The organism is Nocardia africana NBRC 100379, from assembly GCF_001612635.1.
In the GTDB taxonomy this organism is placed as follows: domain Bacteria; phylum Actinomycetota; class Actinomycetes; order Mycobacteriales; family Mycobacteriaceae; genus Nocardia; species Nocardia africana.
In genome coordinates, this window is the sequence record NZ_BDAV01000025.1 from 1 (window position 1) to 54,684 (window position 54,684).

The 54,684-nt window shown below is 68.0% G+C and carries 62 protein-coding genes (1 of these 62 only partly in view); 23 read left to right on the forward strand and 39 right to left on the reverse strand.

Annotation, left to right across the window (positions count from 1 at the left end):
• Window positions 1–2 precede the first annotated feature (2 nt).
• Window positions 3–1,247, reverse strand: coding sequence for a KasA/KasB family beta-ketoacyl-ACP synthase (locus NA3_RS32570; protein WP_062968307.1), 1,245 nt, complete (start codon window positions 1,245–1,247; stop codon window positions 3–5).
• Between the two features lie 217 nt (window positions 1,248–1,464).
• Between NA3_RS32570 and NA3_RS32575 the strand changes: the two genes are divergently transcribed.
• On the forward strand, window positions 1,465–2,463 hold the full coding sequence (locus NA3_RS32575; protein WP_062968309.1) for an acyl-ACP desaturase: 999 nt from the start codon (window positions 1,465–1,467) through the stop codon (window positions 2,461–2,463).
• Window positions 2,464–2,581: 118 nt separating this feature from the next.
• Complete coding sequence (locus tag NA3_RS37295; RefSeq protein ID WP_156055668.1) at window positions 2,582–2,755, forward strand: hypothetical protein; 174 nt, start codon at window positions 2,582–2,584, stop codon at window positions 2,753–2,755.
• A gap of 25 nt (window positions 2,756–2,780) precedes the next feature.
• Here NA3_RS37295 and NA3_RS32580 read toward each other — a convergent pair whose 3' ends face one another.
• Complete coding sequence (locus NA3_RS32580) at window positions 2,781–3,485, reverse strand: VIT1/CCC1 transporter family protein (protein ID WP_062968311.1); 705 nt, start codon at window positions 3,483–3,485, stop codon at window positions 2,781–2,783.
• Window positions 3,486–3,857: 372 nt separating this feature from the next.
• On the opposite strand from NA3_RS32580, the gene NA3_RS32585 reads away from it, so the two are divergent.
• Complete coding sequence (locus NA3_RS32585) at window positions 3,858–4,235, forward strand: hypothetical protein (RefSeq protein WP_062968313.1); 378 nt, start codon at window positions 3,858–3,860, stop codon at window positions 4,233–4,235.
• Here NA3_RS32585 and NA3_RS36415 read toward each other — a convergent pair.
• The 3 genes from NA3_RS36415 to NA3_RS32595 are packed head-to-tail and all read right to left on the reverse strand — an operon-like array spanning window position 4,146 to window position 5,749.
• Window positions 4,146–4,529, reverse strand: coding sequence for an Ada metal-binding domain-containing protein (locus tag NA3_RS36415; RefSeq protein WP_084492064.1), 384 nt, complete (start codon window positions 4,527–4,529; stop codon window positions 4,146–4,148). The genes NA3_RS32585 and NA3_RS36415 overlap by 90 nt on opposite strands.
• Window positions 4,522–5,274 (reverse strand): 2OG-Fe(II) oxygenase, encoded by a 753-nt coding sequence (locus NA3_RS32590; RefSeq protein WP_084492065.1) that lies wholly within the window; start codon window positions 5,272–5,274, stop codon window positions 4,522–4,524. The genes NA3_RS36415 and NA3_RS32590 overlap by 8 nt, the downstream gene beginning before the upstream one ends.
• Window positions 5,264–5,749, reverse strand: coding sequence for a methylated-DNA--[protein]-cysteine S-methyltransferase (locus tag NA3_RS32595; RefSeq protein ID WP_062968315.1), 486 nt, complete (start codon window positions 5,747–5,749; stop codon window positions 5,264–5,266). Before NA3_RS32595 ends, NA3_RS32590 begins: the two co-directional genes overlap by 11 nt.
• A gap of 149 nt (window positions 5,750–5,898) precedes the next feature.
• On the opposite strand from NA3_RS32595, the gene NA3_RS32600 reads away from it, so the two are divergent.
• Entirely contained in the window at window positions 5,899–6,321 is a 423-nt protein-coding gene (locus tag NA3_RS32600; protein WP_036498760.1) for a PPOX class F420-dependent oxidoreductase, read from the forward strand.
• A 12-nt stretch (window positions 6,322–6,333) separates the two neighbouring features.
• Here the strand turns inward: NA3_RS32600 and NA3_RS32605 are convergent, their stop codons facing one another.
• Window positions 6,334–7,806, reverse strand: coding sequence for a flavin-containing monooxygenase (locus tag NA3_RS32605; RefSeq protein WP_062968317.1), 1,473 nt, complete (start codon window positions 7,804–7,806; stop codon window positions 6,334–6,336).
• 9 nt (window positions 7,807–7,815) lie between these two features.
• Here NA3_RS32605 and NA3_RS32610 point away from each other — a divergent pair, with 9 nt between their 5' ends.
• Complete coding sequence (locus tag NA3_RS32610; RefSeq protein WP_227995362.1) at window positions 7,816–8,883, forward strand: AraC family transcriptional regulator; 1,068 nt, start codon at window positions 7,816–7,818, stop codon at window positions 8,881–8,883.
• Between the two features lie 13 nt (window positions 8,884–8,896).
• Here the strand turns inward: NA3_RS32610 and NA3_RS32615 are convergent, their stop codons facing one another.
• Window positions 8,897–9,379, reverse strand: coding sequence for a nuclear transport factor 2 family protein (locus NA3_RS32615; RefSeq protein WP_062968416.1), 483 nt, complete (start codon window positions 9,377–9,379; stop codon window positions 8,897–8,899).
• A gap of 103 nt (window positions 9,380–9,482) precedes the next feature.
• Entirely contained in the window at window positions 9,483–10,253 is a 771-nt protein-coding gene (locus NA3_RS32620) for an SDR family NAD(P)-dependent oxidoreductase (protein WP_062968319.1), read from the reverse strand.
• 113 nt (window positions 10,254–10,366) lie between these two features.
• On the opposite strand from NA3_RS32620, the gene NA3_RS32625 reads away from it, so the two are divergent.
• On the forward strand, window positions 10,367–11,083 hold the full coding sequence (locus NA3_RS32625; RefSeq protein ID WP_062968321.1) for a TetR/AcrR family transcriptional regulator: 717 nt from the start codon (window positions 10,367–10,369) through the stop codon (window positions 11,081–11,083).
• 85 nt (window positions 11,084–11,168) lie between these two features.
• On the opposite strand, the gene NA3_RS32630 is transcribed toward NA3_RS32625, so the two are convergent.
• Both NA3_RS32630 and NA3_RS32635 read right to left on the reverse strand, forming a co-directional pair.
• A complete protein-coding gene (locus tag NA3_RS32630; protein ID WP_218021932.1) occupies window positions 11,169–11,579 on the reverse strand; it encodes a DUF1801 domain-containing protein in 411 nt (136 codons plus the stop codon).
• A 14-nt stretch (window positions 11,580–11,593) separates the two neighbouring features.
• Complete coding sequence (locus tag NA3_RS32635) at window positions 11,594–14,155, reverse strand: ATP-dependent Clp protease ATP-binding subunit (RefSeq protein ID WP_062968323.1); 2,562 nt, start codon at window positions 14,153–14,155, stop codon at window positions 11,594–11,596.
• A 339-nt stretch (window positions 14,156–14,494) separates the two neighbouring features.
• On the opposite strand from NA3_RS32635, the gene ctaD reads away from it, so the two are divergent.
• Window positions 14,495–16,240: an aa3-type cytochrome oxidase subunit I gene (gene ctaD, locus NA3_RS32640; protein WP_084492066.1), complete on the forward strand. Its 1,746-nt coding sequence runs from the start codon at window positions 14,495–14,497 to the stop codon at window positions 16,238–16,240.
• On the opposite strand, the gene yidC is transcribed toward ctaD, so the two are convergent.
• On the reverse strand, window positions 16,237–17,073 hold the full coding sequence (gene yidC / locus NA3_RS32645; RefSeq protein ID WP_062968325.1) for a membrane protein insertase YidC: 837 nt from the start codon (window positions 17,071–17,073) through the stop codon (window positions 16,237–16,239). The genes ctaD and yidC overlap by 4 nt on opposite strands.
• A gap of 113 nt (window positions 17,074–17,186) precedes the next feature.
• Window positions 17,187–17,483 (reverse strand): DUF6412 domain-containing protein, encoded by a 297-nt coding sequence (locus NA3_RS32650; RefSeq protein WP_062968421.1) that lies wholly within the window; start codon window positions 17,481–17,483, stop codon window positions 17,187–17,189.
• A gap of 127 nt (window positions 17,484–17,610) precedes the next feature.
• Between NA3_RS32650 and NA3_RS32655 the strand changes: the two genes are divergently transcribed.
• Window positions 17,611–18,705 carry an NAD(P)H-dependent amine dehydrogenase family protein gene (locus NA3_RS32655; RefSeq protein ID WP_062968327.1) on the forward strand — a complete coding sequence of 365 codons (1,095 nt, stop codon included), beginning with the start codon at window positions 17,611–17,613 and terminating at the stop codon, window positions 18,703–18,705.
• On the forward strand, window positions 18,702–19,181 hold the full coding sequence (locus NA3_RS32660) for a carboxymuconolactone decarboxylase family protein (RefSeq protein ID WP_062968329.1): 480 nt from the start codon (window positions 18,702–18,704) through the stop codon (window positions 19,179–19,181). Before NA3_RS32655 ends, NA3_RS32660 begins: the two co-directional genes overlap by 4 nt.
• Before the next feature lie 26 nt (window positions 19,182–19,207).
• Here NA3_RS32660 and NA3_RS32665 read toward each other — a convergent pair whose 3' ends face one another.
• The 10 genes from NA3_RS32665 to NA3_RS37300 all read right to left on the reverse strand — a co-directional run bounded on the left by NA3_RS32665 (window position 19,208) and on the right by NA3_RS37300 (window position 28,376).
• Entirely contained in the window at window positions 19,208–19,849 is a 642-nt protein-coding gene (locus NA3_RS32665; RefSeq protein WP_062968331.1) for a hypothetical protein, read from the reverse strand.
• A gap of 22 nt (window positions 19,850–19,871) precedes the next feature.
• The gene (locus NA3_RS32670; RefSeq protein WP_062968333.1) at window positions 19,872–20,828 is read right to left on the reverse strand and encodes an MlaD family protein; all 957 of its coding nucleotides are present in this window, start codon (window positions 20,826–20,828) and stop codon (window positions 19,872–19,874) included.
• Window positions 20,825–21,886 (reverse strand): MlaD family protein, encoded by a 1,062-nt coding sequence (locus NA3_RS32675; protein WP_084492067.1) that lies wholly within the window; start codon window positions 21,884–21,886, stop codon window positions 20,825–20,827. The genes NA3_RS32670 and NA3_RS32675 overlap by 4 nt, the downstream gene beginning before the upstream one ends.
• Window positions 21,883–22,968 carry an MlaD family protein gene (locus NA3_RS32680; protein WP_062968427.1) on the reverse strand — a complete coding sequence of 362 codons (1,086 nt, stop codon included), beginning with the start codon at window positions 22,966–22,968 and terminating at the stop codon, window positions 21,883–21,885. The genes NA3_RS32675 and NA3_RS32680 overlap by 4 nt, the downstream gene beginning before the upstream one ends.
• A complete protein-coding gene (locus NA3_RS32685) occupies window positions 22,968–24,014 on the reverse strand; it encodes an MCE family protein (RefSeq protein WP_062968334.1) in 1,047 nt (348 codons plus the stop codon). Before NA3_RS32685 ends, NA3_RS32680 begins: the two co-directional genes overlap by 1 nt.
• Window positions 24,002–25,000: an MlaD family protein gene (locus tag NA3_RS32690; RefSeq protein ID WP_062968336.1), complete on the reverse strand. Its 999-nt coding sequence runs from the start codon at window positions 24,998–25,000 to the stop codon at window positions 24,002–24,004. The genes NA3_RS32685 and NA3_RS32690 overlap by 13 nt, the downstream gene beginning before the upstream one ends.
• Window positions 24,997–26,022 (reverse strand): MlaD family protein, encoded by a 1,026-nt coding sequence (locus NA3_RS32695; RefSeq protein WP_084492072.1) that lies wholly within the window; start codon window positions 26,020–26,022, stop codon window positions 24,997–24,999. Before NA3_RS32695 ends, NA3_RS32690 begins: the two co-directional genes overlap by 4 nt.
• A 5-nt stretch (window positions 26,023–26,027) precedes the next feature.
• Window positions 26,028–26,894, reverse strand: coding sequence for an MlaE family ABC transporter permease (locus NA3_RS32700; protein WP_062968338.1), 867 nt, complete (start codon window positions 26,892–26,894; stop codon window positions 26,028–26,030).
• Window position 26,895: 1 nt separating this feature from the next.
• On the reverse strand, window positions 26,896–27,741 hold the full coding sequence (locus NA3_RS32705) for an ABC transporter permease (protein ID WP_062968340.1): 846 nt from the start codon (window positions 27,739–27,741) through the stop codon (window positions 26,896–26,898).
• Window positions 27,742–28,184: 443 nt separating this feature from the next.
• Window positions 28,185–28,376, reverse strand: a complete 192-nt coding sequence (locus NA3_RS37300; RefSeq protein ID WP_128145101.1) for a winged helix DNA-binding protein — start codon at window positions 28,374–28,376, stop codon at window positions 28,185–28,187.
• Window positions 28,377–28,581: 205 nt separating this feature from the next.
• Between NA3_RS37300 and NA3_RS32715 the strand changes: the two genes are divergently transcribed.
• Both NA3_RS32715 and NA3_RS32720 read left to right on the forward strand, forming a co-directional pair.
• Window positions 28,582–29,214 (forward strand): CE1 family esterase, encoded by a 633-nt coding sequence (locus tag NA3_RS32715; RefSeq protein ID WP_062968344.1) that lies wholly within the window; start codon window positions 28,582–28,584, stop codon window positions 29,212–29,214.
• The gene (locus tag NA3_RS32720; protein WP_062968346.1) at window positions 29,211–29,777 is read left to right on the forward strand and encodes a YbhB/YbcL family Raf kinase inhibitor-like protein; all 567 of its coding nucleotides are present in this window, start codon (window positions 29,211–29,213) and stop codon (window positions 29,775–29,777) included. The genes NA3_RS32715 and NA3_RS32720 overlap by 4 nt, the downstream gene beginning before the upstream one ends.
• 18 nt (window positions 29,778–29,795) lie before the next feature.
• On the opposite strand, the gene NA3_RS32725 is transcribed toward NA3_RS32720, so the two are convergent.
• Window positions 29,796–30,743: a phosphotransferase gene (locus tag NA3_RS32725; protein WP_062968348.1), complete on the reverse strand. Its 948-nt coding sequence runs from the start codon at window positions 30,741–30,743 to the stop codon at window positions 29,796–29,798.
• A 94-nt stretch (window positions 30,744–30,837) separates the two neighbouring features.
• Here NA3_RS32725 and NA3_RS32730 point away from each other — a divergent pair, with 94 nt between their 5' ends.
• Window positions 30,838–31,284, forward strand: coding sequence for a MarR family winged helix-turn-helix transcriptional regulator (locus NA3_RS32730; protein ID WP_063917849.1), 447 nt, complete (start codon window positions 30,838–30,840; stop codon window positions 31,282–31,284).
• 19 nt (window positions 31,285–31,303) lie between these two features.
• Window positions 31,304–32,266, forward strand: coding sequence for an MBL fold metallo-hydrolase (locus tag NA3_RS32735; RefSeq protein ID WP_084492068.1), 963 nt, complete (start codon window positions 31,304–31,306; stop codon window positions 32,264–32,266).
• Here NA3_RS32735 and NA3_RS32740 read toward each other — a convergent pair.
• Entirely contained in the window at window positions 32,238–32,885 is a 648-nt protein-coding gene (locus NA3_RS32740; RefSeq protein WP_062968350.1) for a class I SAM-dependent methyltransferase, read from the reverse strand. The genes NA3_RS32735 and NA3_RS32740 overlap by 29 nt on opposite strands.
• A gap of 99 nt (window positions 32,886–32,984) precedes the next feature.
• On the opposite strand from NA3_RS32740, the gene NA3_RS32745 reads away from it, so the two are divergent.
• Complete coding sequence (locus NA3_RS32745) at window positions 32,985–33,725, forward strand: VIT1/CCC1 transporter family protein (protein ID WP_062968352.1); 741 nt, start codon at window positions 32,985–32,987, stop codon at window positions 33,723–33,725.
• Here the strand turns inward: NA3_RS32745 and NA3_RS32750 are convergent.
• On the reverse strand, window positions 33,722–34,381 hold the full coding sequence (locus tag NA3_RS32750) for a pentapeptide repeat-containing protein (protein WP_062968354.1): 660 nt from the start codon (window positions 34,379–34,381) through the stop codon (window positions 33,722–33,724). The two genes, NA3_RS32745 and NA3_RS32750, sit on opposite strands and share 4 nt — an antisense overlap.
• A 41-nt stretch (window positions 34,382–34,422) precedes the next feature.
• Window positions 34,423–34,860: a hypothetical protein gene (locus tag NA3_RS32755; protein WP_062968356.1), complete on the reverse strand. Its 438-nt coding sequence runs from the start codon at window positions 34,858–34,860 to the stop codon at window positions 34,423–34,425.
• Between the two features lie 85 nt (window positions 34,861–34,945).
• Between NA3_RS32755 and NA3_RS32760 the strand changes: the two genes are divergently transcribed.
• On the forward strand, window positions 34,946–35,731 hold the full coding sequence (locus NA3_RS32760; RefSeq protein WP_062968433.1) for a helix-turn-helix domain-containing protein: 786 nt from the start codon (window positions 34,946–34,948) through the stop codon (window positions 35,729–35,731).
• Between the two features lie 31 nt (window positions 35,732–35,762).
• Here the strand turns inward: NA3_RS32760 and NA3_RS32765 are convergent, their stop codons facing one another.
• Window positions 35,763–36,377 (reverse strand): NAD-dependent epimerase/dehydratase family protein, encoded by a 615-nt coding sequence (locus tag NA3_RS32765; RefSeq protein ID WP_062968435.1) that lies wholly within the window; start codon window positions 36,375–36,377, stop codon window positions 35,763–35,765.
• 246 nt (window positions 36,378–36,623) lie between these two features.
• Between NA3_RS32765 and NA3_RS32770 the strand changes: the two genes are divergently transcribed.
• Complete coding sequence (locus NA3_RS32770) at window positions 36,624–37,283, forward strand: PadR family transcriptional regulator (protein WP_062968437.1); 660 nt, start codon at window positions 36,624–36,626, stop codon at window positions 37,281–37,283.
• A 189-nt stretch (window positions 37,284–37,472) separates the two neighbouring features.
• On the forward strand, window positions 37,473–38,681 hold the full coding sequence (locus tag NA3_RS32775; RefSeq protein ID WP_062968358.1) for an FAD-dependent oxidoreductase: 1,209 nt from the start codon (window positions 37,473–37,475) through the stop codon (window positions 38,679–38,681).
• A 46-nt stretch (window positions 38,682–38,727) separates the two neighbouring features.
• Here NA3_RS32775 and NA3_RS32780 read toward each other — a convergent pair whose 3' ends face one another.
• A complete protein-coding gene (locus NA3_RS32780) occupies window positions 38,728–40,761 on the reverse strand; it encodes an MDR family MFS transporter (RefSeq protein WP_062968360.1) in 2,034 nt (677 codons plus the stop codon).
• Window positions 40,762–40,991: 230 nt separating this feature from the next.
• On the opposite strand from NA3_RS32780, the gene NA3_RS32785 reads away from it, so the two are divergent.
• The 3 genes from NA3_RS32785 (at window position 40,992) to NA3_RS32795 (ending at window position 42,809) form a co-directional block, all read left to right on the forward strand.
• Entirely contained in the window at window positions 40,992–41,867 is an 876-nt protein-coding gene (locus NA3_RS32785; protein ID WP_062968362.1) for an oxidoreductase, read from the forward strand.
• A 64-nt stretch (window positions 41,868–41,931) separates the two neighbouring features.
• Window positions 41,932–42,405, forward strand: coding sequence for a transcriptional regulator (locus tag NA3_RS32790; RefSeq protein WP_084492069.1), 474 nt, complete (start codon window positions 41,932–41,934; stop codon window positions 42,403–42,405).
• Window positions 42,402–42,809, forward strand: coding sequence for a DUF3817 domain-containing protein (locus tag NA3_RS32795; protein WP_062968366.1), 408 nt, complete (start codon window positions 42,402–42,404; stop codon window positions 42,807–42,809). Before NA3_RS32790 ends, NA3_RS32795 begins: the two co-directional genes overlap by 4 nt.
• A gap of 87 nt (window positions 42,810–42,896) precedes the next feature.
• Here NA3_RS32795 and NA3_RS32800 read toward each other — a convergent pair whose 3' ends face one another.
• The 10 genes from NA3_RS32800 to clpS all read right to left on the reverse strand — a co-directional run bounded on the left by NA3_RS32800 (window position 42,897) and on the right by clpS (window position 50,088).
• Complete coding sequence (locus tag NA3_RS32800; protein WP_062968368.1) at window positions 42,897–43,520, reverse strand: non-canonical purine NTP pyrophosphatase; 624 nt, start codon at window positions 43,518–43,520, stop codon at window positions 42,897–42,899.
• Window positions 43,520–44,287: a ribonuclease PH gene (rph, locus tag NA3_RS32805; RefSeq protein ID WP_062968439.1), complete on the reverse strand. Its 768-nt coding sequence runs from the start codon at window positions 44,285–44,287 to the stop codon at window positions 43,520–43,522. The genes NA3_RS32800 and rph overlap by 1 nt, the downstream gene beginning before the upstream one ends.
• Before the next feature lie 52 nt (window positions 44,288–44,339).
• Window positions 44,340–45,104 carry a cyclic nucleotide-degrading phosphodiesterase gene (locus NA3_RS32810; protein ID WP_084492070.1) on the reverse strand — a complete coding sequence of 255 codons (765 nt, stop codon included), beginning with the start codon at window positions 45,102–45,104 and terminating at the stop codon, window positions 44,340–44,342.
• Between the two features lie 69 nt (window positions 45,105–45,173).
• Window positions 45,174–45,932, reverse strand: coding sequence for a rhomboid family intramembrane serine protease (locus NA3_RS32815; protein ID WP_084492075.1), 759 nt, complete (start codon window positions 45,930–45,932; stop codon window positions 45,174–45,176).
• Window positions 45,933–46,073: 141 nt separating this feature from the next.
• Window positions 46,074–47,036 (reverse strand): cysteine synthase, encoded by a 963-nt coding sequence (locus NA3_RS32820; RefSeq protein WP_062968372.1) that lies wholly within the window; start codon window positions 47,034–47,036, stop codon window positions 46,074–46,076.
• Between the two features lie 5 nt (window positions 47,037–47,041).
• Window positions 47,042–47,326, reverse strand: a complete 285-nt coding sequence (locus tag NA3_RS32825; protein WP_039776839.1) for a MoaD/ThiS family protein — start codon at window positions 47,324–47,326, stop codon at window positions 47,042–47,044.
• A 47-nt stretch (window positions 47,327–47,373) separates the two neighbouring features.
• Window positions 47,374–47,796, reverse strand: a complete 423-nt coding sequence (locus NA3_RS32830) for a M67 family metallopeptidase (RefSeq protein WP_062968374.1) — start codon at window positions 47,794–47,796, stop codon at window positions 47,374–47,376.
• Between the two features lie 163 nt (window positions 47,797–47,959).
• Window positions 47,960–49,018, reverse strand: coding sequence for a P1 family peptidase (locus tag NA3_RS32835; RefSeq protein ID WP_227995363.1), 1,059 nt, complete (start codon window positions 49,016–49,018; stop codon window positions 47,960–47,962).
• A gap of 43 nt (window positions 49,019–49,061) precedes the next feature.
• Window positions 49,062–49,631, reverse strand: a complete 570-nt coding sequence (gene aosR / locus NA3_RS32840) for an oxidative stress transcriptional regulator AosR (protein WP_062968443.1) — start codon at window positions 49,629–49,631, stop codon at window positions 49,062–49,064.
• Window positions 49,632–49,653: 22 nt separating this feature from the next.
• A complete protein-coding gene (gene clpS, locus NA3_RS32845) occupies window positions 49,654–50,088 on the reverse strand; it encodes an ATP-dependent Clp protease adapter ClpS (RefSeq protein ID WP_372464248.1) in 435 nt (144 codons plus the stop codon).
• A gap of 114 nt (window positions 50,089–50,202) precedes the next feature.
• On the opposite strand from clpS, the gene NA3_RS32850 reads away from it, so the two are divergent.
• Both NA3_RS32850 and NA3_RS32855 read left to right on the forward strand, forming a co-directional pair.
• Window positions 50,203–51,516 carry a nicotinate phosphoribosyltransferase gene (locus NA3_RS32850; protein ID WP_062968377.1) on the forward strand — a complete coding sequence of 438 codons (1,314 nt, stop codon included), beginning with the start codon at window positions 50,203–50,205 and terminating at the stop codon, window positions 51,514–51,516.
• 36 nt (window positions 51,517–51,552) lie between these two features.
• Window positions 51,553–52,131 carry an isochorismatase family protein gene (locus NA3_RS32855; protein WP_062968378.1) on the forward strand — a complete coding sequence of 193 codons (579 nt, stop codon included), beginning with the start codon at window positions 51,553–51,555 and terminating at the stop codon, window positions 52,129–52,131.
• Between the two features lie 11 nt (window positions 52,132–52,142).
• On the opposite strand, the gene NA3_RS32860 is transcribed toward NA3_RS32855, so the two are convergent.
• Window positions 52,143–53,009, reverse strand: a complete 867-nt coding sequence (locus NA3_RS32860; RefSeq protein ID WP_062968380.1) for an alpha/beta fold hydrolase — start codon at window positions 53,007–53,009, stop codon at window positions 52,143–52,145.
• 211 nt (window positions 53,010–53,220) lie between these two features.
• Between NA3_RS32860 and NA3_RS32865 the strand changes: the two genes are divergently transcribed.
• Window positions 53,221–54,684, forward strand: the 5' portion of a protein-coding gene (locus NA3_RS32865) for an ATP-dependent DNA helicase (RefSeq protein ID WP_062968382.1). 654 nt of this gene lie beyond the right edge of the window; 1,464 of the gene's 2,118 nt are visible here — the first part of the coding sequence; its start codon is at window positions 53,221–53,223; its stop codon lies beyond the right edge, outside the window.

The following is a 54,684-nucleotide window of genomic DNA, read 5'->3' on the forward strand; positions in this document are numbered from 1 at the left end:
GCTCAATACCGACCGAACGACAACGACACGTTGTGGCCGCCGAATCCGAAGGAATTGTTGACCGCGTAGTCGATCCGGCCCGGCCGGGCCTGGCCCTTGACGATGTCCAGATCGACATCCGGATCCTGGTTGTCCAGGTTGAGCGTGGGCGGGATGATGCTGTCACGAATCGACAGCACCGTGAGCACCGATTCCAATGCGCCGACGGCGCCGATGGAATGTCCCAGCGCCGATTTCGGCGCGTAGACCGAGGCGTGACTGCCGACCGCCGCGGCGATGGCACGCGCCTCCGCGGTATCGCCGATCGGGGTGGCGGTGGCGTGCGCGTTCACATGTGCCACATCGGTTTTCGACAATCCGGCGGTCTGCAGCGCGCGGGTGATGGCTCGCGCCGCGCCCATGCCCTCAGGATCCGGCGCCACCAGGTGGAAGCCGTCGGAGGTCAGACCGGCGCCGAGCAGCCGGGCATGCACGGTGGCGCCCCGCGCGCGGGCGTGTTCCTCGGATTCGAGCACCATCATCGCGCCGGCCTCACCGAAGACGAATCCGTCGCGATCGGTGTCGAACGGGCGCGAGGCGCGTTTCGGGTCGTCGTTGCGCGTACTCATCGCGCGCATCATGGTGAACGCGGCGATCGGCACGGCCTGGATCGATCCCTCCACACCGCCGGTCACGACCACATCGGCATCGCCCATCACGATCATCTTCCACGCGTTGGCGATGGCCTCCGACCCCGAGGAACACGCCGAAACGGGAGTCGCGATACCGGCTTTGGCGCCCAATTCCAGCCCGACCACCGCCGCCGCGCCGTTGGGCATGATCATCTGCACCGCGAGCGGGCTGACCCGGCGATATCCGCCGTTGGCCATCTTGTCCTTGACGTCGATGAGCGCCTCCGCACCACCGAGCCCGGTGCCGATGGAGACGCCGAGCCGCTCCGGATCGACCTCGGGCGCACCGGCGTTGCGCCACACCTCGCGTCCCAGCACCAGCGCCATCTGCTCGACATAGGACAGCCGGCGGGTCTCCTCACGGCTCAAGACGGTGGACGGAACGACCTTGAGGTGACCGCCGATGCGGACCGGAAGTTCGAACTGGTCGATGAAACCGTCGTCGAGTACGTCGATTCCGCTCTCACCGTTCAACAGTCCCTTCCACGTGGAGTCGACATCACCGGCGATGGACGTCGTCGCGGCCAGGCTGGTGACGACGACATCGCGGTAGCGCATACGGCTGGAAACCGTCATTCTCGGCTCACTTTCGACAGGCAACACTGCGGAACAGGGGCAACACTGCGGCGAATACAAGCTGGAGCGACAACGGTGGCGGTGGAGCGGCTACATTAGCGAGGCGAACACGACCGGCGGAGCCCTGAGTGCCACCCGGCAACCCGGTCGTGACTGCACTGTACCGGTTTCTTCCCGCAGCGTCGCACGGCGATCCACAACGAGGAAGGGCAACACCGTGGTCAGGAATCTCACCCAACTCGAGTTGCTGCTGGAACTCGAGCCCGTGGCGGAGAGCAACGTGCATCGGCATCTGTCGATGGCGAAGACGTGGCATCCGCACGACTACGTCCCGTGGGATGCGGGACGCAATTTCGCCGCTCTCGGCGGAACCGATTGGGACCCCGCCCAGTCACGGCTGAGCGAGGTAGCCCGCGCCGCGATGGTCACGAATCTGCTCACCGAGGACAATCTGCCGTCCTACCATCGCGAGATCGCCGAGAACTTCTCCGCCGACGGCGCCTGGGGGACCTGGGTCGGGCGCTGGACGGCCGAGGAGAACCGGCACGGCATCGTGATTCGCGACTATCTGGTCGTCACCCGCGCGGTCGACCCGGTGGCCCTGGAACGAGCCCGCATGGTCCATATGACCACCGGCTACGACGCGATGAAACTGGTGCGCGAGAGCGACAAGGCCAGCGTGGTGGACCTGGCCGACACCGGATTCCTGCACACGGTCGCCTATGTGACCTTCCAGGAACTGGCCACCCGGGTCTCCCACCGCAACACCGGGAAGGTCTGTGACGATCCGGTCGCCGACCGCATGCTGGCCCGCATCTCCACGGACGAGAACCTGCACATGATCTTCTACCGCAATATGTGCGCGGCAGCTTTGGATCTGGCGCCCGACCAGGCGCTGGAGGCGATTACCGATATCGTGTGCAATTTCCGGATGCCGGGCGCCGGAATGCCGGATTGGCGGCGCAACGGCGTGCTGATGGCAAAGCATGGAATCTACGATCTGCGCCAGCATCTGGAGGAAGTGGTGATGCCGGTGTTGCGCAAGTGGAATGTGTTCGATCGCAACGACTTCACCGCACGCGGCGACCGGGCGCGCAATACCCTCGGAGAATTCCTGGAGAAACTGCGAAACGATTGTGCGCGTTTCGAAGAACAGCGGGACCGGGCGCTGGCGCGGGAGGCCCGCAAACGGGAGCTGGTCGGCTCCCGGCCGTGAGCGGCCGTGGCGCGGCGGTGTAAGCGACTGCATCCCCGAGCATTTCGATTGGGTTTCGAAAGCGACAGAGCGGCAGAACACATTGCCAGAAAATAGCCGCGGGTGCACACTGGACGTTATGACCGCTTCACCCCGCGCTGCTCACTCCACGGACCGCGAAACCGTGGCGCTGATCGACGCATCCCATCCCGTCGTGCACGTCGAATTCCGGATCGGCGATCCGCACCGGCAAGCCAAGATGCGCGCGGTCATGGACCGGCTGCGCGTGGGAAACCGGTTCCGGAACCGCTGATTTCGCCTGCCGCCCCGACCGCCCGCTAGACCGCGATACCGACCAGATGGCCGACCACATAGGTCGTCGCCATCGCCAGCGCACCGCCCGCCAGCACGCGAATCGTCGCGCGCAGCACCGGCGCCTGCCCCAGCCGGGCACCGACGGCGCCGGTCACGGCCAGTGCGACCAGAACCGCCGCCGCGGTGACGGGAATCCGGATCGCCGCCGGTACCAGCATCGCCAGCAGCGGCAGCAGAGCCCCGACGGTGAACGCCGACGCCGACGACAGCGCGGCATGCCAGGGGTTGGTCAGTTCGTCCGGGTCGATTCCCAATTCGGCCTCGGCATGGGCGGCGAACGCGTCCTTGGCCGTCAACTCCTCGGCGACCTTCCACGCGGTGGCCGGCGTCAGGCCCTTGCCCTCGTAGATGGCGGCCAGCTCGGCGAGTTCACCCGCCGGGTCCTCGGCGAGCTCGCGCCGTTCCACGGCCAGCACCGCACGCTCGCTGTCGCGCTGTGTGCTCACCGACACATACTCCCCCAGCGCCATCGAGACCGCGCCCGCCGCGAGTCCCGCGACGCCCGCGGTGACGATCGCCGACGTCGACGTGGTGGCCGCCGCCACACCGACGACAATCCCTGCGACGGAGACGATTCCGTCGTTGGCACCCAGCACGCCGGCCCGCAGCCAATTCAGTCGTACCGACAAACCCGGCCCGTGAGTTTCCGGCCGGACCGCACTCTCCATTACCGCCGTATCCGCTTGCACCGGACCAAAATAACCCGGCCGCAATTTCCCCGCCAGCAAAGAAAGGCTTCCCGAATTTAGGTAAACCATTGCACAGGAAGGTATCCCAAACCTTATTTCGAAAAGCGGGAATGCTCATCAGATGATTGCGTCCGGTATCGAATCGCGTTCGTCACCAAGCCTTTCGGCGGCACCTCCCGGAGGGAGCCCACGGGCCGCGGCGCTGTCCGATTCTCGTCGATCGCCCGGGGCGCGGACGGGCCCGGCGGGGCGGTGCGGCGCCACCCAGCGATGGGAGGGCCGGATTGCGGGGTGATTGCGGCTCTCGGCGCTTACACTTTGCGAGACCAACTGGAAAGGGACTGGCGCAGAATGGACGCGGTCGTCACGGAAGTTGCGGTCGAAGGTAAGCGGCTCATCGACGAGGTGTGGCTGGGGCGGATCAGTCGCGAGCAGGCGGTACATCGGTTCGTGCAGGTCGGGGACGGGTTGGTCGAGTTCGACACGGCCGCCGACATCGTCGACGACGGCCTGGCCTGGCTCGATTCCCATGCCTCCCGGCTACGGCTACTGGCCTGGTGCTCCTGGCTGGAACTACCCGTCTTCGGCGGCCTCGCCGTCCTGGGCGTGCTGACCGGGGACTACCTGTCCACCGGATTCTCACTCATCCTGCTGGCCGCCCTGCAATTGGTGCACCGGCACATCGGTCCGCCGCGGCCGCCGATCCGGCGGCGGCAGCGCAGCCTCTGAGCGCTCGGACTTCCAGCGCCGATACGCCTCCGGCAGACATCGTGCGCACGGCCGGTATCCGGCGGCGACGGCGGTGGCCTCGTCGGCGAAGAACACCCGGTATGCGGCGTAGTTGCCGAGGCGCAGTGCGCGCAGGGCCGCCGGGCAGTCGAGCCGCCCGTAGATGCGCTGACGGCGATGGCCTCCGACCGTTCCCGCGGTCGGGCTGCGGTACGGCACGGCGTCGGAGTCGAGCAACACGTAATACCGCTCCGGAGCACCGTCCTCATCACCATCGACAGCACCGTCACGCATCGTGGAAAACCAGGCCGAGGGTGTGGCGGCGCCCGCTGCGCACCACGCTCACTCCGTGGCGCACGGGCGCGGCCGACCAGCCGCGGGTGGACCGCACCGGGCGCTCGCGGGTGGTGAAGACCAGCCCGTGCCCCTGCGGCAGAGTGACTGCCGCGCCGCGGGATTGGGTGCGCGGACGCTGTTCGACCATCAGGAATTCACCGCCGGTGTAGTCCGAGCCGGCGGCATCCAGTCCGATCACCACCTGCAGTGGAAAGATCATGTCCCCGAACAGGTCTCGATGTAGCGCATTCCAGTCGCCCGGGCCGTAGCGCAGCAGGATCTGCGCCGCGCGGTTCTGACCGGCCCGGTGGCACTGGGAGATCCAGTCGTCCAGGCCATCCGGCCACGAGCCGGGGCGGCCCAGTCGTTGCGCCCACATCCGCGCGATGGGCAGCAGTTTCGGATACAGCGCGGCGCGCAACTCGGAGACCACCGGAGGCAGATCGTGGGTGAAGTAGCGATATTCGCCGGACCCGAAGCGGTGGCGCGACATCTCGATGGTGGAGCGGAACCGGTCGTCCTCGACGTAGAGTGCCGCGAGCGAGTGGCACTCGTCCGCGCTCAGCAGGCAGCCGCTGAGCGCGTACCCGTGCTCGTCGAGGTCGTCCGCGATCCGCGTCCAGTCCTGCGCATCCACCCGAGCGCCGAACGACGGCGCGGCAGGCCCCGATCCGGTCGCTCCCGGACCGTTTTCACGCGGCATGTTCGAGCTCCAGCAGTTGGCGCTTGCGGTCGAGGCCGCCCGCGTAGCCGGTCAGGCGGCCGTTCGCACCGATCACCCGATGGCACGGCCGCACGATCAGAACCGGATTGGCGCCGATCGCGGCGCCGACGGCCCGCACCGCTGCCCGCGGCGCACCGACCCGGGCGGCGATGTCGCCGTAGGTCACCGTGCGGCCGTACGGGATGTCGTCGAGCGCCTGCCACACCCGCCGCCGGAATTCGCTGCCCTCGACCGCGTAGTCGAGTTCGAAGCGGGTGCGCCGTCCGGCGAAGTAGCTGTCGAGCTGGGCGGTGACCGATTCGAACGGCGCGCGTTCCTCGATCCAATCCGATTGCGCTACAATATCTTTCCCGCCCGCGATGGACAGAGCGGTGAGGGCGACACCACCCGGGCGCACCTCGCCGACGAGCATCAGCTCACCGAGCGGACTGGCCGTCGTCGTGTAGACCGTCATTGCTGATCCTTTCGGTATGCGATCCGTACGCTCCCCAATCTGCCGGAGCTCCGGATCGAATACCGGCGGAAATCAGACATCGCATCCCGCCGGGCGCCGGGTGCGCGCACCGCGGGAATGAATCGATTCGCACAGGCGTCGGACCGGATATGCGACTTCCCGATTCCGCGCGCGAATTCGTCGGCGCCGGCGCCAACGCGACCCTGGTCACCCTGAATGCCGACGGCAGCCCGCAGGTCTCCGTCGTCTGGGTGGCGTTGCAGTCGACACCCGAGGGCGACGAGCTGGTCAGCGCACACCTCGGCGAATATCTGAAGGTGCGCAACGTGCGCCGCGATCCGCGGGTGGCGTTGACCATCGTCTCGGATCAGCCGAGCGAGTTCATGCGGCCGTATCTGTCGGTCACCGGCACCGCGCGCATCGTCGAGGGCGGGGCACCGGAGTTGTTGCGGGAATTGGCCGCGGTATTGTCCTCGCCCACATCGAAATTCCCACCCGCCGACGCACCGCCGGGCCTGCTGACCCGCATCCGGATCGACCGGATCGGCGGGATCGGTCCCTGGACGAACTGAACGGATCGGCGTTCAGGCGTTCGACAGCACCGCCGTGCGCCGGACCGGCTGCAGGGTCTTGTCCAGATTCGTGCGCATCGTCGTGGCCGAATCCAGCAGGTAGTTCTGGCGCACCTTCCACGGATGCCGATCGCCCTGCCGCGGGAAATCGCCGATGGACCGCTGGATATAGCCGGAGGCGAGGTCGAGCAGCGGATGTTCGGTGAGCTCGGCCTGCGGCTGCGGCACCACCGCCTCGTAGCCGCGCCGGTCCATATGGGCGATCACCTTGCACACCAGCCGTGAGGTCAGGTCGGCGCGCAACGTCCAGGAGGCGTTGGTGTAGCCGATGCAGACCGCGAAGTTCGGGACGCCGGTGAGCATCGTGCCCTGCCAGACGAAGCGGTCGGACAGGTTCACCGGCTCACCGTCGACCTCCAGCGTGATACCACCGAAGGCGAGCAGTTTCAGACCGGTCGCCGAGATGACGATGTCGGCGGGCAATACCCGGCCGGACTTCAGCCGGATTCCCTCGGGCACGAAGGTGTCGATGTGATCGGTGACCACCTCGGCCTTACCCTTGCGCATCGCCTTGAAGAAGTCGGCGTCCGGCACCGCGCACAGGCGCTGATCCCACGGGTTGTACTCCGGGGTGAAGTGTTCGGCGACCAGCTTCTCGTCCTTGAGAATGCGAGTGGTCAGCCCGGTGAGCAGCTTGCGCGCGGCCTGCGGACGACGCCGGCAGTACTGGTAGAAGCCGACGTTGAACAGGATGTTCTTCGTGCGGATCACCCGGTGCGCCAGGCCCGCCGGGAGCAGTTCCCGAATCTTGTCGGCCTGCTTGTCGCGGCCCGGCACCGCGGAGATCCAGGTCGGTGACCGCTGCAGCATGGTCACCAGCTCGGCCTCCTCGGCCATCGCCGGAACCAGCGTCACGGCGGTGGCCCCGCTGCCGATGACCACGACCTTCTTGCCGGCGTAGTCGAGATCCTCCGGCCAGAACTGCGGATGCACCATGGTGCCGGAAAATGTCTCCACGCCGGGGAAGTCGGGTGCGTGCCCCTGGTCGTAGTCGTAGTAGCCGGCGCACGAGTAGAGGAAGCGGCAGCTCAGTGTGCGCTCCGCATCGCCCTGCCGCAGGGTCAGCGTCCAGCGCGAGTCGGCGCTGGACCATTGTGCCGCAACGACTTTCGTGCCGTAACGAATATGCTTGTCGATCCCGTGGCGGCGGGCCGTCTCGGTGATGTAGCGCAGAATCGAGGGACCGTCGGCGATCGATTTGGCATCGCGCCACGGCTCGAACGGGTAGCCGAGGGTGAACATATCCGAATCCGAGCGGATACCGGGGTACCGGAACAGGTCCCAGGTGCCGCCCAACGTCTCGCGCGCCTCGAGAATCGCATAGGACTTTCCGGGCAGTTCCGTCTGCACGCGATAACCGGCGCCGATTCCGGACAGACCAGCGCCCACGATGACGACGTCGACATATTCACCAGCTGCGGTCATGGTTCCAGTGTGCTGGTTCCCCGCGCGGCATTCTTGACTTTGTACGACAAGTATTTGATTCTGGACGACATGTCGGTGATCCGCTCGGCCGGTTTGCGCGGTTTCCGCGCGACCGTGGCCGAACTCGGGGGCAATGCGGAGGAATACGCGGCAGCCGCCGGTTACCCGATCGCCGCCCTGGACGCCGACGATCTGCTGGTGTCCGACGAGGCGATGGCGTTGGTGCTGGAGATCGCCGCCGATCGGCTGCGGTGTCCCGATCTTGGCCTGCGGATCGCCGCGCGGCAGGACCTCGGCATGCTGGGACCGCTCGCGCTGGCCATCCGCAGCTCCCCGACCCTGGCCGACGCACTGGAGTGCACTTCGCGCTACCTGTTCGTGCACGCGCGCTCGCTGAGTCTGACCATCGAACCGGACCCCTACGGCGACCGCGGTGTGACGGCCCTGCGCTACGGCGTCGAACCGGGGTTTCCCCAACCCGTCCAGGGCACCGACCTCGGCCTGGGATTTCTGCATCGCACGCTGATCCGGCTGGTGGACGGCCCCTACGGCCTGCGCTCGGTGGAGCTGCCGTACCGCCCGCCGGGCCCGCGCGCGGCCTACGAGAATTTCTTCGGCGTTCCGGTGCGCTTCGAGCGACCGGCGGCCATGCTGCGGCTGCCGAGCAACCTCACCAGCCGGGCGATCGCGGGTGGCGATGCGAATCTGCGCCGGCTGGCGGTGGCATTCCTGGCCGAACAGGCCGGCGACACCGGCGCCTCCACGGTGCCGGGGGTGCGGGCCGCCGTGCAACAGTTGCTGGGTACCACCGCACCGCAGATCGATTCGGTGGCACGACTGTTGACGATCCATCCGCGCACCCTGCAGCGCCGCCTGGCGGCCGAGCACACCACCTTCGCGGCCATCGTCGACGACGTGCGACGCAGTGAGGCGCGACGCTACCTGACCACGACGGATCTGCCGATGAGCCAGATCGCCTCACTGCTCGGCCTCGCGGAACAGGCCACCCTGACCCGGTGCGCGCGCCGCTGGTGGGACAGCACTCCCACCGCGATCCGGCGCACCGCCCGCGCGTGAGTGGCCGGTCGGCTCAGTGCGTGACGCCGGCGTCCCAGCGGCTGGCGGTGATGGTGAACCCCTGGATCGAGGAGAGCGGAATCATCGCCTCGTAGTTGCGCTGATAGCCGGTTTTCGTGATGCGCCAGCGGCCGTCGGATTCACGACGATAGGTGTCGTGGTAGTACGCGGCGCCGCGAATCATGATCCCGTGCTCGGGAACGATGACCGTATCCTCCAGGCACCAACTCCCGGAGGCGGAATCCCCGTCCACCGCGATCTCGGGATGACTGCACACGTGCGAGGTGATCATGGTGCCGGTCATCGCGCCGCTGAGGTACCCGACGATGGCGTCGCGCCCCTCGAACTGCAGCGGCTTACCGCCCGAGGGCGAGCCGTAATCGGCCACCGCGTCCGCGGCGAGGGTGTCGGCGAACTCGTCCCACTCCCGCAGATCCAGCGTCCGCAGATAGCGGTATTTCAACGCACGAATCTCTTCCAACGCAACCAGATCCATCGCGGTCACCTCCTGGTATCGGCCCCGCCAGCACAATAGAACAGGTTTCTGTTTCGGTCCGGGCTTTCCCGTTCACCGGGACCGCCCGGACCGATGCGGCGGATCAGGCGTGGGTACCGCCGTCGATGCGCACCTCGGTGCCGGTGATGAAGGCGCCGTCGTCGGAGGCGAGCATGGCCACCACGCCGGCGACCGTATCGGGCGAGGCGAAACCTTGGCCGAGCATCGGCATGAGCTTGGTGAACAGCGTGAAATCGGCGTCCTCGGGCAGGCCCGGGCCACGCCCGTCGGTCATATCGCTCGAGATCGAGCCGGGCGCCACGGCCACCGCGCGCAGGTTCTGCTTGGAGTACTCCGAGGCCAGCGCATGGGTCATCGACATGATGCCGCCCTTCGACGCGGCATAGGCGGCCATGTACGGGTGCGCGAAGTAGGTGGAGGTGGACGCGAAGTTCACGATGACGCCGCGACCGCTGTCCAGCAGCGCCGGCAGCGCTTCGCGGATCATCAGGAAGGTGCCGGTGAGGTTGGTGGTGATGATGCGGTTCCAGTCGGCCAGCGGCATCTCGTGGGTGTGCGCCGAGCGGAGAATGCCGGCCGCGTTGACCAGCGCGTCCAGCCCGCCCAGGGTTTCCACGGCCTTGGCGACCCCGGCCTGCACCGAGGATTCGTCGGAGATGTCGATCGTGACGGTGGTCAGCCGGTCGGCGCTGCCCTGCTCGGCGGCCTGCTTCGCGGTTTCGGCCAGCCCCGCCTCGTTGACGTCGGCGGCTACGACGGTGCCGCCCTCGGACAGGATGCGATGCACGGTGGCGCGGCCGATACCGGATCCGGCGCCGGTGATCAGAACCCGGCGGTCTGCGAAACGCTCCATTGCGAAACTCTCCTCAACTGCGATTTTCTCGTTCGATTGACACAGTACGCCTCAGTGGCACGTTGTGCCAGACTGACAATTCACGCTTAGAATGTGCGCACAGGAGGTGACTCATGCCCGAGTCGAGAACCGGCCCGTCCGCCACCGCATCGCCGCGCCCGAACCTGGCCCAGCGACGCAAGTCGGCGACCCGGATGGAGATCGCCCACACCGCCGCCCGCATGTTCGCCGAGCGTGGCACCGCGGCGGTCACCGCCGAGCAGATCGCCGCGGCCTCCGGCGTCGGCCTGCGCACCTTCTATCGCTATTGCCGTACCAAAGAGGATGCCGTGGAACCGATGCTGTCGGCGGGTGCGTCTCGGTGGCTGGACATCCTCGGTGACGGACCGGACCGGTTGCCTACCATCGCGGAGTTGGAGACCGCCGCGATCCGGGCGCTGAACGTGGTGGACCTCGACGAACTCGACATCACCCGCGGTCTGTTGCGCGCGATGGCCGACGATCCGGCTCTGCGCGCGGTCTGGTTCCGGGTCAACCTCACCGGTGAGCACGCCCTGCTGGAACTGCTGACGAAACTGTCCCCGGACACCGATCCGCTGCGCCTGCGCACCCTGGCCGCGGCCGCCGCCGGCGCCATCCGGATCGGACTCGAGCAATGGGCCGACGACGACGGCCCGGCGCACACGAGCGGATCCGGCGACATCCCTTCGGCCGCAACGGGCACCGGTACGCGATCGGCCGGGCCGGCTCCCCTCGTGGTCAGATGTATGCGCGAACTCACCGCAGGCTTCTATGGGCACACACCCCCGGGCACGACGGCGGCGGGCTGACGCGCGGACCTACGCCGAACGCCGCGTGATGGATCCATGAACACCGGGAATTGGCAGCACTGCCCGTCGGCCGGAGTGCACCCTGTCAATTCGCCTGTGTCCCATCCTGTTTCAGCTTGCGCCAACCGCCTGCCCGATTGTTCGCGATGATCTGCCGCAGCATCGCCGACAGCGCGGGGGCGTTGACCCTCTCACCCTCGTGAATCGCCACGGTACGTGCTGTCGTGTTGTCGTGGCCGCCGGTGATGATGCCCTCCGGGTCGGGCACGATCGCACCGTCGTAGAGGAAGACGTCGACGTGCGTCTTCGTGGCGAGCAGTGCGCAGATGTTGCCGTCGAGGACGAAATACGGTCGTACCCTGCGCTTTACGGTTTCGGCCACGTCCGGGTCGGCAGCGTGGACGAGTTCGCGCACCTCGCGGCAGATGTCGCGCTGCCAGGCCGGGAGCGCGTCGATGTAGGCGTCGACGCGCGGGTCGGCGACGTAGCTCACCACCGGCCTCTCCCCGATCAGCTCTTCCCGGATTTCGCGCCGGACTTCTTCTCGGACTTGGCCTCCGACTTGGCCTCGGTCTTGCCGTTCGCCTTCTTGCCCTTCGGCTTCTGGCCGTTCACGGCGGTGTCGAGCGAGCGTTCGGCCCCGGATCCGGTCACCGCGGCGACGATCAGCCCGGACTCGTCGGCATCCACGCGCACGGTGTCGCCCGGGTTCAGCTCGCCGCCGAGCACCAGCCGGGACACCTGATTCTCCAGCTGCTTCTGCACCATCCGCCGTAGCGGACGAGCGCCGAACTCGGGCTGATACCCGTTCTCGGACAACCAATCCCGTGCCGCGTCGGTGACGTCGAGTTCGATGTCCTGAGCGCGCAGGCGGCGCCGGGGGCCGTCCAGAACCAGATCTACGATGCGGCGCAACTGCTCCTGGTCGAGCCGGTGGAACACGATGGTCTCGTCGATGCGGTTGAGGAATTCCGGCCGGAAATGCTGTTGCAGCCGCTCCATCAGGCGCGGGGTGATGGCATCGAGCTCCGCCGAGGTGGCCTTCAGAATCAGATCCGAACCGATATTGCTGGTCATGATGACGATGGTGTTCTTGAAATCGACCGTGCGGCCCTTGGCGTCGGTGACGCGGCCGTCATCGAGCAACTGCAGCAGCACATTGAACACGTCCGGATGCGCCTTCTCCACCTCGTCGAACAGGATCACCGAATACGGCTGGCGGCGAACCTTGTCGGTGAGCTGTGCGGCATCCTCGTAGCCCACATATCCGGGCGGTGCGCCGACCAGCCGGGACACCGTGTGCTTCTCCTGGAATTCGCTCATATCGAATCGGATCAGCCGGTCCTCGTCACCGAATACCGCCTCCGCCAGTGCTTTCGCCAATTCCGTCTTGCCGACACCGGTCGGGCCGAGGAACAGGAACGAGCCGATCGGGCGGTTCGGATCCTTCATCCCGGCGCGGGCGCGGCGCACTGCCTCGGCGACGGCCACGATCGCCTCCTCCTGCCCGATCACCCGCTTGTGCAGCACGTCCTCCAGCTGCAGCAGGCGCTGTCGTTCCTCGACGGTCAACTCCGACACCGGAATTCCGGTCTGCTTGGACACCACCTCGGCGATATCGTCGAGAGTGACCGTCGGCGCCTCCTCGGCGGTGATGTGGCCGACCCGCTCCTCGGCGGCGGAGATCTCGCCCTTGAGTTCGTCCGCGCGGGCGTAGTCCTCGCCCGCGACGGCGGCATCCTTCTCCCGTTCCAGGCGCGACAATTCCTCCTGTGCCGCACGCAGATCCGGGCCCGGCATGCGGGTGCGCAACCGGACCCGGGCGCCGGCCTGGTCGACCAGGTCGATCGCCTTGTCGGGCATGAACCGGTCGGTGATGTAGCGATCGGAGAGCTCCGCCGCGGCGACCAGCGCCTCGTCGTCGTAGTGCACCTGATGGTGCTCTTCGTAGACGTCGGCGAGTCCGCGCAGGATTTCGATGGTGTCGGCGACCGACGGTTCCGGGACCAGCACCGGCTGGAAGCGGCGTTCCAGGGCGGCGTCCTTTTCGATGTAGCGCCGGTATTCGTCGACGGTGGTGGCGCCGATGGCATGGAGTTCACCGCGGGCCAGCGCGGGCTTGAGCAGGTTGCCCGCATCCATCGAACCCTCGCCGCCGGTGCCGGCGCCCACGATCGTGTGCAACTCGTCGATGAACAGCACCAGTTCGTCGGAGTGCTCGCGGACCTCGTCGAGAATCTTGGTCAGCCGCTCCTCGAATTCGCCGCGATATTTGCTGCCCGCCACCAGCGAGCCCACATCGAGGGCCACCACCCGCCGGTCGGCCAGGGTGCTGGGCACATCGCCGTTGACGATGCGCTGCGCCAGACCCTCGACGATCGCGGTCTTGCCGACACCGGGATCACCGATCAGCACCGGATTGTTCTTGCGCCGCCGGGACAGGATTTCCACGGTCTGCTCGATCTCCTCGGCGCGGCCGACGACCGGGTCGACCTTGCCCGCGCGGGCCTCGGCGGTCAGATCCCGGCCGTATTCGTCGAGTGTCGGTGTGTCGGTGGGCTTCTTCTGCCCCTCGGCGACGGGCAGTTTGGCGCCCGAAAGGGACTGCGCGGCAGGGCTTTCCAGGTTATCGGCGATGCCCAGCAGAATATGCTCCGGGCCGATGTAGCTCGATCCCGCCTCGGCGGCGTTGCGCTGGGCGGTGCGCAGGGCCAGTTTGGCGCCGGGTCCGAGCACCACCTGGCCGGCCGCGGTCGCTGTGGCCTCTCCGCTGCCGGCCGCACCGCGCATCTGCGCGGCGACCTTGTCCGGATCCCGGCCCAGCCGGCCGATGATCCCTCGCGACGGTTCCACCTGAGTGGCGGCATAGAGCAGATGTTCGGCGGTGACCTCCGGATTACCCCAGTCCTGTGCGGCCGAGCGGGCGATCGCGATCAGCTCCTTGGCGCTGTCGCTGAGCAGCCGCCCCAGATCGATGCGCTGTACCGGTGGCTGCGCGGCCATACCGGGGCCGAAGAAGCGATTGAACAGATCGTCGAAGGAGTTGAACGAACTGGGCCAGGCAGCGGTCATGTCCACACCTCGTATCTCGGAATTTCGTCGTCGCAGCGGCGAGCGAACGGACAGCTACGGTCCACGTCGCCGCACTCACCTCAGAACCACTCCGAAACGGTCGGGTCCCACCGTACTCCCGGCCGTCGTTTCCGTGGGCGTCACCGACGCATCCGTTACTTCCCAGCGATTCGCGTGGACTTACCGGCGATCCAACTGCCGGGAAGTGGGTATCGATGGGAGCATGGGGCCCGTCCAGCGAAGATCACGACCGATCGCACACGGATGCCCGGCGGGATTCGAGCACGTTGATCTTGCCGCGGTGCCACACTCGAAGATGGTTGGGCTCGAGGAGGAACTGTGACTACAGCACCATCTCGCGGCGCCGCCGAGATCGAAGCCGTAAGGCCTTATCCCCGGCGGATCGCCCCGAAGGGTTCGCAGATCTGGACGATCGTCACGACGACCGATCCGAAGCTGCTCGGCATGATGTACATCGTCAGTTCGATGGCGTTCTTCCTCGTCGGTGGGCTGATGGCGCTGCTGATGCGGGCCGAGCTCGCCCGCCCGGGCCTGCAGTTCCTGTCTCCGGAGCAGTTCAATCAGCTGTTCACCATGCACGGCACCCTGATGCTGCTGTTCTATGCCACGCCCATCGTGTTCGGCTTCGCCAACTGCATCCTGCCGTTGCAGATCGGCGCGCCCGATGTGGCGTTCCCGCGACTCAACGCGCTCAGCTACTGGCTCTATCTCTTCGGCGCCTCGATCGCCACCGCCGGATTCGTCACTCCCGGCGGCGCCGCGGACTTCGGCTGGACCGCCTACACGCCGCTGTCGGATGTGGTGCACTCCCCCGGCGTGGGCTGCGATATGTGGATTCTGGGTCTGGCCGTCTCCGGTCTGGGCACCATCCTCGGGGCGGTCAATATGCTCACCACCGTGGTCGTGCTGCGCGCGCCGGGGATGACCCTGTTCCGGATGCCGCTGTTCACCTGGAACATCGTGGTCACCAGCGTGCTGGTCCTGCTGGCCTTCCCGATTCTCACCGCGGCGCTGATGGCGCTTGCCTTCGACCGTCATCTCGGCGGCCACATCTACGATCCCGCCACCGGTGGCAATCTGCTGTATCAGCACCTGTTCTGGTACTTCGGCCATCCCGAGGTCTACATCATCGCGCTGCCGTTCTTCGGCATCGTCACCGAGATCTTCCCGGTGTTCAGCCGCAAACCGGTCTTCGGCTACACCGCGCTGGTCTACGCCACGATGAGCATCGGGGCGCTGTCGGTGGCGGTGTGGGCACACCACATGTTCGCCACCGGAGCGGTACTACTGCCCTACTTCTCGTTCATGACCTTCATGATCGCCGTCCCGACCGGTGTGAAGTTCTTCAACTGGATCGGCACCATGTGGAAGGGGCAGCTGACGTTCGAAACGCCGATGCTGTGGGCGCTCGGATTCCTGGTCACCTTCCTGTTCGGCGGCCTGTCGGGCGTCATTCTCGCCAGCCCGCCGCTGGACTTCCACGTCACCGACACGTATTTCGTCGTGGCCCACTTCCATTACGTGCTGTTCGGCACCATCGTGTTCGCGACCTTCGGCGGCATCTATTTCTGGTTCCCGAAAATGACCGGCCGGCTACTCGACGAGCGGCTCGGCAAGATCCACTTCTGGACCACCTTTCTCGGCTTCCACACCACCTTCCTGGTGCAGCACTGGCTCGGTAACGAGGGCATGCCGCGCCGCTACGCCGACTATCTGCCCTCCGACGGATTCACCACGCTCAACACCGTCTCCACCATCGGCTCGTTCATCCTGGCCTTCTCGATGATCACCTTCGTCTGGAACGTGTTCCGCAGCTACCGCTACGGGGAAGTCGTCACCGTCGACGACCCGTGGGGGTACGGCAACTCGCTGGAATGGGCGACCACCTGCCCGCCGCCGCGGCACAACTTCTACGAACTGCCCCGAATCCGTTCGGAGCGACCGGCATTCGAGTTGCACTATCCGCACATGATCGATCGCCTGCGCGCGGAATCGCACATCGGCTGGGGCGCACCGCATGCGGACGTGCACGAGACCGCGGCGGCCGAACAGGAACGGGCCTAGAGCATCGGAACCGACGGTGGCGGCAGGGGTTCCAGTGGGCCGAGCCGGCGATGGACCACATGCTGCTGCACGAAGGTCCAGGTATTGCTGGTCGCGAAGTAGACCAGGATGCCGACCGGCATCACCAGACCGGCGACCAGCGTGCCCAGCGGAAACAGCCACAGCGTCATCGCGTTGATCAGCCGCGTCTGCGGGGTGGTCTCGAGCTGGCGGGCGATCGACGCCCGCGCGGTGCAGTGGGTCGCGACGGCCGCGATCACCACCAGCGGGACCGCCACGGCGGCCACCGACGCGACGGAGTCGGTGGAGGTCAGCGTCGCCGACAGCGGCGCGCCGAACAGCTCGGCGTGCAGGAACGAGCGCACCTGCTCCGGCGCGAACACGTAATTCGCGGTGTCGGCGTTCTGCGCCGCCGTCATCGTGGTGGTGTTGCCGAGGAACGGAACGTACGAGACCGCGCCGGTGCGGTCGAAGGAATGCAGCACGTGCAGCAGTCCCAGGAACATCACCAGCTGCACGAGCACCGGCAGGCAGCCGCTGAGCACACTGAAGTTGTGCTGCTGCTGCAGTTTCCGGGTTTCGACGGCCAATCGCTCGCGGTCGTCACCGCATTCGGCGCGCAGTTGCCGCATCTTCGGTTGCAGCACGGCCATGGTGCGGGAGAACCGGACCTGAGCCAGGAACGGCCGATACAGGGCGGCGCGCAGGGTCACCACCAGCATGACGATCGCCAGAGCCCAGGACAGGCCACTCGCGGCGCCGAAGAGGACGGCGAATCCGGTGTGCCAGAGCCAGAGAACGGCGGCGACCGGGTAGTACACGAAATCGAGCATGGGATATCACCTCACTTCGAGGCACCCGTGAAGGTACGGGCGAGTGAACAGGGCCGGCCGAGCAGCCGCGCGTTCACTTCGGCCGGCGAGAGCACCGGCGTGGTGACGCGCGATCAGCTCCGGCGCCCCGGTGCCGTGGGCCGCACCCGGCCCGCCGTATCCGGATTGCTCTGTCGGAGAAAGGATCCCCGTCGCCGCTGCTGCGCGGAGCCGGGAGGTCCACTGTGGACCGCGACCGGCACCGGCCGCATCCGGCCGGAACAGGCGGCGACCACCGCCAAGGCGAGAATCGCCGCGGCTCCCACGGCCAGCAGCGAATTCGGTTCGCCCGCAGGCATGATCGTGGCGGCGACCACGGACAGCACGAGAGCGCACAGCATCAGCGCCGCCGAACGGATCCGCATCACCATGCCGATCAGGGTACCGAACGGCACGGCGCGCCGAGCCGAGCCGACGGCCTCATGTCGGGGCACGCGACCGTCGGCCGACCCCGGCAAAACGCCCACAGCAAACCAAGCGATTGCTAGTGTCGGAGGGATGATCTCGACGATCGTCTGGGGCACGGGCAATGTCGGCCGTGCCGCGATCCGCGCCGTGCACGCGCACCCCGGACTGGAATTGACCGGGGTGCTGGTGCACGATCCGGCCAAGGTCGGGCGCGATGCCGGCCGGCTGGCCGGACTCGCCCACGACCTCGGCGTCACGGCCTCGTCCGATGCCGACGCCCTGCTGGCACGCCATCCCCGAGCGGTCGTGTACGCCGCGTCCGGCGATATCCGGCCCGACGACGCGCTGCGCGATATCGTCACCGCGATCCGGGCCGGCGCGGTGGTCGTCACGCCCGCGCTGTACGCGCTCTACGATCCCCGCAACGCTCCCGCCGAGGTGCGCGAGCCGGTGCGGGCGGCGATCGCGGCGGGCGGCGGTTCCCTGTTCGTCTCCGGTATCGATCCCGGGTGGGGCAACGATGTGCTGCCGTTGCTGGTGAGCGGGCTGGGTCACCGCGTGGACACGATCCGCTGCCAGGAGATCTTCGACTATTCCACCTACGACCAGCCGGATTCGGTGCGCTACCTGGTCGGCATGGGCCAGCCGATGGACTACGAACCGCCGATGACCGCACCCGGCATCCCGACCATGGTGTGGGGCGGGCAGATTCGGCTGATGGCGCGCGCCCTGGGCGCCGAACTCGACGGCATCCGCGAGACGCTGGACCGCCGCGCCCTCGACGCCACGGTGACCACCGCGGCGATGGGTGACTTCGAGGCGGGCACCCAGGGCGCGGTGCGGTTCGAGGTGCAGGGCATCGTCGGCGGCCGGCCGCGCATCGTGATCGAACACGTCACCCGCATCCATTCCGACTGCGCACCGGACTGGCCGCTGCCGCCCGACGGTGCGGGCGCGCATCGCATCATCGTGGAGGGCGATCCGCGCATCGAGGTGACCGTCGAGGCCGAGACCGAGGGCGGTAACCGCGCCGCCGGCGGAAACGCCACTGCCGTCGGCAGATTGGTCAATGCCATCGACTGGCTGGCCGCGGCCGAACCCGGCCTCTACGACGCCCTCGACGTCCCCTTGCGTCCCGCCGTCGGCAGATTCGCGAGCGCCCCATCCGAAAGGACACCGCAATGAACATCGATATCCCCGAGGGGAAGGATCCGATCGGCTACGTCTGGGGTGAGATGGTGCCGGGGATCGGGCCGGCCGCCTCGAAACTGTCGCTGGCGGTCTACTCGCACAGCACCCTCGGCCTGCGAGAGTTCGAGGCCGCCCGGCTGCGGATCGCCCAGATCAACGGCTGCCTGTTCTGTCAGGACTGGCGCACCGAACGCGACGGACAGAAGGTGGAGATCGGCTTCGACCAGGCCGTCGCCGAGTGGCGCACCACCGATTCCTTCGACGAGCGGACCCGGCTGGCCGCCGAATACGCCGAACGCTACGTGCTCGACCACCACAATCTGGACGAGGACTTCTGGACCCGGATGCGCGCGCACTACAGCCAGGCCGAGATCGTCGAGCTGAGTATGTGCATCGGTTCGTGGCTGGCGTTCGGCCGGCTCAATCGCGTCCTCGGACTCGACACCGTGTGCGTGCTGCCGGGCCACTGACCGCTGCTACTGCTCGAGCAGGGCTGCTACTGCTTGGGCAGGGCCCCGGCCATCCCGCCGACGTCGGTCACCTTCCAGCCGCTGCCGGGATCGACGTCGACGGTGTAGGTGACGGTGGTCTGCGCGCCCTGCGGCGTCTGCGCGCTGGTGGAGTTGACGTTCAGGAAGACGTCGACCTTGTAGACGCCGTTCTCGGTGCTCATCACCTTGGCCGCGATCGGGGTCGCCGACGACGTCCACTTCAGCGGGACCAGGATCTCCTGCAGTTTCGGTGCGGTGGCGTCGAATTTCTGTGCCAGTTGCGACGTGGTGCCGGCCTTCAGCTTGCCGATCCACGCGCCCACGTTCTGATAGTCGATATTCGAGGCGCCGACCGCGTACTCGGTGGCGACCTGCTCGGCACGCTGCTGCGCGGCCGCCCGATCGTCGCGGTCGTGCAGATCGCCGCGCGCCGACAGCCATAGTGATCCGAAGACCGCGGCCGCCGCGATCAACGCCACTCCGGCCGCCGCGGTGGCCACGGTCGACAGCCGGATCGACAGTGTGCGAGGAGCTTTCGCGGTCTGTGCGGTGGTCTCGGCGCGGGTGTTCTCGGCGGGGGCGGCCAGGGAGGACTCGGCCTCCGCGTCGACTGCCCGCTTCGGTTCGGTACCAGTGTCGTTCGACATGGTGTCCTCCTTCTCGGTGGTACTACTTGACATTGATGCGCACCCGCACGGTCCCGTCGGCGCCCACATCGTCGAGGGCCTGCGTGATCAGATCGGAGATGTCGATGCGCGGCGCGGAAGCGGTGGTCGCCTCGGCCAGCGGCGCGAGCGCCGGACCCAGGGATTTCAGCTCCGGGCCGAGCTGCGCCAGCCGGTCGCTGAGCTTCGCCAGGAACGGCGCCAGGCCGTTGCCCTCGGTGTAGCTTCCGGCGGGACGGGCGTCCACCATCCGGCCCACCGCCGCTACCAGATCGTTCAGGGCGTGGGTGAACCGGACGAATGCCGGTGCCGCCGTACTGGTGGCCGGACCGGCCCAGTCGATATCGGCCGCGGCGGCCTGAAAGCTGTTGAGCAGGTCCGCGATTCGCGGGCTGCGGCTCATGATCGCGGCCGCCAGCAGATCTCCGGATCGGGTCAGATTCGGAATCGCGGCGTCGGTGCCGTCCAGCGCCGAGCTCGCGGTGGCGACCAGCGAGCCCACCACCTCGGGATCGAGCTGGTTCATGGTCTTGGTGACCAGCCGCGCGACGTCCGGAATCGACAGCGGCATGCGCACATTCGCTGTTTCCAGGCGCTGGCCGTCGTGCAGGTAGGGCCCGTTGCCCGAGGTGGGCCGGAATTCGACGTACGGTTCGCCGAGGGCCGACAGATGTTCGATGGTCACCGTGCTGTCGGCCGGCACCCGCTTGTCCGCGGCCAGCCGCATCGCGACCTCGACACCCGCGGCGGTATGCCGCACGGCGGTGACGCGGCCGACCTCGAGTCCGGTGAGCAGCACCGGCGACCCGACGCCCAGACCACCGGAATCGGTCAGCACCATGGTGGTTCGGTTGTAGTCGGCGAAAGGGTCGGCGCGGACGACTCCGAAGGTCAGATAGCTCGCCCCCAGGACGGTGATCGCGACGATACCGCCCAGCGAGGTCAGCGCACCCCACCTCATCGCACCACTCCGATCATCCGCAGGGAGGCCAGGATGCGGTCGGTCTGCTGATCGGGCGGCACGTCCGCGGAGGCGTCCGAGCGCACCCCGACGATGTTCACCTTCGGCCCGCGTTCGACGAACGGAATCACCTTGTCGCGCAGCAGTTCCATGACGGCCTGCAGATTCGACGGACGGCTCAGGTCCACCGGTCCGGCCGAGAGCAGCAACGGCGCGAACGCCTGGGCGGCCCCGTCGGCACCGCGCAGCACCGGCCCGAGCCAGGTCAGCGACGCACCCACCGGCCCCAGCCCACCGAAGATCTTCGTCACGCCCACGATGGAGTCGGTGATACCGTTCATCTGTTCGACCGAGGTTCGGCTGAGAATGTCGTCGAGTTCCGGCTGAATATCATGCAGTACTTGGGCATTCGTGCCCAGACCGTCGAGCAGCGCGTCGACGCTGTCCAGGTTGTTCGCCAGATCGGTGGCATCGGCGGCCATGGTGTGCGAGATCCGGGCGGTCTGCGCCGGATCCTGTGGCAGGGTGCGATTGAACTGCTCGATGACGTCCTGCAGCTGGGTCACCGCGCCGCCCTGGGTGAAGGCGGCGATCAACGCCATCGTGTCCTCCAGTTGCACCGGCGGTTTCGACTGTGCCATCGGAATGGTGGACCCGTCGTGCAGCAGGGTGCCGAAACCGTCCGGCGGCGTGGTCAGCGCGACGTGGATATCGCCGAGCACCGTGTTCTGCCGCAGTTCGGCGACGGTGGTCGTGGGCAGTCGCACCGACTTCGAGATGTCGGCGTCGACCACGACGTAGCCGCCGCGGCCACCCGCGGCGGCCGGATTCATCACGGTCACCCCGGAGACCGTGCCGACCTGCGCGCCGTTGGCCATGATCTTGGCGCGGGCCGGCAGGTTCAGCACGTTCGAGAATTCGATGCGCACGTGGTAGGTCGGGCCGGACACCGTGGTTCCCGGCACCGGTACCGACGAGGGGTCGAATGCGCATCCGGCGGCCGGCAGCGCGGCCGCCACGACGATCGCCGAGCCGAGCGTGAATCGCCGAAATCTCATCGCGCACCTGCCAATCCGAATATCAGGGCCGCCATGTCCACTATCGCCGCACCGCCGGCCGCGGTGCAGCGCCCCGGGGCGAGCGCGTCGATCGCGGCGCACACCTGGTCGGCGTGTTCCTGCGGAATCGCCACCTTCGGCGGGGCGTAGCCGATGCCGGAGGCACCGACCGTGTGCACGGCCTGGGCGAGAACCGGTGTCAGGGAAATCATCTGGGCCAGCGAGCCGACGTTCGCGCGCAGGAATGTCACCAGCGGGACGGTGTCGTCGAGGGCGCGCATGATCGGATCGCCGAACAGGGTGGTGATGTCGTTGAGCATCGGCAGCACCTGGCCGAGGCCGTCGAACAGGGCCGCACCCGGCTTCAGCAGATCCTCGGTGGCCTGGTCCAGGACCGGCCCCAGCCGGGTGAGCATGGTCTTCAATTCACCCCAGTGCGCCTCCACATCCTTGGAGACCGAGGCGAACGCGTCGAAAATGCCTGCCAGATGGGCGATATCGGCATCGGGCGCGGACAGCGCGGCGCCGAGTTTCTGCACCAGCGCGTTGATCTGCGGTCCGGTGCCCGCCGTGGCGTCGTTCAACGAGGTGAGTCCGCGCGCCAGCGCGTCGGGGTGCGCGGCGTCCGGGCCCTGGATCTGCGACGACAGCTGGGCCAGCGCGTTCAGCGTGTCGCTGATGCTCTTGGGGGTCAGAGTTTTGGTGAGGCAGTGGGTGGGGTCCCAGCGCGCGGCCTCGGTGCCGCTGGAGACCACGGCGAGTTCGCGGGAGGCGACGATACTGTCCGACAGCGTCGTCGCACCGGCGTCGGCGAGGATCGGATGATCCGTGTCGACGTCGAAATCGACCTTGACCGAAGTGCCCTGCGGCGCAACGGATTTCACCGTCCCGACCGTGATGCCGCGCATGGTGACCTGGTTGCCGGGGTAGAGCCCGACGCTGTCGGGCATGATCGCGCAGTAGGCCGTGGTCGCCTTCAGCGGCTGGAAGGCGACGAGATAGCCGACCACCGCGACCGCGACGACGGCCACCGTCCCGGCGATCGACATGAAGGCCCGCGAACCGAGCAGCTTGTGCAGCATCAGCAGTCCTTCCCCGGTACCGGGATACACAGGTGGGCGGCCGGTGCGCTGACCGTCTGCCCCGACTGATCGACGGTCACCGGCCCGTCGGTCCCGGCGAGCTGGGAGAATTTCTGCTGCAGACTCTGCACCGTGCCGATCACCGGCTCGAGTTCGCCACCGAGCTTTTCCAGCTGCGGCAGTGCGTCACCGAGCTGCTGGAGTTTCGGTTTCAGCGCCGAATCGTAGGTGGGCGCCAGCGCCGCGACCCGCTCGATCACCGCGCGCAGCAACCGCACGCCCTCACGCAGTTCGGCGCGCTTGTCGACCAGCAACGTCTCCATCTGGTTGACGTTGACCATCAAACGCCCGAGATCGTGTTTGGCCCCGTCGTACATGGTGACGTATTCGTCGGCCACCGCGATCGCATCGGTGACCTGGGTGCGCTGCCGGTTGAGCGCGTCGACGTAGGTGCCGAGCGTATCGAGGGTGGTGCGCAGCGCCTCCGGTGCGGCCTCGATCGAGGTGTCCAAGGCGGCGAGATTGCGGCGTAATGTGTCGCCGTCGATCTGCCGCAGCGGTTGCGCCGCATCCTGGAAGGTCTGCACGAGACTGTAGGGCAGCCGCACGCGATCCATCGGAATCGCCTTGTCGCCCAGCGGCTTGTCACCCGCGGGAAACAGCGCGACGTAGTTGCCGCCGACGATGGTCAGCATCCGGATGTCCAGCGTGGACCGATCGCCGACGAAGACGTCCGAATCGACGGTGAACCGCATCCGCACCCGATCCGGATGCAGCTCGAGCGCTTCCACCTTGCCGACCGGGATACCGGCGACGCGAATATCGTCACCGACCTTCACCGACTGCGCTTCGGACAGTTCCGCGGTGTAGGTCTTCTTGCCGAACGGCACCACGTACAGGATGCCCGCGGCGGCCGCGCAGACCACGACGAGCGCGACGCCGACGATGCCGAGCCGGATTTCGCGGCGGCGGGTGGTCGCCGCATCCGCGACGCGCCGATCCCGCGGCCGGAACAGGCCGGACCCGAACCGATTCAGCCGTTGCATATCGCCACCTGCTGTCCCGCGACGAGCACCCGCACCACCTGCGGCAGTTCGGCATTTCCCTTGGAGCACTGCGGTTTCCAGCCCGCCACCGGCTTCGGTGTGGCCGCGTCCAGTCCGCCGAGCAGGGCCGGCAACTTGCCGAAGACGTCCACGGCTTCTTTCGGGTCGGGGAACAGCCGCCGGATGAGCGCGTCGACATCGGTGCCGGACTGCAGGCCGAGCGCGTCGAACAGGCTGTCCAACGGTCCCAGCACCGACGGCGCGGCCATCGCGAACTGCGCCAGCCCGCCGATGTTCGTCTGCAGGGCCTGGAAGATGTCGGTCAGCCGGGCCAGCAGCGGCACGAGGTAGTGCACCCGCCCGCCGACGCGCTGCGACAGATCGGACATGTTGCGGATCAGGGCGCCGATCACCTGCTGGCGGTTGTCCACGTAGGAGGCGAGCCGGCCGATCGCGGCCAGCACCGGTTCGACGTTGCTGCCGTCGCCCTCGATCAGCGCGACCATACTGGCGCTGAACTGGTTGATCGCCTCCGGGGAAATGGTGGCCAGCACCGGTTTCAGGCCGTTGAACATGCTCGTGACATCGAACGACGGCACGGTGTGGTCGGTGCCGATCGTGCGCCCGGCCGGCAGTCGCGTCCCCGGCTTCGGCTGCTGCTGCAGATCGATGTAGCGCTGACCGGTGAGATTCTGATAGCGGATGGCGAGCTTCGAATTGTCGAAAATCGGCGCATCGGTCTTCAGCGACAACCGGACTCGCGCCAGCGCCCCGTCGAGGGAAATGGTGTCGACCTTGCCGACCTGTACGCCGAACTGGCGTACGTCGTCGCCCACCTTGAGTCCGTTGGCATCGGTGAACAACGCCTGATGCGTCTCGGTGTCGCCGGCGACGGGCCGCTTGATCGCGGTGAACACGACCGACAGCACGACGATCATCACCACCGCGAACAGACCCAGCCGCCAGGCGGCGGCCCCCACCTTCATCGGATCCCTCCCAGCAGCGGTGCCAGCACCGGCACGCCCCGCACATCGATTTCCGTGTCTAGCACCGGGCCGTTCGGTGTGTCGTGCAGGCCGGCGCGCAGGCGGCGCACGAGTTCGGCCAGATCGGCGCCGGATTGCTGCGGACGGGGAACCATCTGCGCCAGCACCGCGAGCATCGGCGCGAGAGTGTCTGTGGCGCCGGACAATTCGGATCCCGCACGCGTGCCGAGACCGGCCAGCGCGGGCAGGACCGAACCGGTCAGCGCCGACGTTCCGGCGTCGTAGGAGCCCCGATCGTCCTGCAGCCGTGGGATATTGCGCAGCAGATCGAGCACCTGGATGGTCGCGCCCGCGAAGCGTCCGCCGCCGTCGAAGGCCGGGCCGAGCCGTCCCACCAGTTCGGAACTGGGCATCGTCTGGTTGTCGGTGATGGTCTGCGCCACCGAGATCAACGCCTGGGCCAGCGGCGTGAAGCCGCGCACGTCGTTGGAGACCTGGGCGATCACCGTGGCCATCTGCGGAGTCAGCAGAGCGTTGCCGGTCTGCGACAGCCCGCGCAGCAAACCGCCCATGGTCGCGTCGTAGACCGCGGCGGCGTGCTGCCCGGTCAGGTCGATCGTGGACCCGCCGCGCAGCGGGGCACCGCCGGAGCCCGGCCGCAGCTCGATCTCGCTGATGCCGAACAGGTTCGCCGGCGCGTAGTCCACCCGCAGGCTGTCGTCGATGCCGTGCAGCTGAGATCGGTCCAGCCGCAGGGTGATTCGCTGGGTGCCGCCGTCGGCGGGCACGATCGCCGCGACCTCGCCGACCTGCACACCGTCCACCCGCACCGGCGTGCCGGTCAGTACCCCGTCCCCGATCTGCTCGGTGTGCAGGGCGATGCGCAGGCTGTCGTCGGTACGCAGGCCGCGGTAGGCCAGCGAGCCGATCGCGACCACGGCCGCGAGCGCGATCGCCACGCCGCCGACCAGCAGCGAGCGCCGCTTGTCCACCGCCACTCCGGGCATTCCGTAATTCGGCACCTGCACTACCCCGTGAAGTCGATCGACGCGTTGAAACCCCACAGCATCAGTGTCAGCACCATGTCGATGGCCACGATCGCGACCGAGGACGCACGCACCGCGCGGCCGGACGCGATGCCCACCCCTTCGGGTCCACCGGTGGCGAAAAAGCCGTAGTAGCTGTGGATGAGGATCACGACGGTCGCGAAGATCGCCACCTTGATCACCGCGGCGATCACGTCGAATCCGGACACGAACTGGAAGAAGTAGTGGTCGTACACACCGGCGGACTGACCGTGGACCAGTGTGATGAGTCCGCGGCAGGCCAGATACGACAGGATCAGCCCGATCAGGAAGGTCGGCACGATCGAGACGGCGCCGGCGATGACGCGGGTGGTCACCACGAACGGGACCGACCGCAGGCCCAGTGCCTCGATCGCGTCGATCTCCTCCGAGATGCGCATCGAGCCGATTTCGGCGGTCATGCGACAGCCCGCCTGGGCGGCGAATCCGATGGCGGCCACGATCGGGGCCAGCTCGCGGGTGGTGGCGTAGGCCGAGACGATGCCCGACACCGGGCCCATGCCCAGGATGTTCAGCATGGTGAAGGACTCGACGGCCACCGAGGCGCCCATCACCAGGCCCAGCACGATCATCATCGGCACCGTGCCGCCGCCGACGATCACCGACCCGCGTCCCCATGTCATATCCGAGATGATGCGCAGCGTCTCGTCGCGATACCGCCTGAGCGTCAAGGGAATCGACGACAGCACCTGCCAGATGAAGGCCAGGACGAAGCCCAAGCCCTCCACGCGCGCCAGGAGCAGACCGCGGCGGCGATAGAAACGCACGAAGTGGCCGAACCCCTTGGGCATATAGGTCGAAATCGCCACGTCAGACCAGCCTCGTCGGCAGGAACATCTCGACAACCTGGGTCACGCCGAGATTGACGATCGCGATCGACACCACCGACAGCACCACCGCCGCGTTCACCGCATCGGCCACCCCGCGCGGGCCGCCCTTGGCCTCCAGTCCGCGCTGGCACGCGATGATCACCACGAGGAAGCCGAACAGCACGGCCTTGAGCAGCGAGACCCACACATCGGCGACGGTGGTGAAGGATCCGAAAGTGGCCCAATAGCTTCCGGGGGTCACGTTCTGACCGCCGACGGCCACGGCGTAGCCGGCGACGATGCCGACGAAGATGATGAGGATGTTCAGCAGCGGCGCGACGAGGATCATCGCCACCAGTCGCGGGATCACCAGCCGGTGAATCGGCGAGATGCCCATCGTGTTGAGCGCGTCGATTTCCTCGCGGATGGTGCGGGCGCCCAGATCGGCGGCGATCGCGGCCGCCCCCGCGCCGCCGAGGAGGAAGCCGGTGGCCAGCGGCGCGCCCTGCTTGATCACCCCGAGGCCGCCGGTCGCGCCGAGCAGCGAATCCGCGCCCAGGGTGTGGATGAGGTTGCCGACCTGCACCGAGACGATCACCCCGAACGGGATGGCGATCAGAATCGCCGGGATCGCGGTCACCGTCACCAGCCGCCACGCCTGCAGAATCGCTTCGCGCCATTGGAATTCGCGCCGGACGACGTCGGTCGCCGTGCCGGTCACCGATTCCCGGGCGATATCCACTGCCCTGCCGAAGGTTCGCAGCGCGGACACGACGGTGTCCGAGAAATTCTCGCGAACGATACGAACAGCGGACGCGCCCGAGGAAGCCCGGGTCACCGGCGCCATGAGCGGCGGGCCGGGTCCGGGCGGTGTGGCTCGAATTTCACAATCGTCTCTCCGTGATCGGCAACACTGCCAACACGAAGCTAACGGTTACAACTAGTTACAGTAAAGCTGATCACGGTGTGAGGGTGACCGCTCGGAGACCCGCACGACGTGCGGCGATTAATCCAGCTCACGTGCATGTTTTTCTAAGTAAACGCCAGTTCTGAAACCTGTTATCAGCACCGATCTGCTATCGCTATGACCCGCGTCACGTGTGATCGGCCACAACGATTCGCCCTTACGGACTCGCCGCGGTGCGAGCGGCCGGGCGGAGATCGTGCTCGTCGACCTCGGTCGCCTCGACCGGGAGAAAGTCGTCGCGATGCCGCACGGCCGCCGATACCGAATAAAACAACGCGGCACCGTCCGGCACATCGGGAAGGTCCCGGAGATCTCCCCCCGATTCAATCCAGGAGTTTGCCCAGAATCGGAAGGGACGCCGCCAATCGCCGCTGTTCGGCGGGCGTCAGACGAGCGGCGATCAATTCTGCCAGATGGCCGTACCCGGCCTCGCGCCGTTCGGACAACAGGTCCCGCCCGGCGTCGGTGATGTGCAACCGCTTGCGCCGCTGGTCGTCCGGATCGGGTGTGCGCATCAGCAGCTCCGACGGCGAACGGGCATGCCGCGTGGAGGGAAGCCGATGACCGCCGAACTGATTCCGGGCGAGCTGACCCACGACGGCCGCCCGCGAAGCTTTCACCTGCGACCGCCCCGGGAGCCGGACAGTCCGCTGATCGTCGCGTTGCACGGGAATATGGGACCGCAGGCCGGAGGCGGCGGTCTGCTCATGCACGAACGGCGTGGACGATGTGGGGTTCCTGCGCACCCTGATCGACTGGTGCGCGCGGCGGTATCGGACCGCATCCGATCGCACGCTGGTAGCCGGAATATCCAACGGCGCCTTCATGTCTCACCGGCTCGCGCTCGAATGCAGCGAACGGATCGCGGTCTTCGCCGCGGTGGCGGGGGCGCTGCCCGCCGATCCGACCGCGGTGCGGCCGACCCACGCGGTGTCGGCGATGCTGATCAACGGCGATGCCGATCCCCTGGTTCCGCTCGCCGGCGGCCACTCCCGCCACCGCGGGCCGAACGGCGAACCGCGCGGGCGGATTCTCGGCGCCGCCGCGACCGCCGAACACTGGGCGAGCCTCGACCGGTACACGGGCGAACGAACCACCGTCACGACCACCGGCTCGCGACGTGTCACCGCGGCCCACGGCATCGGCGACACCGCGGTCACGACATGGACGGTGTTCGGCGGCGGCCACACCTGGCCGGGCGTCGCCGTGCCGGAGGAATGGGCAAGCACTCCCGGCGCGGCATCCACCCTGGAATTCGATGCCACGGTAGAAATCCATCACTTCGCCCGCCCGCTCGTGCGACCGGCGGCGCGGCGGCTACTTCCACCCCGGTCGGAGAAGGAGAACCGATGAGTATCCTCGGCAAGCTACTCGCCAATCGCCGCGCCGGTGAATCCGAACTGGCATGGAATCAGCCGAACCTGCTCGGCGACACAGTTTTTCGACTCACGAGTCCGGACTTCGAGCCGGAGACCACTCTCGACATCCGGCACGCCTCCCACCGGATCGGTGGCGCCGACGAGTCTCCCGCCTTGAGCTGGAGCGGCGCGCCGGACACCGCGGCGGGCTATCTGCTGGTGCTCGAGGATCCCGACGCTCCGATGCGGAAACCGTTCGTCCATTGCGTCGCGCTCCTCGATCCGGCGGTGCGGAGCTTGTCCCGCAACGCGTTACGCGCCGATACCGACGAAGCGGGTGTGCGGGTACTGCGGTCCGGATTCGGCCGCGGGTACATGGGCCCCGCGCCGATCAAGGGACACGGACCGCACCGGTACGTCTTCGAGTTGTTCGCCCTGGGCGCGCCCCTCACCATGGCCGCGGGGAAATCCGTCGAGAGTGCGAAGCCTCGGGAGGTGCTGGCGGCCGCACAGGCGGTGGGCCGGGCGCGAATCGACGGATTCTACGAACGCCCCTGAGGCGCAGGGCTCAGAGGCTCAGGACATGCCGTTCGGCCGATAGCTGCGCAGCGCCTGCCGCAGGACCGTCAGTCGCTGTTCGCGAAAGTCCGTCCGGCCCTGTTCGACAGCGTCCAGCACGTCGAGCGCGGGATCGGCACACGCCCAGAAGCGCAGCTTGTTCTCGGTGACGGCTCCGAGATCCCGGGCGCGACATCGCTGGATCTCGCGCACGAACTCGTGCCCCGCCTCCGGGTAGAGGTAGCAGAGGTCGTAGTCGGGGTCACCGATCTCCACATCGCCGAAGTCGATCAGTCCGCTGATCCTGCCGCCGCTGATCAACAGATGATCCAGGCTCATATCGGCATGGATGAGCGTCGGTTCGAAGTCGAAGTTGGCGTCGTCGTCGAGATATCGGTGCCACGCCCCGGACAGCTCCGCGGCCTCGGCCTCATCCAGCAACGGAAGCACCTCGGCACGAACGGACTTCAGATCCGCGGCGAAATCACCCCGCAGATCGGTGACCTCGACACCGAAGTCCCGGGCGCGGTCCACCGGAAACGAGTGGATCCGTTCGATCAATTCCGCGATCGTGCGTGCCGTATCGGAGTGCAGCAGTCCCCGCCCGGCCCAATCCGCTTCGTTGAGCGATTCGCCCGGCACAAGCGGATACACGCAGTACTCCCCCGGCCCCAGCGGATTCGGCGCGGTGAACAGGAATTGCGGAATCGGCACCGGCAGCAACGGCGCCAATTCCGGAAGCAGACCGGCCTCGCGCGCGATCCCTTCCGCGCCGTGCGGGTCCTGCGGCAGGCGCAGCACGTAGAGCTTGCCGGCCGAATCCAGCTGGAGCGCAACGCTGTCCAATCCGGCACCCAGCAGACGCAGGGAACCGCCCGCCAACTCCGGCAGGGGCGAGTCCGCGAGGGCACCGCGTACCCGCTCCTGCCAGTCCGGCGGAAGTTGCACGCTCGCGCGCATATCCATATCCGCATCGTAGAACCGGTGTCCACCGGTTTTCGCCGGGCGGCCGGGCGCGCACGCCGGGCGGCCGGGGCGGGCGCCGTCTAAGATCGGCGGCGTGCCGGAATCCGGGAGCTCGGTCCCCGCCTCGGTCCAGGTGTGGCGGGCGTTGCAGCGGGTGTACGTCGACCTGCGCCCGGAGCTGGACGCGCAACTGCGCCGCGGCTACGGCATGCCCGCCAGCTGGTACGACATGCTCGTGGAACTCGCGGGGACGCCGCGGCTGCGCATGAGCGATCTCGGCGCGACCATGGTGCTCAGCCGCACCCGGGTGAGCCGCCTGGTCACCGAATTGGAGGCGCGCGGCCTGGTCACCCGCGAAACCAATCCCGCGGACGGCCGATCGGCGTACGTCGCCATCACCTCGGCCGGGCGGCAGCGGTTGCACGAGGCCACCCCCCATCATCACGCGGTCGTCGAGCAGCATTTCGCCGATCTGGCCGCCGACGAGCTCGGCGCTCTCGCCACCGCCCTGCACAAGGTGCTCGCCGACGATCGTCCGTGACCCGATGCAGAATGGACCGATGTCCGCTCTCTCGACGGTGCTCGATCCGCTTCGGCACACCGCCGGCTATGCCCGGTACTTCCTGAACAAGAGCGCTCGCGACCGGGAGGATGCGCAGGCATTGCGCGCGCTCGAGGCCCGCCCGCTCACACTGCCCGCCGGTCTCGAACTCGAATGGCTGGGCACCGCCGGGTACCGGATGACCTACGAGGGCGCGACGCTGCTCGTCGACCCGTTCCTCACCCGGGTGCCGCTGTCGACGGTGGTGCGCCGCCGCACCGCACTTCCCGATCCCGCATCGATCGACCGCTTCCTGCCCGGCCTCGACAACGTATCGGGAATCGTTGTCGGACATGGTCATTGGGATCACGCGCTGGACGCTCCCGAGCTCGCGCGCCGCTGCGGCTGCCCGGTCTACGGCTCGCGATCGGTGCGCAACCTCATGGCTCTGCACGGACTCGGCGAGCGCGGTGTGGAGGTGGAGCCGTATCGCCGCTACGAACTCGGGCCGTTCACCGTGACCTTCGTGCCGAGCGTGCATTCGAAGATCCCCTTCGGCACCCGGATTCCCTCCCCCGGCGACACCAGTTGCGAATCCCTGGCCGCGCTGGCGCCGATGGCGTACGGCTGCGGGCAGACCTGGGGCATCCACATCGCGGTGGCCGGTATCGAGATCTATCACCAAGGCAGCGCCGATCTCATCGACGAGGCGATCCGGCACCGCGACGTCGACATCTTCCTCGCCGGAGTGGCCGGACGGTCGGTGACCCCGGACTACTGGCACCGGATCCTGACCCGGCTGCGCCCCGCCACCGTCGTGCCGATGCACTACGACGATTTCCTCCGGCCGCTGGACGCGCCGATGGGCTTCACCGTCGATATCGCCCTGGCCGCGGTGCCCGACGAGATCGGCGCCGTGAGTCGCGCTGTCGACGTGGTCGCCCTGCCGCTGCTCAGTCCTCGTTCCCCCGGCGGCCGATGAGCAGATGAGCCGGAATCGGCTGCCGATCGATCCGCCGATGTTCGACCGCCAGCCCGGCTCGTTCCAGCGCGCCCGATACCTCGTCGACCGGCCGCAACCGGAAGCCGTGCGCGGTGAACGGCATCTTCGCCATCGCCGCCGGATCCCCGATGCCGATCACCACCCGGCCGCCCGGGCGCAGCACCCGCGCCAAATCCGCGCAGGCCCGGTCCAGATCGTCGACGAAATACACGGAATTCACCGTGATCACCGCGTCCAGGCTCGCCGAGGCGAGCGGCAGCTCGGTGAGTGCGCCCTCCACGATCCGCAACCGGCCGGTGCCGATGTCCCGGGCGAAGCAAGAACGGGCGCGCGCCGACATATCCGGAGAGATCTCCACGCCGTGCACGGTCCCCGCCGCACCGACATCGCGCAGCAGAATCGACAGCCCCACACCGCCGCCGAAGCCGATATCGGCCGCGGCCTGTCCCGCGCTCACCTCGGCCGCCTCGACCGCGGCGTCGATGGCGAAGCGATTGGCCCGGTTCAGCATCCGCGCCACCACCTTGCCCAGCACCCCGTGCGGATTGCCCAGCTGTTCGGCGACCGTGGACATAGCGCGGGTGACAAGGGAATTCATGTCACGCATGCTACCGATCCGGACTCGTCTCAGCGGCGGCCGCGGCTCGCCTGCGCGCGGGTCCACCACCCGGCCCGGTCGGCGGCCTACTCTGCATCCGTGGACGACTCCAACAATGTGCGCGACTCCGGAAGCTGGAAACATCCGCACGAACCACACGGCGGCGGTTTCACATCCCGGCTGAACTGGTTGCGGGCCGGAGTGCTGGGCGCCAACGACGGCATCGTGTCGACCGCGGGCCTGGTGGTGGGCGTCGCCTCGGCCACCGCGGCGACCACGCCCATTCTCACCGCCGGTGTGGCCGGGCTGGTCGCGGGTGCGCTGTCGATGGCGGCCGGCGAATACGTCTCGGTGAGCACCCAGCGCGACAGCGAACGTGCCCTGCTGTCGCTGGAGAAGCGGGAGCTCGCCGAAGATCCCGATTACGAACTCACCGAGCTGACCGAGATCTATCGGAACAAAGGACTCTCGGAGGCGACCGCGCGGCAGGTCGCGCAGGAATTGACCGCCCACGATGCCTTCGCCGCCCACGCCGAGGCGGAATTGGGCCTGGACCCGAACGAGCTGACCAACCCGTGGCAGGCCGCATTCTCCTCGGCGCTGGCGTTCACCTGCGGCGCCCTGCTGCCGCTGCTGGCGATTCTGCTGCCGCCGCCGACCTGGCGCATCCCGGTGACCTTCGCCGCGGTGCTGGTGGCGCTGGCGGCGACCGGATCGCTGAGCGCGCGACTGGGCGGCGGTAATCGGCGCCGAGCCGTCCTCCGAGTGGTGATCGGTGGCGCGCTGGCCATGGTGGTGACCTACGGCATCGGCCAGATCCCCGGGGTTTCCAGCGGCTAGTCGCGGATTCGATTGTCGCGCACGATGATTCCCGCCGCACGCGCGAAGGCGGGCGCCATCTCCATCAGCTGCGGTGTGGTGATGATCGCGCCCTTCAGCGTTCCGATATCCGCGATGAGGTCGAGCGCGGCCGCGCCCCGCACATCCACATCCTTCAGGGTGGCCCCGTGCAGGGCGACGCCTTCGAGCCGCGATCCGGGAAAATCGACCTTCCGCAGTGTGGCGGCGGAGAAGTCGGTATCGCGAAAGACGCATTCGGCGAAGGTGACGCTCTGCAGTGTGGCCGCGCGGAAGTTCACCGATTCGAATTTGCAGCCCTCGAACCGGATGCGGCGCAGCTGCGCGTCGACGGCGATCACTCCCGACCACGCGGAGTCGACGAATTCGGCATCCAGCCATCGTGTTTCGCAGGCGTCGACCCCGATCCACCGCACCCCGCGCAGCCAGACGTCGTCGAATCGGCACTGATTCAGGCTGCCGCCGCCGAGGACCACACCGGTCAGCGCCGACTCGCTGAACCAGGAGCCACCCGCCGACACCTCGTCGAGGGACGTGGCGTCGAGGTGGATCCGCTCGTACTCGGTGTCGGGTGCGAGCGGTTCCCGCAGCGGCGTCAGACTCCGGGCGTAGGGCAGATCGGCGAGGTCGCGAGGCATTCCTGCACCCTAGACATGCGCACCGACAGGCCCGCGGCGGCTCAGTTCACGAATTGGTGGTCGGTGCGCACCCTCCCGTCGGCATCGAAGGTCAGCACCTCGAGTCCGGATCCGGCGACCGTGCCGTCCGCGCGCGAACGCATCACCCAGGTCAGCGCCACGGCGGCCCCGGCGTGGCGCACCGGCTCACCCTCGGGCTCGAAGACATGCTCACCGTCGGCGACGAACATCTCGTATGCCCGGGTGACGCGAGCGAACATCGCGTCGTAGCCACGGACCTCGATCGCCGGTGCCGAAAGCCCGTAGTGACGGGCGGTGTCACGAATCGCCTCGGGCGGGTTGACCAGGATCTGATAGCCGTCCTCGGCCCAGACCTCGCGGATCAGGTCGCGACGCCGGTCGGCATCGGGTTCGTTCCACTGGCCGACCCAGCGGTCGAGCAGATTCTTCAATTCGATATCGGTGGGTTCGTAGCTCATGCCGCCGAGTCTGTCCGCCGGCCCGCACTCGCGCGATTCCCTCCAGGGTATGGCGAAGCGCCACGCCGGGGCCGACGATGATCCCATGACGACAGTCGCGCAACCGGGACCCTTCGCGCAGGAACTGCGGCGCTGGCGAGGGCTGCGGCGGTGGAGCCAGCTCGACCTGGCCATCCGCGCCGATACCACGCAGCGCCATCTCAGTTATCTCGAACAGGGCCGCTCCCGGCCGGGCCGGGCCATCGTGCTGCGGCTGGCGGAGTCACTGGAACTGTCGCTACGCGAACGCAATGCGCTGCTGGCGACGGCCGGTTATGCCCCCGCCTACGACGAATCCGGTATGGACGCACCGCAATTGGCTCCGGTGCGCGATGCCCTGCGCACGATCCTGTCGGGGCATATGCCCTATCCGGCGCTGATCGCCGACCGCTACGGGTGCTTGATCGAAGCGAACGCCGCGTTCGACGTCTTCACCGACGGCTGTGCGCCCGACCTTCTCACCGCGCCGATCAATGTGCGCCGCTTGGCATTACATCCGGACGGGCTGGCGCCGCGGGTGATCAACTTCCCCGAATGGGGCCGGCACGTCACCGAATCCATGCGGGCGCGCAACCGCCGCTCACCGGATCCGCGCGCCGAGGAACTGGTCGCCGAATTCGAGAGTTATCTCCCGGACACCGACCCCGGGCCCGGGTATCTGGGCTTCGCCGTGCCACTGCGGCTGCGCAGCGAGGCCGGCGAGTTGCGTTTGATCACCACGCTGACCTCGTTCGCCACCGCCACCGATGTCTCGCTGGCGGAACTGCATCTCGAGGCCTTCCTGCCCGCCGACGAATCCACCGCCGAACTGCTCCGGCAGCGAGCCGGGTGACCGATCACGCTCGACGGGCCGGCTTCGACACCTATTGCACCGGTTCGAAATCCACGCGTCCGTCTTCGGTCACCGCGTAGATGCCCGAGGCCAGATCCAGCGCGACCACGGTCCGCGCCGCGGCCTCGGCGATATGAATGCGCGGCGGATCGGGCCGGTCGGCGTTGTCCGGATAGTAGGTTCCGGGACCGTAGAACTGGCCGTAGCGCAGCACGACGCCACCGATCCCGAGCACCGCGTCCTCGAGGAACTGCTTGGCGGCCTGTCCCTCTCCGGTCATCTCCCACGCGACGCTCTGGGCGAGAAAGCGTTTCGCGCCCGCGGCCTGGGCCGCGGCGATCAGGTTCGCGGTGCCCTCGCGGCGCATCCGCGCATTCGCCGTCCGTCCGGCGGGCAGATCGGCGGGATCGTCGGGCAGGTCGGTGAGCTGATGCATCACCAGATCGGGCGCGAAGTCGCGCACCGCCTGTTCCAGCGCCGCCGCGTCGTAGACATCGCAGACGACCGGCCGGGCGCCGAAACCGGTCAACATCGACGTCTTCGACTCCGAGCGCGTGAGCCCGGCGACCTCGAATCCGGCCGAGACCAGCAGAGGTGTCAGTCTGGCGCCCAGCACTCCGGTCGCGCCCGCCACAAAGATTCGCACGACGAACCACGATAACCGCCCGGCTCCGGTCGGCCGGTTCGACACTCTCGACCGGCTCACCTCGTCGGCCGCGGTCGTCGCCGCACGTCGGCAGTCCGCCCTCGGCGGTCGCGTCGCTCGTGACGATCCCCCGCGCGGCAGCACGCCACCGTCCGGAGGGCCTGTCGTGTCCACACCTTTGCGTCTCCTCTTGCAGAGCCGATACTCGTGGACGTATATTCGTAGACGAGTAAGGAGGTGCAGGCGATGCCCAAGAAGCGAAAGGTCGCCAATCTGCTGGCCCTGGCGGTCCTGGCGACGCTGATCGAACGTCCCATGCACCGCTACGAGATCGCGGCCCAGATGCGTGAGCGCGGCAAGGACCGCGATATGGACATCAAATGGGGTTCGCTCTACACGGTCGTGCAGAATCTCGAGAAGCACGGATTCGTCGAGGTCATCGGCAGCGAGCGCGACGGCGCGCGGCCCGAGCGGACGATCTATCGGCTCACCGACGCCGGCCGCGCCGAGGCGGAGGACTGGATCCGCGAACTGATCTCGACCCCCGAACCCGAACCCCATCGGTTCGTGGCGGGCCTGTCCGTCGTGGCCCTGCTGCCGCCGGACGAGGTGATCCCACTGCTCGACGAGCGCACCCGGCTGCTCGCCGCGGAGATCGCCGTGCGGCGCCGCGAAATCGAGGAGCAGACCCAGTTTCTGCCCCGGCTCTTCCTGGTCGAGGCCGAATTCGGCGTGGCGATGCTCGAGGCCGAGGCGGCATGGGTCGCCGCGCTGCGCACCGAACTCGCCGCCGGCACCTTCCCCGACATCGATTTCTGGCGGCGCGCCCACTCCGAGCAGATTCCGCCCGCCGAGATCGCCGCGATGGTGGAAGGAGGGACGTTCCGACAGCCGACCGACGACTGATATCGGCAGGACGACAACCACGATACGAACCGGGCCCGGCGAAGTGCGGCAACACCGCGCCGAGCCCGATCCACCTACCTCTCGAACCGCATTCACGCAGGCGAACCCAGCCCGAGTATGGCAACTTCAGGATAACTGGGCAGCGCGTGCGCGAATCGGATCGGGTTCATCCACTCGAGGAGAATTCCCATGTCCGCAGTCACATCCGCCCTCGTCATCGGGGGCGGCGTCGCCGGCCCCGTCGCCGCCACCGCCCTGCGCGCGGCGGGGATCGAGGCCACCGTCTACGAGGCATACCCCGGCCCGGCCTACAACATCGGCAGCGCCCTGGGCTTCGCACCCAACGGCCTGGCCGCCCTGGACATCATCGGCGCCGGCGATGCCGTGCGCGCGATCGCACTACCGATGACTCGCACGGTGATGTCGGTGGGCCACAAGGACATCGAGCTGCCCACCGCCACCGGCCTGGAACCGCTGCAGGCGATCGATCGCAGCGATCTGCATCAGGTCCTGCACGATCATGCCGTCGGCGCCGGCGTGGCCGTCGAATACTCCAAGCGCCTGGTCGGCGTCGAGGAACATCGCGACGGCGTGACCGCTCGGTTCGCCGACGGATCCACCGCCACCGCCGACATCATCATCGGGGCCGACGGCATCAAATCGCGCGTGCGCACGCTCATCGATCCGAACGCCCCGGGAGCCGACTACACCGGCATGCTCGGATTCGGCGCCTACACCGAATGCTCGTATCCGGTCCCCCCGGAGACCATGGTGTTCGCCTACGGCCGCAACGCCTACTACCTGTACTGGTCCATGCCCGACGGCCGGATCGCCTGGGGCGCGAATCTGCCGCAGAAGCAGTACCTTTCGCTGACCGAGGCGCGGGAGGTTCCGGCCGAACAGTGGTTGCGGACATTGCGCGAGGTCTACGCCGAGGACACCCCCGGCGCCGACCTGATGCGCAACACCCCGCCGGAAGAGCTGGTCGTCACCGGCGGCCTGCACATCATGCCGCCGGTGCCGCACTGGTATCGCGACCGCATGGTCCTGGTCGGCGACGCGGTGCACGCACCGTCCAACAGCACCGGGCAGGGGGCGTCGCTGGCCATCGAGAGCGCGGTCCAGCTCGCCCGGTGCCTACGGGATTTCGATTCACCGGCAACGGCTTTCGCCGCCTACGAACGGATTCGGCGTCCCCGGGTGGAGAAGGTCGCGGCCCGGGGAGCCAAGATCAACCAGTCGAAGACCGTCGGCCCGGTGATGCGCCGGATGATGCCGCTGGTCATGCCGCTGGCGACCAAACTCTTCAAGATGGACGAGCTCATGGCCCGCGAACAGAGCTACACCATCGACTGGGACGCACCGGTCGACGAGCGCGCCGAACTCGCTGCCGTGTGAGCGTATTTCCTCGGATTGCCGAATAATGCGCTGCGGCCGGCGGTGATCACACCGTCAGCCGCAGCGCCTCCGGCCGTTCCACTTCCTCCAGCAGTTTCACCGCGATATTGTCCAGGGCCCGGTCGAAGAGGGCGCGATCGTCCGGGTCGGCGCAATCCCAGTCGTCGAGATAGCCGCACAGCCACGTGCGCCAGGCGGCGAGAATGCGGTCGTACTCCGCCTGGCCGGTGGCGGTCAGATCCATTCGGTCACCGTCGAATTCGATGTAGCCGGATCGCACCGCCTTGTCGTACACAGGTTCCAGCACCTCCGGCGGCATCCAGTGCGCTCGCGCCACCGCCGCCAGCTCGGCCGACCCCCGGGCCCGCTGCAACATCTTCACCTGCCCGATGGCCCAGGCCTGATCGCGGCTGAGCGGACTGTCCGCGGCCGCCAGGATGCGCGGATCGGGCAGCTCGTCGTCGCGCAGTTTGCGCAGCACGTTCGCCAGTGAATGTTCCAGGCGCACAGTGCGATCCGGGGAGTCGGGCACCGAGAAGCCGCCGCCCACATCGGCCGCCTCCGCACGCACGCTGTCGCGCAGCGGCACCTGCTTCAGGAACCACGACACGACGAAGCCGACCACGGCCACCGGCACCACCCAGCGGAAGACGTAGTCGATGGTGTCGGCGTAGGCGTCGATGACGGGGATCGCCTGGGCGTACGGAAGCTGGTGCAGCAGTTGGGGACTCTGCGCCACCACGGGCGGCACCCCGGGCACCTCGCTGAGCGCCCGGCGCAGATTGGGTTCCAGCTGATTGCTGTAGAGCGTGCCGAAGATCGCAGTGCCGAAGGTGGATCCGACGGTCCGGAAGAAGGTGACACCCGATGTGGCGGTGCCCAGGTCCTGGTACGGGACGGTGTTCTGCACGACGATCGTCAGCACCTGCATCGCCAGGCCGATACCCAGACCGAGGATCAGCATGTACAGCGATTGCAGCCAGAAGCCGGTGGTCCGGCCCATGGTCGACATCAGATACAGCCCCACCGCCATGACCGCGGTGCCCGCGACCGGGAAGTACTTGTAGTAGCCGGTCCGGCCGACCACCTGCCCGGAGATGATCGAGGTGGTGAACAGGCCGACCACCAACGGCAGCGTGCGCAGCCCGGACGCGGTGGCCGAGACACCGTTGACGTATTGCAGATAGGCCGGCAGATAGGTCATCGCGCCGAGCATCGCGAAGCCGACGATGAAGCTGAGGATCGAGCAGACGGTGAAGACGTTGCTGCGGAACAGATGCATCGGCAGCATCGGCTCGGCCGCGCGAGTCTCGACGAAGACGAATGCGGCCAGCACTATCACCGCGGCCGCGAACAGTCCGATGATGGTCGCCGAACCCCACGGATACTCCTGACCGCCCCATTCCAGTCCGAGAATCAGACAGCTGACACCGATCGCGACCAGTGCGATACCGGCATAGTCGACCACCGGCCGCACCGCCGCGCGGATCGACGGAATCGCCCGTGCGGCAACGGCGATCATCAGAATCGCCAGCGGCACGTTCACATAGAAGCACCAGCGCCAGCTGGCGTGGTCGGTGAACAGCCCACCCAGCGTCGGGCCGACCACGGTGGTGATGCCGAAGACCGCACCCAGCGCACCCTGGTACTTGCCCCGGTCACGCAGCGGGATCACATCGGCGATCAACGCCATCGAGGTCACCATCAACCCGCCCGCGCCGACGCCCTGGATGCCGCGCGCGACGATCAGCAGCGTCATACCGTGGGCGAGCCCCGCCACCATCGACCCGATGATGAAGATCAGGCCGCTGAGCTGGAAGATCAGTTTGCGGCCGAACAGGTCGCCGAATTTGCCGGCCAGTGCGGTGGCGACCGCCTCGGCCAGCAGATACGCCGTCACCACCCAGGCCATATGTCCCGCGCCACCCAGGTCGGCGACGATGGTCGGCAACGCGGTCGACACGATGGTCTGATCGAGCGCGGCCATCAACATCCCCAGCACGACGGTGATGAAAACGACGTTGGCGCGGGTATGACTCACGGGTGCGGGCGATTCGGCGACTGCGGCAACACCGGACATTAGCTCAGTATGTGCCCTTGGCCCGATTCGGTCGGCGCAACACGGCAATACGCCAGCTCGCTTCTCTTTACCGCAAATCTCCGGCATTCACATCGAGCACACAGAGGCCACGATCGATACCCTGATGACACTGTGACCGAACCCTACCGCCAGAACTTACTCTAGAGTAAGGTCTGGCGGTGAGGACGCGACGAGGCTCCTTCCCCGAACGTAAACAGTGAGGTCTCACCATGGCGTGGAATCCCAGCGAGATCCCGGCGCAGCACGGACGCACGTTCGTGATCACCGGGGCCAACGGCGGTATCGGCAAGCACACCACCCGGGCACTGGCCGCCAAGGGGGCGACCGTGATCATGGCCTGCCGCAACACCACGACCGCACAGCAGGTCGCCGACGGTATCGACGGAGACGTCCGGGTATCCGCACTGGATCTGGCCGACCTCGCCTCGATTCGCGAATTCGCCGAGCGCACCGGGGAATTCGATGTGCTGATCAACAACGCGGGGCTGATGAACATCCCCTTCTCGCGGACCAAGGACGGATTCGAAACCCAGTGGGGGGTCAACCATCTCGGCCACTTCGCGCTGACCGGACTGCTGCTGGACCGCATCGGCGACCGGGTGATCAGTCTCGCCAGCATCGCGCACCGGCAGACACCGAAGCTGTGGATCGACGACCTCAACTACGAGAACCGCCGCTACCAGCGCAACCTCGCCTACGCGCAGTCGAAGTTGTCGAATCTGATGTTCGCCCGGGAGCTGCAGCGGCGCCTGGCCGAATCCGGATCCGCCATACGGTCCTATGCCGTCCATCCCGGCGTCTCGCCCACCGATCTGTTCACCCGGACCGAGACCCCCCTCGACAAGGTCGCCAAGCCCTTCATCGCCTTGGCCGGGCACTCCCCGCGCAAGGCCGCGGAGTCGAGCCTCTACGCGGCCACCGTTCCGGACGCCGATCCGAACATCTACTGGGGACCGACGCTGCTGTTCGGTTCCCGCGGTCCGGTCCGGCCGTCACCGTCGAGCGCGCTGTCGAAGAACACCGATCTGCAGCGGCGGCTGTGGGAGGAATCCGAGCGCCTGACCGGTGTGACCTACAAATTCTGACCAGCGGTGATCGCCGGGCACCTCACACTACGGCCCGTGTAGTAGACCGGGTACCGTGGTAGGCGTGTCCGCTCCACATCGTCGCCCGGCTCTGATCATCTTGGTGATCGTGGCCGCGCTGGCCTGCCTGGGGCTGGGCTGGTGGCAGTGGGGACGATTCGAATCCTCGTCCGGAACCGCGCAGAACCTCGGTTACGCATTGCAATGGCCGCTGTTCGCCGGATTCGTGATCTTCGCCTATTTCCGGTTCGTGCGACTGGAACGCGATACCGCCGCCCAGCACACCGAGGCGACGGAGTCGGCCGAGGCATCGAGCCCGGCCGAACCCGCGACCCCGGTTCGACGGAAGGCCGGACGGGCTGCCCCGCGCGAGATTCCGGCCGGCATCCTGCCCGAACGGCCCACCGCCCCCCGCGACGACGATCCGGTGCTGGCCGAATACAACAAATATCTTGCCGATCTGCACGCACAGGATGTGCGCGAGCGGATGCACGCCGTGGGGCTCGACGGCCCCGACACCGAGAGGAGAGCCGGTTGAGCGCCGACCACCCCACCACCCCGGCCGCCACCACCACACCGGCACCGGCCGCCGCGCCCGCCCCCGCGGCCCGCGACACCGGCCGCATCCGGTCGGCGCTGACCCGCTACCGCGTGCTCGCCTACATCACCGGTGTCTGGCTACTGCTGTTGTGCGCGGAGATGGTGTACAAATACCTGCTGCTCGACGACAGCAGCAAGGCGCCGCACTGGCTGTTCTACATCGGCCAGATCCATGGCATCTTCTACATGCTGTATCTGGTGTTCACCATCGACCTGGGCATCAAGACGCGCTGGAAGCCGCTGACGCTGGTGATCACCGCGCTCGCCGGTACCATCCCGTTCCTGTCCTTCGTCTGCGAGCACTACCGCACCCGCCAGGTCCGCGCCGAATTTTTGAGCTGAGCCGCTGAGCCGCCTCTCCGGGGTTTTGGGCCAGACCTAGGCGCGGGGAGACGCGCGTTGGCGGCCGGCGGTCAGGCCGGTAGCCAGTCAGCCCGTACCCGGTGAGGACTTCGCCAGGTCGGCCAAGGCCGGGAGCAGGGCGCGCAGGGCTCGGCCGCGGTGTGATGCGGCGTCCTTGTCCGCCGGGGTGAGCTGGGCCGCAGAGACCGTTCCGCCGTCCGGGACGAACAGCGGGTCGTAGCCGAAACCGCCGTCGCCGACCGGCTTTCGCGCGATCGTTCCCGGCCATTCGCCGATTGTGACGACCTCGCGGCCGTCGGCGACCAGGGCACAGGCCGAGACGAAGCGGGCGCCGCGGCGTTCGTCGGGGACGTCGCCCAGCTGGGCCAGCAGCAGGTCGTTGTTCGCCGCATCGTCGCCATGGCGGCCCGCCCAGCGCGCGGACAGCACGCCCGGCATACCGTTGAGGGCGTCCACCGCGAGGCCGGAATCGTCTGCCACACAAGGCAATCCGGTCGCCGCCGCACCGTCGCGAGCCTTGGCGAGAGCGTTCTCCTCGAACGTCGCGCCCGTTTCGGGGGCCTCCGGGAACGGCGGCACCTCGTCCAGGCCGATGATCTCGAGACCCGCGACTCCCGCCTCGTCGAGGATGCGGCGCAATTCGTCGAGCTTCTTGGCGTTGCGGCTGGCCACCAGTACCCGGCGCGCCATTACTTCCTCTTCTCCCCCGGCTCGGGCAGCTGCCCCGGATACGGAAGCGCGAGCGCCTGCTTCTGGACCTCGAACAGCTGCTCGCAACCGGCAAGCGCGGAATCCAGCAGCTTGTCCAGGGTCGAGCGCGGGAAGGTGGCGCCCTCGCCGGTGCCCTGGATCTCGACCAGGGTGCCGGTGTCGGTCGCGACGACGTTCATGTCGACCTCGGCGCGCGAGTCCTCCTCGTACGGCAGGTCCAGGCGCACCCGCCCGTCCACCACACCGACGCTGACCGCGGCGATCATGCACGAAATCGGCTGCGGGTCGGCCAGGCGGCCGGCGGCGCCCAGGTAGGTGATCGCGTCCGCCAGCGCCACGTAGGCGCCGGTGATCGCCGCGGTGCGGGTGCCGCCGTCGGCCTGCAGAACATCGCAGTCCAGGGCGATGGTGTTCTCGCCGATCGCGGCCAGGTCGATGCACGCCCGCAGCGACCGGCCGACCAGACGGCTGATCTCCTGGGTGCGCCCGCCGACCTTGCCCTTCACCGACTCACGCCCGCTGCGGGTGTGGGTGGCGGCCGGTAACATCGCGTATTCGGCTGTGAGCCAGCCCAATCCGGAGTCGCGCCGCCACGGGGGCACGCCCTCGGTGACGCTCGCGGTGCACATGACCCGCGTCTGACCGAATTCGACCAGTACCGAACCCGCCGGATGCGTGGTGAATCCCCGGGTGATCCTTACCTCGCGGAGTTCGTCGTCCGCTCTGCCATCGGCTCGTCTAGACACCACGCCAGCCTAAGGGATGGGTACGACGCCTCTACCCCGGCGGGGTGGGTGCTCAGATTTCGATGACCTCACCGGGTGACACCGCGTGCACGGGGCCGCTGAACTGCGCCTTGGCCTCGGCGATGACGTCCTCGCGCGAGGTCCACGGCGGAATGTGGGTGAGCAGCAGCTCGCCGACACCCGCACGGGCGGCGATCATTCCGGCCTCGGTACCCGAAAGGTGAATGCCCGGTGGACGATTGGCCGGATCGTGCGTCCACGAGGCCTCCGACAACAGGATGTCGGCACCCTCCGCCAATTCGAACACGGCGGGGCACAGTGCGGTGTCACCGGTGTAGACCAGGACGCGGCCGGTGGCGGTGGTGATACGCAGGCCGTAGGACTCCGGCGGGTGGTACATACGGCGGGCGACCACCGTGTGGCCGGGACCGAAGGGCACCTCGGCGCCCTCTTCCCAGGCGCGCATATCGATCACGTCGGACCAGTCGTCGCATTCGCCGCCGATCTCGGCCGAGGCATTGCCGATCCGCAAGGCCGAATCCGAGGGGCCCTGCACGATCGCCTTGCCGGTCGGCGGGTTCGGGTGGTACCGCCGCCACACCAGCAATCCGGGCAGGTCCAGGCAGTGATCGGCGTGCAGATGAGTAAGGAAGATGTCGACCTCACCGGGATCCAGGTAGCGCTGCAACGCACCCAGCACGCCGGGACCGAAATCGATCACGGTGGGGGTCATATCCGGACCGGTCAGCAAATAGCCCGACGCAGGGGAATCCGGGCCGGACACACTGCCCGAACACCCGAGGACGGTGAGTCGCATTCCCCCATGCTGCCACGCTGCATTCTCACTCAACTGGGGATCCCCCAAATCGCCGGCCGAGTTCCGCAGTCACCCCGACGATGCGGGGCGGCCGGCACTCTCCCCGCGACGATGACGACGTTCATTCGATGAGAGTACCCAGCCGGCCAGTAGTCCACCCAACGCACCGAAAAGATGCCCTTGCCAAGAGATTCCGGCCTGGCCGGGCAGCACACCCCACAGAATCGAGCCGTAGAGCAGACCCACGACGACACCCACCAGGATCTGCCACAGGTGGCGGGTGAACAGGCCGCGCGAGATCAGATAGGTGAGCCAGCCGAACACCAGGACCGAGGCGCCGATATGCACCGAACCGCTCGCCCCGGTGAGCCAGGTGCCGACCCCGGCCACCACCCAGACGATGGCGGTGGCGGCCAGACCGCGACCGATGCCGGTGAGCAGCGTCAGCAGTCCGAGCACGATCACCGGCAGCGTGTTGCCGACCAGATGCGCCCAGTTAGCGTGCAGGACGGGGGCGAAGACGATGCCCTCCAGCCCCTCGGCCGTCCGGGGCCGCACCCCCGCACCGTCGAGGTCGTGATGGGAGACGGTATCGACCCCTTCGACCGCGTACAGCAGCGCCACGAAGCCGAGGGTCATCGCAATCGCGCGCTGCCACAACAACTTCAGCGCGGCGGTACGCCCGGACTCGGAGGCCGGCGCGGCGGGAGCGGGCCGGGGCGAGGGGAATGGCGAACCGGGCGGTGCGGCACCGGCGGGCGATCCCGCGGACTTCTGCAGTTCGGCCCGCAGCGCGGCAATCCGATCCGGGTCGAAGGACGGACCCATCTGCTCGGCCACCGCCATCACCTCCTCGCGAGACCGGCCGTCCGGTCGCTCGCCCTCAACGGTACCGCTGCGGCGAGGACCGGTACCCGGACCGGCGATTCGGCCGCGGGGCGACCGGTCGACCGGAACCAGCCGGGACTGCTAGGCCCAGAGCTGACCCTCGAGCCGTTCCTCGGCTTCCTCGAGCGTGCCGTCGTACGCGCCGGTCGACAGGTACTTCCATCCGCCGTCGGCCACCACGAACGCGATATCGGCCCGCGTACCCGCGCGCAACGCCTTGTTACCCACGCCGAGAGCGGCGTGCAGGATCGCACCGGTCGAGATGCCGGCGAAGATGCCCTCCTCCAGCACCAGCTCCCGGGTGCGCCGCACCGCGTCGTAGGGCCCGACGGAGAACCGCGAGGTCAGTACCGATTCGTCGTAGAGCTCCGGAATGAAGCCCTCGTCGATGTTGCGCAAGCCGTAGACCAGTTCGCCGTACCGCGGCTCGGCGGCCACGATATCGATCTCCGCGACGTTTTCACGCAGGTAGCGGCCGGTTCCCATCAGAGTCCCGGTGGTGCCCAGACCGGCGACGAAATGGGTGATCTCCGGCAGGTCCGCCAGGATCTCCGGGCCCGTGCCCCGGTAGTGCGCATCGGCGTTGGCCGGATTGCCGTACTGATACAGCATCACCCAGTCGGGATGTTCGGCGGCGATCTGCTTGGCCTTGGCGACGGCTTGGTTGGAGCCACCGGCGGCCGGGGAGTCGATGATCTCGGCGCCGAACATGGTCAGCAGCTGGCGTCGCTCGACCGAGGTGTTCTCCGGCATCACACAGATCAGGCGATAGCCCTTGAGCTTGGCGGCCATGGCCAGCGAGATACCGGTATTGCCACTGGTCGGCTCCAGAATCGTGCAGCCGGGCCGCAGCGTGCCGTCGGCCTCGGCCTGTTCGATCATGCGCAGGGCGGGGCGGTCCTTGATCGACCCGGTCGGGTTGCGGTCCTCGAGTTTGGCCCACAGCCGGACGTGGTCGTCACCGTCCCATCGGGGCGACAGCGTCTTCAGACCCACCAGCGGGGTGTTGCCGAGGGTCTCGATCAGCGATTCGTAGCGTGCCACGGAAATCAGCGGCCGAGCGCGCCGCCGGCGACGGCAGGCAGAATAGTCACCGACCCGTTGGCCGGCACCTCGGCCTCCAGCCCGCCGGCGAAGCGCACGTCCTCGTCGTCGACGTAGATGTTGACGTAGCGGTTGAGCTTGCCGTCGGACAGCAGGCGCTGTTCGAGTCCGGGGTAGTTGGCCTCGAGGTCGCCGATCACCTCGGCGAGGGTGGAACCGGTCGCCTGGACCCGCTTCTCACCTCCGGTGAGGGTGCGCATGATGGTCGGGATGGACACGGTTACCGACATGGGTGCTCCTGTTTCTTCTGGTCGCCTGGGTCGCGGACGCGTCGGGCTCAGGCCCGGGGGTATTCGGTCACGATCTTCACCGGCTCCTCGGTGACCACACCGTCGAGGATCCGGTAGCTGCGCAGTTCGTGCTCCTGCGGGTCCCGCGTGGACACCAGCACGTAGTGGGCGTTCGGCTCGGAGGCGTACGAGATGTCCGTCCGGCTGGGATAGGCCTCCGTGGCGGTGTGCGAGTGATAGATCACCACCGGCTCCTCGTCGCGGTCGTCCATCTCCCGCCAGACCCGCAGCTGTTCGCCGGAGTCGAACCGGTAGAAGGTCGGCGAGCGCTCGGCGTTGATCATCGCCACGAATCGCTCGGGGCGGTCGGAGCCCTCCGCGCCGGCGATCACACCGCAGGCCTCGTCGGGATGATCGGCGCGGGCGTGCGCCACCATCGCATCCACGAGATCGGCCCTGATCACCAGCACAGTTCGAATCCTTCCGCTCACGCCCTCGACGCGCCCGCCCGCGCGGGTCGTATCGCTGCCGTCAACGGCCGAGGATATTCGGCTATTCCCACCCACCGCGCGGGCGGGCCTGATATAGCGCGTCCTACGGCCGCGGAATACCCCGGGCGGGGCCGGTCGCCACTCAGCCGAACAACTCGCGGTAGGTCGGAATGCCCGCCACCGGGCTCGCCCGCAGGACCGCGTCCACGATCGCCCGTTCCACGCAGACCGCGGCCGCGGTGCACAGCTCGTCGAGCAGCAGTAGATCCGCCGGAAACGCGGGTGGCAGTGCGATATTCGATTCCGCGGTCACCGCGCCGGTCGCCAGCGCGAACAGCGTGTCGCCGTCGAGTGGGGAATGAGCGGGGCGGATCGCGCGCGCCAGCCCGTCGTGCGCGGTGACGGCGAGGCGGCGGCATCCCGCCGGATCCAGCGCGGCATCGGTGGCCACCACACCGATGGTGGTGTTGAGCACCGTTCCCTTCACCGGCAGAGCATTGGCGCGGGCCAGCGCTTCGGCGGACGCGGGTGCCATACCGAAATGCTCCGGTCCGTCGGTACCGGCGCCCCACGGCAGACCGGTACGCGGATCGAATACCGAGCCGACCGGATTGGCGACCACCAGCGCCCCGACGGTGTGCCCGGCGGCCGCGCCCGCGGTGAAATGCACACTGGCCGTGCCGATTCCGCCTTTGAGGGAGCCGGCACGCGCACCGGTACCGGCGCCCACACTGCCGCGCTCGAACACCTCACTCGCCGATTGCGTTGCGCGATAACCGAATTCCGCGGTCGGCCGGATATCCCACGCTCCCACCGGGAGATCGAAGATCACCGCGGCCGGGACGATCGGCACCACCCGCGAGGGATCGGCCGGATCCATCGGAATGCCCTCACCGTCCTCCTCCAGCCGGCGCATCACCCCGTCGGCGGCCGCCAGCCCGTAGGCACTGCCGCCGGTGAGCAGCACCGCATTCACCTGCCGCACCGTCTGTCCGGGATCGAGCAGATCGGTTTCCCGGGTGCCCGGTCCCCCGCCCCGCACGTCGACCGAGGCGGTGGCGCCGCCGGGCACGCGCACCACGGTGCAGCCGGTCGCGGCGCCGGACCCGAGCGTCGCGTCCGGATCGAGTTCGTGGTGGTGGCCGACGAGCACACCCGCCACATCGGTGATCGAATCCCGAGGTCCCGGCACCGAAGTCACATGTCCTCCTGCAGAGGTGGGCATCCGCGCACGAGAGCGGAGGTCAGGGAGCGAGGGCGTGCAGCAGCGAATCCTGCATCCAGGTGAGCCAGTGGTAGACGTCCAGATGCGGAGCGCGCGGATCGTCCGGGTCGAGCTGGTCCGGCGTGTCGGCGTCGATGCCCAGTGCGGTACCGAGCGCCAGCCGCACGTCGTTGAGCGCGTTCAGCCAGGCGTCGGCCTGTTCGGGGGTGAGCACGATCTTGCCGCCGCGCTCGGGCAGGGTTTCCAGGACCACCGTGCCGGCGGCAACCTTCGCGTCGATGATCTCGGGTTCGTGCAGGCTACGCAGGGCGCTGTTGAGATCGGCGCGGTCGGCGTCGGGAGAACCGGGTTCCTTGCGATGGAAGTCGGGTAGCAGCCGCGCCAGCCGCGGATCCTCCGGCGGAACGCTGTTGCCGGTGCGAAGTCCGGTCAGCTCCGCCAGATCGTCCTCGGGCGAGGATTGGGCCCGATCGGTGAGCAGTCCGGTGACCGCCCCCACCAGCGAACGCAGGACGTCCGCTTCCCTGGGGTCCATTTCCGACCGCAGCTTGAGCCCGCTCAGCGAGTTCTTCCTGCTCCACTTGCGCACGGGGCTACCGTAGCCGTCGCGGTCACTGGTCACGTTGCATGGTCGCCCAGAGTCCGGCGGCATGCAGACGCTGGACGTCGTGCTCCATCCTGTCCCGGGACCCCGACGACACCACCGCCTTGCCCTCGTTGTGTACCTGCAGCATCAGCTCGGTTGCCTTGGCTTTGCTGTAACCGAACAGCTTTTGGAAGATGTAGGTGACGTAGTGCATCAGGTTCACCGGGTCGTCCCAGACCACTGTGACCCACGGCCGGTCCTCGGCCTCCAGGATCTCGGTGACCTCGACCGTTTCCGGTGTGGCCTGAGCCGCCGACAACTGTCCGGCGACGACGCACACCCGGCTACTCCGTCCCGCCCACGACTGCCCCGGCCACGCCGTGTCCTGCGGGCCCGTCGATCGCGCCGCTGCCTGGTTCGCGCCGACCGGACCGGCGGCGATCCGGACGGCGTCTCTCATGCACAGACCCATACCCTCAGAGTACGACGCGCCTCCGGATAAACAACACCCGCGCCGAGCAGGTCTCGAAGGCCATCCACGCCGCCGCGCGTCCGGTATGTCTACAGTGGCCGCGTGGACACATCGGCCGCCGCCGCGAGCACCGCCCTACTGACCGACCAGTACGAGCTGACCATGCTCGCGGCTGCCCTGGCCGACGGTTCGGCACAGCGGCAATGCACCTTCGAGGTATTCGCTAGACGGTTGCCACATGGCCGCCGATACGGCGTCGTCGCGGGTACCGACCGGTTGCTCACCGCGTTGCGGGACTTCCGTTTCGGCGAAGCCGAACTCGCTGTGGCGGCGCGATTCCTGGACCCGCGAACCCTGGAGTGGCTGCGCGATTTCCGCTTCACCGGCGATATCGACGGCTATCTGGAAGGTGATCTCTACTTCCCGGGCTCGCCGATCGTGTCGGTGCGCGGCAGTTTCGCCGAGTGCGTGGTGCTGGAAACGCTGATTCTGTCGATCCTCAACCACGACAGCGCGATCGCCGCCGCGGCGGCCCGCATGGTCAGCGCGGCCGCGGGGCGCCGGATGATCGAGATGGGTTCGCGTCGCACCCACGAACTGGCCGCTCCCGCCTGCGCCCGCGCCGCCTATCTGGCCGGATTCGACGCCACCTCGAATCTGGAGGCGGTGCGACGGTACGGAATTCCCGGCGCCGGCACCAGCGCGCACGCCTTCACGCTGTTGCACAGTGGCCCCGACGGACAGCACGAGGCAGCGGCATTCCGCAGTCAGGTCGATGCGCTCGGCATCGGCACCACGCTGCTGGTGGACACCTTCGACATCACCGCCGGCGTGGCCCGCGCCATCGAGGTGGCCGGGCCCGAATTGGGCGGTGTGCGTATCGATTCCGGCGACCTGGGCGTCTTGGCGCGGCAGGTGCGCGACCAGCTCGACGCCCTCGGCGCGAAACACACCCGCATCGTGGTGTCCGGCGATCTGGACGAATACGCGATCGCCGCCCTGCGCGCCGAACCGGTCGACGCGTACGGCGTGGGCACCTCCCTGGTCACCGGGTCGGGCGCGCCGACCGCCGGAATGGTCTACAAACTGGTGGAAGTCGACGGCGTACCGGTGGCCAAGCGCAGCAGCCACAAACAGTCGCGCGGCGGTACCAAGCGCGCGGTGCGACTGTCCCGCGATACCGGCACCATCGTCGAGGAGATCGTGTATCCGGCCGCGGCGCCCCGGCCCACCGGCAACGGGTACGAGGTGCGGGACCTGCTGGTTCCACTCATCCGCAAAGGCGAGCCGGCGGCCGATGTGCCGGATCTGGCGAGCAGCCGGGAGTTGGTGGCCCGCGGGCTGGTCAGCCTGCCGTGGGAAGGCCTCAAACTGTCCGCGGGCGAACCGGCTGTCACGACCACGTTCCTACAATGAAGGAGAGGGCAACCGGCGCGAAACGAGGTGCGGGAGATGGGTAGAGCACTCATCGTCGTCGACGTGCAGAACGACTTCTGCGAGGGCGGCTCCCTGGCCGTGGCCGGTGGCGCCGCGGTGGCGCGGCAGATCAGCGACTATCTGGCCGCACACCACGGCGACTATGCCGCGATCGCCGCCACCCGGGATCTCCACGTCGATCCGGGTGCCCATTTCTCCGATCGTCCCGACTACGTGGACAGTTGGCCGCCGCACTGCCGGGCGGGCACGCCGGGTGCGGATTTCCATCCGAATCTCGACACCTCCGCCCTCGACGCGGTGTTCTCCAAGGGCGCCTACAGCGCTGCCTATTCCGGGTTCGAGGGTTCGACCGACGACGCGGTCGAGCTCGCGGAATGGTTGCGCGACAAGGGCATCGACGCCGTGGACATCTGCGGTATCGCCACCGACCACTGTGTCCGCGCCACCGCCGCCGATGCCCGCGCGGCAGGACTGACCACCCGGGTACTGCTGAACCTCACCGCGGCGGTGTCACCGGAGACGACCGCCACCGCGCTGGACGGTCTCCGCGCCGCCGGAGTGGAGTTGGCGGGCGTCCTGCCCACGAACACCTGAGGCGGTCTCGGCTAGGACTGCGCGGCCAGGAATTCCACGAGCGCGGCGGCCACCGGCCCAGGGTTCTCGACCTGCGGATAATGACCCGTCGCGGGCGCCTCGTCCAATACCTCGAATCGGGCCTTCGGCACCCGTTCCCGCAAGCGCGGCAGCAGGTGCCCACCACTGATCGGGTCGGCCGGACCCCACACGAAAAGTACCGGGCCGGAATAGTTTTCCAGCGCTTGCTGCCAGCGTCCGGCATTCGCCCGGCGTTCGGCGTGGTAGCGATTGAGCGCCCATTGCACATGCTTACCGCCGCCGTCGGTCATCGCCAGCCACATCTGGTGCAGATCGGCATCGGGGACCGGGCGCCCCAGGATCCTGCGCAGCGTCATCCGGAAGGTCGTCTCCGACATGAGCGGATTCAGTAACCTGCCGATCGGGGTGGTCATCAGATGCTGAATCGGCAAGGGCCGGTAGAGGTCCGGGTACAGGCCGCCGTTGAGCCAGGCCATCCGCCGCACCCGCGTACTGTCGCGGGCCAGCAACTCCTGTGCCACGCTGACCCCGTAATCGTGTGCCACGAGCGCGGTGCCGGTGATTCCCAGCCGCTGCCAGAGCTGTTCGACCAGCGTGGCCTGTTCGGTCATCCGGTAGTCGTGGCCGCGCGGTTTGTCGCTGGCACCGAAACCGAGGAAATCCAGAGTCGTCACCCGGCAACCGGATTCGGTGAGGGCGGGCAGGATCGAGACCCAGTCGTGCGAGGACGTCGGATATCCGTGCAGCAGCGTCACCGGCCGCCCGTCGATCGGGCCGTCCTGCCGGTGGAAGATCCGGTGGCCACTCAGTTCCAGGTGCGATCCCCCGGCGATCCAGGTGCGGTAATCCGGCTCCACGCGCGTCTCCTTCCCCGTACCGCACCCCCTGATGCGGATTACCGCCAACCCTACTGGCCGTCCCGGACACGGCCACCGGACCCGGCGGCACCGCGACGCACCTGTGCACAACCGCCGGCCTGTGCACAACCCCGCGCGGACGGCGGCCGGCAGGCACGGGCGACCGCCGCCGGTCGGGTCGATTGTCGGCAGGGGGCGCTAGTCTTCGTGGGTGCCCGAACTCCCGCCCGTACCGACCCTGCTGGCGACCGCCGTGGAAGCACTCGGCGGTACGGCGCGTACCGGTCAGCAGACCATGTCGGCCGCGGTCGCGCACTCCATCGACACCAAGGAACACCTGGCCGTCCAGGCCGGAACCGGCACCGGTAAGTCGCTGGCCTATCTGGTGCCGAGCCTGCGACACGCGGTGCAGAGTGGGCGGACGGTGGTGGTGTCCACCGCCACCATCGCGCTGCAGCGGCAGTTGGTGGACCGCGATCTGCCGCGGTTGGCCCAGGCGCTGGAGAAACTACTCGGCCGACGCGCGCGGTTCGCGATCCTCAAGGGCCGCAACAACTATCTGTGCCTGCACAAGATCAACAGCGCGATCCCGGACGAGCCGCCGGAGACCGAACTGTTCGACGCCTTCGCGATCTCCCGGCTCGGGCGCGAGGTGCAGCGACTCAACGACTGGGCCTCCGACACCGAGACCGGCGACCGCGACGAACTGGTCCCCGGCGTCAGCGACCGGGCATGGCGCCAGGTCAGCGTGTCGGCACGGGAATGCCTGGGCAAATCGCGCTGCCCGTTCGGCACCGACTGCTTCGCCGAACGCGCCCGCGCGGAATCCGGGCAGGCCGATGTGGTGGTCACCAACCATGCGCTGCTGGCCATCGATGCCATCAGCGGTATCCAGGTGCTGCCCGAACACGACGTGGTGGTCATCGACGAGGCGCACGAACTGGTGGACCGGGTCACCGGCGTGGCGACCGCGGAACTGTCCACCGCCACCATCACCGCGGCGGCCAAGCGCTGCACCAAACTCGTCGACGAGGGCGATCTCGACCGGCTCGAGGGTGCGGCGGAGGCCTGGCACGAATTGCTCGAGGACCTGCCGGCGGGCCGCTGGGACGAGCTACCCGCCGGCGGCGATCAGGTACTGGCTCTGCTGCGCGACGCCGCCTGGACCGTCCGCACCGCCCTCGCGCCTCCCGGTTCCGGTGCGCCACAAGGCGATCCGGAGGCCGCCGCGGCCCGCAACATGGCGGTGGCCGCGGTCGAGGAAGTACACGATACGGCCGTGCGGGCGCTGACGGCCTTCGAGGAACCCGATCCCGCGGCCCGCCGCGATGTGCTGTGGCTGGCCGTGGACGAGGTCCGCGGCGTCGCCCGGCGCACGCTGCACATGGCCCCGCTCTCGGTGGGCGGGCTGTTGCGCAGCCGGTTGTTCGGCACCGCGACCGTCATTCTCACCTCGGCCACGCTGCAGGTCGGCGGATCCTTCGACGGACTGGCCGTCACATGGGGGCTGCCCCCGCAGGCACCCGATCGCGCGGGAGCCGACGTCCCGGGCACCGAGCGTGCGGACAAGGGCAGCCGCCGCATCGACCCGGCCATGGCCAACGGCGCCGAAGCTCCCGCCGACACCTCGGCCATGCGCTGGAATTCGCTGGATGTGGGCTCCCCCTTCGATCAC

What these genes read in the sequence shown, in the direction of transcription:
- NA3_RS32570 (WP_062968307.1), bottom strand. Translation starts at nt 1,247, where the DNA reads ATGACGGTTTCCAGCCGTATGCGCTACCGCGATGTCGTCGTCACCAGC.
- NA3_RS37295 (WP_156055668.1), top strand. Translation starts at nt 2,582, where the DNA reads ATGACCGCTTCACCCCGCGCTGCTCACTCCACGGACCGCGAAACCGTG.
- NA3_RS32580 (WP_062968311.1), bottom strand. Translation starts at nt 3,485, where the DNA reads ATGGAGAGTGCGGTCCGGCCGGAAACTCACGGGCCGGGTTTGTCGGTA.
- NA3_RS32585 (WP_062968313.1), top strand. Translation starts at nt 3,858, where the DNA reads ATGGACGCGGTCGTCACGGAAGTTGCGGTCGAAGGTAAGCGGCTCATC.
- NA3_RS36415 (WP_084492064.1), bottom strand. Translation starts at nt 4,529, where the DNA reads ATGCGTGACGGTGCTGTCGATGGTGATGAGGACGGTGCTCCGGAGCGG.
- NA3_RS32590 (WP_084492065.1), bottom strand. Translation starts at nt 5,274, where the DNA reads ATGCCGCGTGAAAACGGTCCGGGAGCGACCGGATCGGGGCCTGCCGCG.
- NA3_RS32595 (WP_062968315.1), bottom strand. Translation starts at nt 5,749, where the DNA reads ATGACGGTCTACACGACGACGGCCAGTCCGCTCGGTGAGCTGATGCTC.
- NA3_RS32600 (WP_036498760.1), top strand. Translation starts at nt 5,899, where the DNA reads ATGCGACTTCCCGATTCCGCGCGCGAATTCGTCGGCGCCGGCGCCAAC.
- NA3_RS32605 (WP_062968317.1), bottom strand. Translation starts at nt 7,806, where the DNA reads ATGACCGCAGCTGGTGAATATGTCGACGTCGTCATCGTGGGCGCTGGT.
- NA3_RS32615 (WP_062968416.1), bottom strand. Translation starts at nt 9,379, where the DNA reads ATGGATCTGGTTGCGTTGGAAGAGATTCGTGCGTTGAAATACCGCTAT.
- NA3_RS32620 (WP_062968319.1), bottom strand. Translation starts at nt 10,253, where the DNA reads ATGGAGCGTTTCGCAGACCGCCGGGTTCTGATCACCGGCGCCGGATCC.
- NA3_RS32625 (WP_062968321.1), top strand. Translation starts at nt 10,367, where the DNA reads ATGCCCGAGTCGAGAACCGGCCCGTCCGCCACCGCATCGCCGCGCCCG.
- NA3_RS32635 (WP_062968323.1), bottom strand. Translation starts at nt 14,155, where the DNA reads ATGACCGCTGCCTGGCCCAGTTCGTTCAACTCCTTCGACGATCTGTTC.
- yidC (WP_062968325.1), bottom strand. Translation starts at nt 17,073, where the DNA reads ATGCTCGATTTCGTGTACTACCCGGTCGCCGCCGTTCTCTGGCTCTGG.
- NA3_RS32650 (WP_062968421.1), bottom strand. Translation starts at nt 17,483, where the DNA reads ATGGTGATGCGGATCCGTTCGGCGGCGCTGATGCTGTGCGCTCTCGTG.
- NA3_RS32655 (WP_062968327.1), top strand. Translation starts at nt 17,611, where the DNA reads ATGATCTCGACGATCGTCTGGGGCACGGGCAATGTCGGCCGTGCCGCG.
- NA3_RS32660 (WP_062968329.1), top strand. Translation starts at nt 18,702, where the DNA reads ATGAACATCGATATCCCCGAGGGGAAGGATCCGATCGGCTACGTCTGG.
- NA3_RS32665 (WP_062968331.1), bottom strand. Translation starts at nt 19,849, where the DNA reads ATGTCGAACGACACTGGTACCGAACCGAAGCGGGCAGTCGACGCGGAG.
- NA3_RS32670 (WP_062968333.1), bottom strand. Translation starts at nt 20,828, where the DNA reads ATGAGGTGGGGTGCGCTGACCTCGCTGGGCGGTATCGTCGCGATCACC.
- NA3_RS32675 (WP_084492067.1), bottom strand. Translation starts at nt 21,886, where the DNA reads ATGAGATTTCGGCGATTCACGCTCGGCTCGGCGATCGTCGTGGCGGCC.
- NA3_RS32680 (WP_062968427.1), bottom strand. Translation starts at nt 22,968, where the DNA reads ATGCTGCACAAGCTGCTCGGTTCGCGGGCCTTCATGTCGATCGCCGGG.
- NA3_RS32685 (WP_062968334.1), bottom strand. Translation starts at nt 24,014, where the DNA reads ATGCAACGGCTGAATCGGTTCGGGTCCGGCCTGTTCCGGCCGCGGGAT.
- NA3_RS32690 (WP_062968336.1), bottom strand. Translation starts at nt 25,000, where the DNA reads ATGAAGGTGGGGGCCGCCGCCTGGCGGCTGGGTCTGTTCGCGGTGGTG.
- NA3_RS32705 (WP_062968340.1), bottom strand. Translation starts at nt 27,741, where the DNA reads ATGGCGCCGGTGACCCGGGCTTCCTCGGGCGCGTCCGCTGTTCGTATC.
- NA3_RS37300 (WP_128145101.1), bottom strand. Translation starts at nt 28,376, where the DNA reads ATGCGCACACCCGATCCGGACGACCAGCGGCGCAAGCGGTTGCACATC.
- NA3_RS32720 (WP_062968346.1), top strand. Translation starts at nt 29,211, where the DNA reads ATGAGTATCCTCGGCAAGCTACTCGCCAATCGCCGCGCCGGTGAATCC.
- NA3_RS32725 (WP_062968348.1), bottom strand. Translation starts at nt 30,743, where the DNA reads ATGGATATGCGCGCGAGCGTGCAACTTCCGCCGGACTGGCAGGAGCGG.
- NA3_RS32735 (WP_084492068.1), top strand. Translation starts at nt 31,304, where the DNA reads ATGTCCGCTCTCTCGACGGTGCTCGATCCGCTTCGGCACACCGCCGGC.
- NA3_RS32740 (WP_062968350.1), bottom strand. Translation starts at nt 32,885, where the DNA reads ATGAATTCCCTTGTCACCCGCGCTATGTCCACGGTCGCCGAACAGCTG.
- NA3_RS32750 (WP_062968354.1), bottom strand. Translation starts at nt 34,381, where the DNA reads ATGCCTCGCGACCTCGCCGATCTGCCCTACGCCCGGAGTCTGACGCCG.
- NA3_RS32755 (WP_062968356.1), bottom strand. Translation starts at nt 34,860, where the DNA reads ATGAGCTACGAACCCACCGATATCGAATTGAAGAATCTGCTCGACCGC.
- NA3_RS32760 (WP_062968433.1), top strand. Translation starts at nt 34,946, where the DNA reads ATGACGACAGTCGCGCAACCGGGACCCTTCGCGCAGGAACTGCGGCGC.
- NA3_RS32770 (WP_062968437.1), top strand. Translation starts at nt 36,624, where the DNA reads ATGCCCAAGAAGCGAAAGGTCGCCAATCTGCTGGCCCTGGCGGTCCTG.
- NA3_RS32775 (WP_062968358.1), top strand. Translation starts at nt 37,473, where the DNA reads ATGTCCGCAGTCACATCCGCCCTCGTCATCGGGGGCGGCGTCGCCGGC.
- NA3_RS32780 (WP_062968360.1), bottom strand. Translation starts at nt 40,761, where the DNA reads ATGTCCGGTGTTGCCGCAGTCGCCGAATCGCCCGCACCCGTGAGTCAT.
- NA3_RS32785 (WP_062968362.1), top strand. Translation starts at nt 40,992, where the DNA reads ATGGCGTGGAATCCCAGCGAGATCCCGGCGCAGCACGGACGCACGTTC.
- NA3_RS32800 (WP_062968368.1), bottom strand. Translation starts at nt 43,520, where the DNA reads ATGGCGCGCCGGGTACTGGTGGCCAGCCGCAACGCCAAGAAGCTCGAC.
- NA3_RS32810 (WP_084492070.1), bottom strand. Translation starts at nt 45,104, where the DNA reads ATGCGACTCACCGTCCTCGGGTGTTCGGGCAGTGTGTCCGGCCCGGAT.
- NA3_RS32815 (WP_084492075.1), bottom strand. Translation starts at nt 45,932, where the DNA reads ATGGGTCCGTCCTTCGACCCGGATCGGATTGCCGCGCTGCGGGCCGAA.
- NA3_RS32825 (WP_039776839.1), bottom strand. Translation starts at nt 47,326, where the DNA reads ATGTCGGTAACCGTGTCCATCCCGACCATCATGCGCACCCTCACCGGA.
- clpS (WP_372464248.1), bottom strand. Translation starts at nt 50,088, where the DNA reads ATGAGAGACGCCGTCCGGATCGCCGCCGGTCCGGTCGGCGCGAACCAG.
- NA3_RS32855 (WP_062968378.1), top strand. Translation starts at nt 51,553, where the DNA reads ATGGGTAGAGCACTCATCGTCGTCGACGTGCAGAACGACTTCTGCGAG.